Genomic DNA, 54,061 nt, shown 5'->3' with positions numbered 1-54,061 from the left:
TTTTCTTACCAATCTGTTCAATTAAAACAAAAAAAATGAGACCTATTCGGTTACCCTTTTTCTATACCTAATGTCGGGGAGTACAGTTGGCGGAGCGGTCATACTGTAATCTTCCCTTAAAACAGCTACGATTATTAATGTAGTTTTATAATTTAGGGACAATGAAAAAAAGTAAGTTCAGCGAATCACAGATCATCAAGATTTTATCGCAACAGGAGTCGGGACAATCGGTTTCGGACATTTGTCGTGAACATGGTATTAGCCAGGGAACCTTCTATTCATGGAAGAGCAAATATTCCGGCATGGAGGTTTCTCAGCTCAAGTGAACGGGTAACTGCTTACGTTTCATATCGCACGTCATTTGCCACTACTGTAACTTGAGCAACAGAGCGCCAATAGAGAGTGTATCGAAGATGCTCGGACACACAGTCATACGCACCATTCAAAATATCGCCCGATAGGAGAAAAGGATAAGATTTTGGAAATTTTACCCATAGAGAATTAAGACTAAAGCTTGGGGAAGAAAGTTGCTGTATGTATTTTTGAGTTAAATTTAGAAAGGTGCTACTTAAGCTAAAAAACGGATATGAACAGACAGTTATATAACAAGGCCATAAATATAGATGGCGTAAATATTTTTTATAGAGAAGCAGGTGACAGTAAAAAACCATCTCTCTTACTGTTACACGGATTCCCGACTTCGTCATTAATGTTCAAAAGCTTAATGATCGCACTTTCTGACAAGTTTCATCTTATTGCTCCTGACTACCCGGCTTTTGGGTTCAGTGATGTTCCTTCAGCAAAAGATTTTGAATATTCGTTTGAAAATATTGCGTTATATATGGACAAGTTTACCGAAGCTGTAGGACTACAATCATTTACGGTTTACGTTCACGATTATGGGAGTTACATTGGCGCGCGCATCTGTTTAAAGAATCCTGAAAAAATAGAGGCGATTATTGTGCAAAATGGTAACAATTATTTAGAAGGTCATGGGCCAAATTGGGAGGAAACCAAGGAATATTGGAAAAATCCGACGGACGAAGCAAAGGAAAAGGTATATGCATTTCTAAGTAAAGAAGGAACAAAAGAACAGTATTTTGCAGGCGTACCTGAGGAACTCCACCAAAATATAAGTCCCGAAAGCTGGATAATAGATTGGGAAAGGCTAAGTAGACCAGGAAACCTCGATATTCAGTATACGCTAAATCTCACCTATCCAACAAATTTTGAACTCTTCCCAGATTTTCAGAAATATCTCCGCAAACATCAACCACCTACATTAATTATTTGGGGAAAACATGATGTTTACTTTGATGTGGCTGAAGCATATTGTTATAAAAGGGATTTGTCTAATGTCCAAACACATATTTTGGACGGTGGACATATGGCCTTGGAGACGAACTTTGAAGAAGTTTTAAATCTAATTGAAAAATTTATGGACAGACCATAAAACGGGTTGCATAAAAACGGATATTTTGAGAAGAATCATTTGTCATCAGTCACACATTTGAAACGGATAAAAAAAACTTTATTCAATATGTGGATTGACCCTGAAATTTGTCTTCTTTATTTTTTTTCTTAAGAATCTGTCAAAACCTTTTCAAAAGCCTTTCTCGGTTTGCCCCGAAGTATCACTTCGCCACAATAGGTATATCCAGTCTTTTTAAATATGTGCAGCATGCCTGGATTGTCAAAGTTGGTGTCTGCCTTAACGCTGTGGATATTATTTTCTAACGCATACCCTTCTATATATTGAAGCATCTTTTTTGCTAAACCTTGCCCCAGATAGTTCTCCGATATGGCCACCCGGTGTATGACGACAAAATCACCATCGGTCAGCCATTGGCCTTCAATGTCTGCATATTGGGGCTCATCATTAATTAATACAGCACAGTACCCCACAACCTCATCCCGATCCAGAAGCACAAATCCAACGCCTTTGTCGATATCATCTTTTATAACTCCCGGATTGGGATAGCCATCTTGCCATTGATCGCTTCCTTCTTCCTTTCTCCTTCGAATAGCATCTTTTAATATCGCCCAGATCTGATCCTGTTCATCCACCTTTGCCTTTCTAAATGTATATTCCATGGTGCTGTTTTTGTAATTTCTGCTGTAATACGTACAAGGTAAGGTACTTTTTTTAGATTATTAGCACTCTGTTCGTGAATTCAACACATTTTATTTAACTTTGTCCTACACAAGTCGAACTGTATGTAAGAGTTGATTTCTTTACGCACTGATGTTTGGCACAATATCCCGCTGTGCTTAACCCTTGTTTTATTACTTACGCGAAAGAAATCATGATTATTTTACAAAAAGCAACATACATACACCCCAATAAGGAAGTTTTATTTCAAGATATTAATCTGGTCATTAATCCGAAGGATAAGATTGCGTTGATCGGTAACAACGGCACAGGCAAATCTACTTTATTAAAAATCATCGCCGGCGAGCTTGGGCTTTCTGCCGGCCAGCTGAGCCGAGACCCGAAGCCTTATTATATCCCGCAATTAATGGAACAATATGAGAATGCCACTGTCGCTCAGGTATTGCACGTTGATCGTCAATTAAAGGCGCTAGCGGACATCGTAGCGGGTCAGGTGTCCGAGCAGAATTTCGATATCCTGAATGACGACTGGACCATTGAGGATCGCTGTCATCAGGCTTTAGCCGATTGGGGATTGCACGATCTTTCCTTGTACCATACATTGGGGACGCTAAGTGGAGGCCAGAAGACAAAAGTATTTCTTGCCGGTATTTCCCTTCACGAGCCCGATATCCTATTGATGGACGAGCCGAGTAACCATCTGGATAGGGAAGGCCGAAAGCTCTTGTATGACTTTGTTGAAAATACCAACAAAACACTACTGCTGGTCAGTCACGATCGGGATTTACTGAATCGTATGCCTGTTGTTGCAGAGCTCCGAAGAAACGGTATTTCATTGTATGGCGGCAACTACGAATTCTATAGTGCGCAGAAAGATATAGAAAGAAGAGCGTTGGATTCAGATATTAAATCTCAGCAGAAGGAATTACAGAAGGCAAAGGAAAAGGAGCGGGAAGCTACAGAAAGACAGCAGCGATTGAATGCGCGGGGAAAGAAAAAACAAGAAAAGGCGGGGCTTCCAAAGATTGTGATGAATGGACTTCGGAATAAGGCAGAGGGCAGTACCTCAAAATTAAAATCGGTACATCAGGATAAACTGGCTGATATACAGCAGGGTCTTCAAAACTTACGGTCAAGCTTGCCGGATATCGACCAGATGCGGTTTGGCTTTAATAGCTCGGGGCTACATGTAGGAAAGACGTTGGTGGAGACCAAAAATTTGAATATTAAAATCAAAGGTGCTCCCTTATGGTCAACAGATTTGGAATTCCGGATACGACATGGCGATAGAATAGTATTGGAAGGTTCCAATGGATCTGGCAAGACGACATTAATAAAATTGATACTCGGAAAGCTTGAACCAGATAAAGGAGAGGTGTTCCGAACAGATTTTAAAAGTATCTATGTCGATCAGGACTATTCGATCATGCATGTCGATCTTTCTGTGTATGAAATGGCACAGTCTTTCAACAATACAGCATTACAGGAGCACGAGATTAAAATCAGGCTTAGCAGATTTCTCTTTGAAAAAGAAAGTTGGGGCAAGCCCTGTCGGGTGCTGAGCGGTGGAGAAAAAATGCGGCTGCTGTTGTGCTGCATGAATATCTCCAGCCAAGCTCCAGCCATGATCATCTTAGATGAACCCACAAATAATATTGATATACAGAATATAGCTATATTGACGTCGGTGATTAATGCGTATGAAGGGACTCTGGTTGTTGTCTCCCATGATCGGTGTTTTCTGGATGAAATCAATATTCGGGATCGCGTATTACTTTAATCTTTTTTCGAGTCACAATAGTGGTGAGTATTTTATGCTTCCTCGTCGGAGGGATTATACGATCTTTTCAAAGAAGAAGAACGGACAATGAGCTCGCCTGCAATAGTTACCGTTTTGATCTCAAATTTATCGCCCAAGATGACTTGATCAAAGAATAGTTTAGTCGCTGTTTCGCCTACCTTGAATGCATGAGGATCGTAGGTGGTAAGGGCAGGTTCGATAATCCTCCCTGTATAATCATTTCCAAATCCTGCCACACAGATATCTTCGGGTATTTTTAACTTAAGATGTTTAAGATACATCATCGTCAGAATGGCGCTGTTGTCTGAAATACAGAAGATAGCTTCGGGTTTAATTTCTTCCATAAGCCAGTTGTCGATAGCATCATGGATAGATGATTTTGTAAAATCGGTATAGGCAATCCATCGCTCATTCAGCTCGATATTTGCATTTTTGAATGCGCTTTCATAGCCCTCTATTCTTTTTTTAGTAATGTAGAGGTGTTTGGGGCCAGCTATAACAGCGATTCGCCGACAGCCCTCGTTTAGAAGATGTGTGACAATTTGTTTCGCCCCCGTAACGTTATCCAGAAGTACCTTTGATGTGGCTGTCTCTTCACAAATCCGATCAAAATGTACAATTGGAATGCCTTTCTTCATCTGTAACTTAAGATGTTCAAATGTTTGGGTTTCTTTCGAATGACATATCAATAAGCCATCTATCCAATTATTCATAATAGTTTGTATGTTAGCGGCTTCCGTTTTGTGGGATTCGTTGGACTGATAGATCATAACTTTATAACCTGATGCTGATGCCGTATGTTGAATCCCGCTCAGTACGGAAGCAAAGAAAGGATTTTCAATGTCCGGAACGACGACACCGATAACGTGTGTTTCTCTTCGGTTGAGACTTTGCGCTAATAGATTAGGCTGATAGTCGAGCTCTATGGCAGCCTGTTTAACCAATGCTTTGGTTCTGCTTCCGATATCTTCGTGGTTTTTTAAAGCTCTTGAGACGGTAGATGCCGACACACCTACCGCTTTCGCGATGTCAATAATGGTCGTCTGTCGTTTATTATCAAAGGACGAGCTCCGGTATCGGCCTTTTTTAATTAACGTGAAATGGTAGATGCATTCCTTACAATAGTATCGTTGTACTCCCCGGACAAACCCAGATTTAAGTATCGTTTCTACTTTTCCGCATTTTGGACATTTTACTCGTGGCATAAATGGTGGTATTAATTTCCTTTTACTAATTAACAAAAAAAGCTATAATAAAACAAATATCGCAAATAATATCGCAAACGTTTAAGATATAAAAAATGAAGTTTTATGTACTTAATATTGCTGGAATCAATTGTATAATAGATATATTAGCAAAAATATGATAGATGACCAATTGAATAAACTATCTATATTGATATCTATATTTTAAGAATTTGGCAGATATATATACTTTTTTAATTACGATGATAAACCCGCGATATTTATGACTTCTCTCGATTATTTTGTTCTTATTATCTATGCGATCGGCATGTTGCTTATCGGCAGTATCTTAAGTAGGTGGAACAAAAATACAGCAGACATGTTTGCCGTGAGCAGACAGTCGCCTTGGTGGCTTTCGGGTATATCGGCTTTTATGAGTGCATTCTCTGCCGGCACATTTGTCGTATGGGGAGGTATAGCTTTTAAACATGGCTTTGTTTCCATCAGTATCTTAATGTCGTTGGGGGTGAGCTCCTTTATCGTAGGTAAACTCTTGGCTGGGCGCTGGGCAAAATTGGGAGTCACGACCATCGGCGAATTTATCAATATCCGTTTTGGAAAAGAAGTTGTTCAGTTTTATACTTGGATAGGTATGTTGCTGAAGCTGGTTGCCATGAGTGTTGCCTTGTATTCATTTGCTACCCTGTTCTGCGCATTGATGCCACTTGATGAAGGTAATATCTTTCGCGATGCCGCGACGGGCAACTTATCCATTACCTACGCGTGTATCGTTTCGGGCCTTCTTATGCTGGTCTATGCCGTTAGTGGTGGACTATGGGCTGTGCTTATTATCGATTCGGTACAGTTTGTTGTTTTAATGGTTTCGGTACTCTTTGTGGTGCCTTTAAGTTTTGAGCAGGTCGGCGGTGTTAAGCAATTTTTAGAAGCGGTGCCGGAGGGCTTTATGGATGTATCCAATGGTCAGTTCACCTACTGGTTTCTCGTCGGTTGGGTCGTGGTACACACGTTTAAATTTGGCGGGGAATGGGTCTTTGTCCAGCGCTTTCTGGCAGTAAAAAATGCAAAAGAAGCAAAAAAAACAGCTTACCTGCTTGGGACACTCTATTTAGTCAGTCCTGTTATATGGATGCTTCCGGCAATGATCTATCGCGTGGAGGATCCTTTGGCCAATCCTGAACAAGCTTACTTTTTAGCCTGTGCAGCAGTTTTGCCAGCGGGAATGATGGGTTTGCTGCTGGCCGCGATGTTTTCGGCGGCAGCCAGTTATATCGATGGGGAGGTCAATGTATATGCCGGGGCTATCACCAACGATTGCTATAAAGCGATCTTCAAGCCTTTGGCAAGTGAACGGGAGCTGCTCCTCGTAGGCCGAATCAGCTCATTTCTCATCGGTGCCGTTATCATCGGAGGCGCTGTTGCTATTCCGTATGTGGGTGGTGCGGAAGAAGTTATTTTAACCATCACGTCCCTTTTGGTGGTCCCGATGGTGTTGCCTACGATATGGGGATTGGTTTTAGGGAAAATAACGCAAAAGGCAGTATGGTATGCTACAGGACTTAGTTTTCTAGCGGCATTCGTTGTGAAAGTCGGTATTCCGCAGACATCGGATGTGGCAATACTGTCCTGGCTTTCTGAAAACGCATTGGTAGCGGAAGTTGCTGTGGGTGTCATCGTCCCTTTTATTGTGCTTGCATTATTCGAAGGGGTTAGTCAGCGAACTGCGGATGGTTTTGTGCAACTCCATACACGATCCCTCCAAAAAACAGATGCTGAACAGGTGGGTTCCACGGTGGCGGCATACCCGGCAAAACTGATGGCCTACAGCATTGGTGCGTTGTCGGTATTGATGTATGCATTGGCCTTTACAGCCGGTAGTAAGGCCGGATTGGTCATTGGATTTGGCGTTGTATTGTCTGTTATCTGTGGTCTTATATTATGGTCATTAAAAAAAATAAAATAGCGAAATCAGTATTGTATAATGAAGAAAGAGAAGAAAAAGTTTGAGGTAGTTGTCGTAGGAGGAGGTTTGGCGGGTTTATGTGCCGCTATTGCCTCCGCAAGAAGTGGTGTGGCAACTTGTCTGTTGCACAATCGTCCTGTATTGGGCGGAAACAGTTCGTCGGAAATTAGGGTTACACCCCATGGTGCTGCGGCGTTTCATGCATATGCCCGGGAGACTGGGATTATTTCTGAGCTTCTGATTAAGGAACGGGCATTGAATCATGAAGAAATTTTTGAAAACGGTTGGACAAACTCAGTCTGGGATATGGTGCAGTATGATATGGCTCAACAGACGGAAAACCTTACGCTCTATCTAAATACGGATTTCAGAGATGTCGTTATGAAAGATCAACGGACGATTGAACGGATTATAGCCTATACGCAAAACTCAGAGGTCGAATTATCATTGGAAGGAAATGTGTTTGTCGATTGTACCGGCGATGGGGTCCTGGCTTATCAGGCCGGATGTGAATGGAGGATGGGCAGTGAAAGCCGCAGTGAATTTAATGAACCACATGCGCCGGAACACGGCAATGGCGATGTCATGGGAAGTTCTATTCATTTTAAGACAAAACGGATGGATTATCCCGTGCCTTTTGAGGCCCCCGAATGGGCTGTTAAATACGAAGACGCCAGCTTTTTTTATCAGAATGGACGTCCGCCGAAAGATGAGCGGGGTGGTTACTGGTGGCTTGAAATAGGCGTGCCTTACCATACTATTCATGAAAATGAAGATATCCGACATGAATTGACACGCCATGCTTTAGGCGTATGGGATTGGATGAAGAACCGGGATCCCAAAATGAAAGAAATTACGAAAAATTATGCCTTGGACTGGATAGGGCAGGTGCCTGGCAAACGGGAGAGCCGGCGGATTATGGGACAATATTTGATGACCGAACATGATCCACAAAATTGTACTGTTTTTGACGATGAAATCGCATTCGGCGGCTGGTTTATTGACTTGCATACCCCCGGGGGGTTATTGGCGGAAGATAGTGAGCCAGCCAGCGGCGAAAACTATAATACGTTTACGGATTATGCGGTAAAAAGTTATGCCGGACCTTATGGTATACCCCTACGTTGTCTCATTGCCAAAGATGTGGATAACCTCATGATGGCAGGGCGAAATGTCAGCGTGACACATGCTGCCCTTGGAACGGTGCGGGTGATGTCGACGACAGCATTGCTTGGGCAGGCTGTGGGAACCGCCTCGGCTCACGCTGTTTTAAATGGACTGTCCATCAGCCACCTCACACCCAATGATGTTGTCACTATACAACAACAGCTCTTGCGCGATGGTTGTTTCCTGCCCAATTACAAGAATAATGATCCGAAGGATCTGGCACTCCAGGCGCAGATCGAAGCCAGTAGCAGTGCCAAAGAATATGGTGCAGGTCCCGAAAGTAAAGGGGCCCATAAGGGACTGCATATCTGGAAAGATCAGCCGCAGTATACCGACACTGTTTTGCGTACGCGGCGTGGGCAGTTGATAGCTGTGGGGAATAGCCCTTTAAAGAGTGTGTCGATATGTGTAACCAATAGTAGTTCGCAGTCCCAGACACTCCAGGCTCAGTTGTTGGCGGTCGACCATATCTGGGATTATCGTGTACAGGGACTGGAGGAACTGGCATCCGGCACGATCGAAGTACCTCCCGGCACGAAGCAATGGGTGGACTTTCCTGTGGATAACCGTAAGGTCGTTGCCGGAAGTTTTGTTCGGTTGGATATTCTTCCGAATGAAAACGTGGAATGGCTACTCGCCGGGAAAATTGTTACCGGGCACATGGCGAGTTATCAGATCGGTCCGAATAAAATGCGCCGGTTTGGTAGTGGGCATACCTTGAGCTTTAAAGTCAACGCACCTCAGGAATGCTACGAACCGGAAAATGTAATCAATGGTGTGACCAGGCCGGCAGCGTTCACCAACTTGTGGAAGTCTGATCCGGTACAGCCTCTTCCACAATGGATAGGATTGACTTGGGATGAACCGCAGCGTATTGATAAAGTGCAATTGACATTTGCAGGTCATTTGCTGCGCGAACTGCATGCGTATGCCCCTTTTTATAGGGATCCACAATGTGTGCGGGATTATACCGTATCGGCATGGATTGCTGGAAAATGGAAAAAAATTATTGACGTAGTAGGAAATTATCAACGGCAGCAGGTGCATGTATTAGCACAATCCATCACGACCAATAAATTACGGGTGGATGTACATGCTACGAATGGCGATGATTCTGCGCAGATATATGAAGTAAGATGTTATGGGCCTAACCGCTAATTATTCAAAATAAACTATTGTATCACTATAAATCATCAAGTTATGTTACCAAAAAAGTATTATTTAATCGTTGTTTTAATATCCCTCGCGTTGAGTTCGTTTGTGGCTGATAAAAATATGTCTAAAAAAGAGGAACCGGTCTATATTCATTTTGGCCCCAAGACATCAGACACAAAGTGGAATGCTTTACCTGCACATACCGCTGGTTCGTCCATTGCAGATTTAAAGGACCAAAAAGGGAATGTGACAGGTGTTTCCCTTCGTATCGTCAAGGGCTTTAACGGAAGGAATAAAAACGGCGAGAAAGAAACCAAAACAACCTTAGATATGCCGGAGCTTGTGTCGTTGTGGGCATTTTATGGCAACCCGCTTAAGGCATTCCAGGGGAAGATTGTCAAGGAGAGCGTTCTTAAGTTCTCGGGATTAGATAAAAACAAAAAGTATGACTTCTGTTTTTATGGATCCCGATCGGATGTTAAGGATAAAAGAGAAAGTGCGTATGCTGTAAAAGGAGCGAATGAAGTTACGGCGCTGTTGGATGCGGCAAATAATACCTCAAATACCGCTTGTGCGAATGCTGTGCAACCGAATAATGAGGGGGAAATCACGATAACGATTACAGCGGGTCCGAATAACAACAACGCTTACGGTTTTTACTACATCAATGCCCTAAAAATTTCATCGCACTAAGGAGAAAATAAACATTATGAAAAGAATACTATTAATTTGCACATTAGCGGTATTAGCGAATGAAACTTTTGCCCAGACCGCTTTCAAGTCCGGGAGCTTAGTGGTATTACGCGTGGGGGATGGGTCCTCGGCATTAAATGATGCAGCGGCTCCTGTTTTTATGGATGAATATTCGACCAAAGGGAAGTTAATCAGAACCATTGCTGTGCCTGCTACGAATACGAAAAGCAATAAACCATTGACGCTTTCCGGAAACAAACCTTATGAAGGCCTCCTATCGCTTTCTCAAGATGGAAAGAAATTGAGTTTTGCCGGCTATAATGCAGCTGTAGGCACCCCTAAAGTAAGTACTATGGCAAGCGAATGGATAGTGGGTGTCATGGATGGATCCGGTCAGATAAATACCAATACGGTGTTATCGCCCCTTTTAAAAAGGCCGGTGACATCGGCTGTTACAGAAGCTGAAAATGTTTGGGTATCTGGCGTTGCTCCTCATCTGTACCACACAACGATTGGAGGTTCTAAGGTGACGTCTATATCAAGTAGATCGTTAAGAGGTTTGGCGATATTTAACAATCAATTGTACGCTTCCCAATCCTCATTAAAGGGGTTAAGCCCGGTGATCCAGGTGGGTGTTGGTTTGCCTGCGACTGCTAAACAACGCCTGACGACTTTGCCGGGTATGCCAATCAATAGCTCCTTAGCGTCAGCACGCCAATTTCTTTTTGCCGATTTGAATGTTAGTATACCGGGAGACGATGTGCTGTATGTTGCAAACGACACGCAGGTTGATGGTATTACGAAGTATTCACTGGTCGACGGAAGTTGGGTGTCAAACGGTACGCTACCCGGACGCTATATCGGTGTTACCGCTGTGATTTCCGGTACAGACGTCATGTTATATGCCGTTAAATACGGGGGCACTGCATCCAAAATATATGTGATTCATGACGACACAGGGTATAATGGACAGATCTCGAGGTTAAAGCCAAAAGCTTTAGTTAATGCTCCGACAAAAACAATGTTTCGAGGGATTGCTTTATCCCCAGGTGTCCAGGACGCCAATTAATTATATAAAACCAAAATAAGATGAACATTAAATTATCACTTATTGTATTACTCGGGTTATTGCTATATGGTCATAATCAGGTGGATGCACAAAACTCACTACAGAGCTCAGTAGTGAAAGGAACGATAACGGACACGAGGGGAGAGCCCTTGCCGGGCGTTCGTGTGCACGTAAAAGATAGCAAGATTGTATCCGTCTCCGATAGCAAAGGAGATTATCAGATTACGGTTGTGCAGTCCCCAAGTGTGTTGGTTTTTTCGATGTTGGGATTTGTAGAACAGGAAAAAACCGCAGAAGTCGGAACTGTCGCCGATATTGTTATGCGAGAATCCATCAACAACTTGGATGAGGTCGTTGTGATCGGTTATGGCGAACAAGTTCGTGCAGATCTTACCGGAGCACTTACGGGAATTAAAGCGGAAGATATCGAGCGATCTGCTAACCCGGACCTGTTAGGCGCTTTACAGGGTAAGATGCCGGGAGCCCGTATCAATTCCCAATCGGGAGAACCGGGCGCGGAAATGAATATACAGATACGGGGTGCAAATTCCTTATACGGTTCCTCCACACCTTTATTTGTTATTGACGGTGTGCCTTTTGACGTGAGTTCGGAGGAAGTAGCAACGGCTTCGGAATCCAATATCGGTAATTCCGCGAATCCCTTATCGTCGCTTAATCCCTCGGATATTGAGTCGATCGAAATTCTGAAAGATGCCTCTGCGACGGCAATTTATGGATCGCGAGGAGCCAATGGCGTCGTCATCGTAACGACAAAATCGGGACAGAAAGGAAGATCTGATATTTCTTACCATGGGTATGTCAGTTTTGCACAGGCATCGCGTAAGTTGGAACTTTTAAACGGTGACGAGTGGATAGATTTTCAGCGGGAGACGAGACCGAACTCCCCTTTGTTCTATGAGATTAAGGATGGGTTGGTTGATACCGATTCACCTGTAGATCCTTACCGTTTTGCGCAGCACGACTGGCAGGACGAGGCTTTTAGGTGGGCAGCAACGCAAAATCACTACCTCTCTTTCAGCGGGGGAAGTGATAAAACGATTGTCGCCGGCGGTGTTGGGTACTTGAAACAGGACGGTATTATACGCAGCAACGGAATGGATCGATACAATGTCAGGCTACGTATGGATCATACTCAGAACTCCAAATTAAAATTGGGATTGAATGTCCTTGGATCCTATCAGGAACTGTATGGCGCAACTAATACGGGATTGGTGAACTCGGCGAATGGTATTGTACAGCGTATTATAATGACCAAGCCAATTGCATTTTATGACCCATCAACCGACGACGATGTAACGCGGTATATTACACCGTTATCCATGTTGGATGATGCCTATAAAAATACAGGCTCGATGCGGACGCATGCCAGTACTTATCTCGAATACAAATTTTCCAAAGCGCTAAAATTACATACGACGGCCAGCGGTATACTCGCAAGCTCCAAAGGAAAGGAGTTCTATAGCAAATATACGACGATGGGCAATATGAATAATGGCGTTGCGGTACTGCAGGAAAGAAGAGTGCACTCCTGGAACAGCACGACCCGCCTGAATTATCTCAAAACCTTCAACCGTATCCATCGACTTGACTTGATGGGAGCTTTTGAAGCAAGCCGCTACAATTTTGAATCGCAAGGCATGCGTAGTATAGATTTTGTCGATGAATCAACAGGGATAAATGATATTAGTAAGGGCGCACAGATATCCCGGGTTTATTCGTCCCGTTGGGCCAACAACCGGGTGTCTTGGTTGACAAGAGCGAATTATTCGCTGGCTTGGAAGTATCTTTTTACAGCCAGTTTTCGTATTGATGGTTCGGACAAGTTCGGACCGGGAAACCGTTACGGCTATTTTCCGTCCGCAGCATTTGCTTGGCAGGCACACAAAGAGAAGTTCATAAAATCACTGAATACCTTTGACCAGTTAAAACTACGGTTGAGTTATGGTGAGACCGGAAACGAACGTATTCCCGCCTATCGCTATTTCTCGGAAATGGACAACGCATACTATGCTACTGCCGGAAGTAATATATTCGGCATGGCGCCGAGCTCGCCGGCCAATCCGGACTTGAAGTGGGAAACAACCGTACAGTATAATGCCGGTTTGGATGTAGGGGTATTAAAAAACATACTAACGTTCACAGCCGATTACTATATCAAGAAGACCAAAGATATGCTCTTGCCGGCGTATGTTCCTTCAGAGTTGGGCTACAGTCAGCAATGGAAAAATCTGGGCCGGATAGATAATCAGGGTGTCGAATTTCAGATAACTTCCATCAATATTGACAAAGCGTTCCGGTGGTCTACCAGTTTCAATATCAGTGCCAATAAGAATACCATAAAAAGTCTAGGTGACATCGACTTTATTCCGGTGATTATGAATAATGGGACTATTTCCAACCTAGGACGTGTGCAGGTGGGTAATTCGTTGGGAACAGCTTATGGATTTTTGACCGATGGCGTTTACCAAATCGATGATTTTACCTGGCAAAATAACAGTGACCCCAATATTAGTCACGGCTCACGGAATTATACATTGAAAAGTGATGTGGTGTCTGTCGCCGGGGCGACGGTCAGCCCGGGATCGCTTAAATATAAAGATTTGAGTGGTGATAATATCGTCGATGAGGAGAATGACCGAACATTTATTTCACGCAGTCTGCCTAGACATTACGGCGGATTTGAGAATACATTTTCTTATAAGAATCTAGAGTGTAATATTTTTATGGAATGGTCTTATGGCGGCGATGTAGTCAATTTAGGTACCCGTCTCATTCAGGGACCAAGTGGCGTATGGAATCTGTCAAAAGAATTTTGGGATAATCACTGGACACCGGAAAATCCAACAAACGTATATCCCGATGTAATTTCCAAAAATGCAACAGCAGCTATGATGTCGGATTACTACGTAGAAGATGCCTCGTATCTGCGGCTAAGAAATGTTTCGTTGTCGTATAAGCTTCCTCAAAAAACGGTGAGCCGGATGGGATTAAAAACGCTGAGCATTTATACCACAGCGACCAACCTGCATGTATGGACGAAATACTCCAGTTTTGATCCGGATGTAAGCTATAGTAATTCCTTGCTGCCGGGGCTCGAACGTTTGGCGTATCCGCGAGCGCGTTCGTTCTTGTTAGGACTTAAAGCATCGTTATAATTTTATTGACTGACAAAATGATAAAAAGATGAAAAGGTATAAAAATAAAATAGGTATAGGTATATTGGTTGCAGCCTTTGTCCTCACGAGCTTGGGTTGTGCTAAATTTCTGGATGCAGATCCCTATTCATTTACTTCCACAGAGAATTTTTACCAGACACCAGAGGAAGCTGAGATGGCCCTGGTAGGTTGTTATAATTCGCTAAATAGCAGAAACAGGCTTTTTGGTAGAGATTTGCCCTTCATATTGAATGGAGGTACGGACGAGTGTATTACCCGTGAGGGTATTTCAAACGATCATACACCCTTTGGGTTGGCCGCCATTTCCAGTTCGACGACAAAACTGAAATCGGTCTGGGAGGCTTTTTACGAAGGGATCAACCGGACAAATCACCTGATCGCAAAAATCGAGGGTGTCGAGATGAATGAAACCCGGAAAACCCAGATAACGGCAGAGGCGCGGTTCTTGCGGGGGTTCTATCACATGTATCTTACGATGATGTTTGGTGCTATTCCGGTAAAAACGACACCTGACCCTGAGGCTGGGCCACGGCAGCAGGTGGAAGAAGTGTACGCACAGATTATAGCAGATTTGCAGTTTGCTTACGAGAATCTTCCGCCAAGAGCAAAGATACAGGGAGCAGCAAACAAATGGTCTGCCGCAGGATATTTGGCTAAAGTATATGCTTACATGGGAAGTGCCAAGGAATCCGGTATGGGCAACGATCTGAACTTTGCATTAAATAGCTTTGATTGGGTGGATGCGGATGAGGCGTATGACCATGTCTTTACCATAACGACTGATATTGTGCAAAATGGTGGGTATAAGTTGACCGATCGCTATGACTTTCTATTTCGGGAAACGACCCGTGATGCCCAATATGAGGAGTGCCTGTTTACCGTAGAAGCTAGTAGTTCGCCAAGTAACGGGATCTATAACCGGTATAGTGACTGGGTGGCGTTCGGGTCACCGTCGCTCGGTGGAGGCAACTCTCGGTGGTTTGTCCCCTTGGCCGAAGCGTTTGACCGCTACAATATCAGTGGAAATGATGTCAGACGCGCCCACAATATGGTACGGAATATAACGGCAAACTCCTCTGTAGAGGAAATAGGAGGCTATCGGTACTATAACCCGACGGTAGCTACCTCGCCAGAAAATGGCTTCTTCTCGGCAGGGAAGTACAGGCAACGGGATGCGGCACAAAAGCCGATACCGGACTATGCCAGTGACGGACTGATTCCATTGTTGCGTTATGCCGATATATTACTGTTGCAGGCAGAAGCACTGTATCATGATGGGGATGAACCGGGAGCCAGAGATCTGTTGACCGAGGTCCGGGAGCGGGCAGTAAAGTCAGGTAGTACAGTGACAGAGCTTAATACCTCTTATCATCGGGTTGATTTTATTCAGGAACTGGTCGATGAGCGTTCGAGGGAATTATGTTTTGAAACACACCGACGGTTTGATCTGGCTCGGTTCAACAAATACACAGCAGCTATCGAGGGACTCAAGTCGACGCGAGGATTACATAATGTAGCGGTACCTGACTTACAGGCCAACTGGAAGCCTTATCGTATCTGGTTTCCTATACCATTGGCTGAACTCGATTTGAATCCACAATTGAAACCGCAGAATCCGGGGTACGGAGCGGAATAAATTAAATAATACCGTTATGAAACAATTCTTATTAACTGGGGTTTTTGCTCTTTTAGCTATCGTAGGATATGCCTGGCCTGTATATATACATTTAAATACGGGGGAAACACAGGACGTTCTTGTAGCAGGCAAAACCTATCAGATCAAACTACATAAGGTATCCTATACCAGGGAGCCTAATAATCGCAAACCAGCCAGTATTGGTGCACAAACATTTAAAGAAGCACAGGTCGTATTGTCGGTCAACGGTGCAACGGTGACGCTGTTACAGCGGCCATACGAGATGCCGGTCGTTTTTAAAGGTCTACGGTTATATGTAGAAAATACGCGGGAATGGGTGAAGAAGGCTGGTAAATTCCAAGCGATCGAATACTTTCCGAAAGAAGCGAAGATAGCGATTTGTCAGGAAGGTAAGCCCTGGGGACCAGAAGATATGCACTTCCCGCTTTTGAAATACCGGTGGCGGTCATCGATGTACAATAACACCTGGGGCTCTTTGGTGCCTGGAAGAAGTGTTTACTACCATCATGGGGAAGATTATGGCTTGATGTATGACAAGTTTGATATACAGGCACCGTTGGGTGGCGTGGTGACGACAAGTCCCTTCCCGAATGGAGACGGACAAAGTAATGGACTGATTGTCGCATGCGCTGATGACTTTAGTTATCGGATTTCGCATATGAACACGGGGTCGATAAAAGCCATTGCGGCAAAAGGCTTGACGGTTCGTGGGGGACAGGTACTGGCGCAATCCGGACGTACTTTTCAGGGGGCTGAAAAGATGGGAAACCCGCATTTGCACATGAATTTTATATACAAAGGTGAAGCTGTAAGTACGTATCCTTTTATTGTCGAAGCCTACTTGCGCGATTATCCCGACAACGTGCTTGCTGTTGCCGGTGGCTATGTCACGATGATGGCGGGGGAAGAGGTTGAACTGGACGCGATACGGACGGTGGTGCGCGATGGTTATAAAATAGCGGAATATGCCTGGGAATTACCGGACGGTAAGATCATAAAGAAAGCAAAGACGAAAGTCCGTTTTGATAAACCGGGGAACTATACAGTAGCACTACATGTCAAAACGGATAAAGGGGATGAGGATAGAGACTTTTTGAAAGTATATGTGTTCAATCCGCAGAAGGAAAATAATGACTATCTGGGTGTGTTCTATCATTTTCCCGTTCGGGATATTAAAGCAGGAGATGAGGTAAATATCTGGCGGACTTCGGGCTTCAAAATTCCCGTAACGATTGATTTTGGAGACGATTCAGCGCCAGTCCGCGCGAAAGTGAAAACGCCACATACCTATAAAAAGCCGGGTATTTACACGGTTACTTTTACGAGTGTTACCCCCTCGGAACGACCGACGACAGAAAAAATTAAAATTGTAGTCGAGAAATAAAATAATCCATTTAATACGATGAAATATGAAGGTATTAACAACATTAAATAAGCACATCTACTTCGGGTGTCTGTTCGCCCTTTTTATGGTGGGCTTTTCTTCTTGTGAGAAAGAAGAAAGAAGGGGCGAACGATTGGAGCAGTCTATGGCACTCTATACGAAATCGGCCTCACTTCTTATTGGAGAAGAAATTACCATAAAACCTAAATTTGCGCCGGGTGTCACACCCAAGCGTACATACGAATGGACGGTGGATAATCCGGATATCATCAGTATGGTAACCAACGAGGAGGATTATTCGGCTACTATAACGGCTCTCGCAGAAGGACAAACGAAGCTTACTATTGCTTCTACGGATGGTGTATTAAGCGTGACATGTCCGGTTCAGGTGATCGATGGAACGATTGATATATATGTTAATTTCGGAACTGGAACGAATGGAACATTTACAGATGGATGGAACTTGCTCTCGGATTATCTGGAGGGAGGTGCTATAACTGACCTGAAAACAAAAAAAGGATACAGTTCTAATATTTCGATGACGGTAACGAAACGGTTTAACATATCTGGAGTCAGCGGTGAAGAGGAAACGGATACAGAGCTTAACATGCCGTCGAGTGTGACAAAGAGTTTTTTTTACGGGAATTCTGGGACGAAAATTAATAATTTGTCCACCGGAGAGAGTGTTCTTACGCTGGTTGGATTTGATAAGAGTAAAGTGTACGATTTTTATTTTTATGGCTCGTCTACTTTTGCCGGAACGAGATCAGCGCTTTATACGGTCACGGGAATGAACGAGGGATCAGCCGAGCTTAACGCCTCCCTGAATACGTCTAATTTAGCGTATGTTCCCGGCATACAGCCGGATAATAATGGGGAAATAACCATCACAATGGCTTCGGCCGAGGGGAATTCTACTACGCAGAAACTTTATTATATCAATGCCATGCGCTTCCTAGCCGTAGAATAGAAAATAGAATTTGCAAACAATAAAACGAAAGAATGAAAAGCAGAAATAGTCTACTGATTTTGCTGACCTGCATAGGTTTTTCCCTTCAGGCGCAGCATAGCAAATATCCAATGGAGCGCCCGACGCGTGATACGCCGGCACCGATCGAGGGTAAATATGATATCTATCCCGATCAACTCAAGCAGGTAGTCAAGGGGATTGGTGTGGAAATATATTCGGATCAACTGAACAACAACAGTGATGGCATGAACATGAAACAAAAGGGCATGTTGCACGATATAACTCCGGCAGAGCGTACTCGCCTGTATAAAGAAATGTTGACCGGATTCCGTTATGCCCGTTTGGCAGGGGGACTGTATCTCCGGGGGATGGATGCGGAGAAGAAGCAATTACGGGGCAGGTGGCCCACGCAAATGGCTGAACTCCAGGAAATGGTAGCAGGGTCCGGTATCGAAGGGGTTTCTTTTGAATATTTTTCGCCCCTGCCGTATTGGAAGGCAAACCAAAAACTCACGGGAAGAGATGGTAGTGATAACGTGTTGCGGTGTTTCGGAAAGGATTTTAAAAATGACCCCATATATAAGGGAGATACGACAAGATTTCTAAATGACTTTGCGGACGCTGTTGTCAAAGATATTCAGTTTTTAAAAAGTAATGGCCTACCGGTTTCTTTTTTCGGTTTACAAAATGAACCAATGTCTGATACGCGATATTCTTCCTGTGTGTATAAGAATCTGCCCGTCGATAAATATGGAATGGCGTACGTGGCAGTAGCGAAGAAAATACGGGAAATAGATCCTCGTATTCGTATTATCGGTGATTCACAGGGCCTTCGTCTAATTAAGCCTGTGGTGGCAAATTCGGCGACGCGCGATTTGGTAGATTATATGGTGATGCATCATGGTGGTGTCGATTCCAAGCAAGTTCAGCCGATAAAATCCTATCATGGTAAAGCTTTATTTCAAAATGAATATTCATATTCCGGCGGTGGTATGGCTTCATCGGCCAGGTGTATCAATACTGTTCAGCACATCATGAACTGGTTTCAGCGACGGGAAGCTCCTTCTTGGTTTTGGCTGCATGCGCTAATGCCTTACGATATGAAGATGTCTAGTGGACGAGCGTTGGGCTTGTACCGACCAGCATATGATACCGACGATACCAAATATCCAGCGGGTTTAAAACCAGGACACTGGGAATGGAATCCACACAACTGGCATGCGCTTGGTAGCGTTATCAAACATATGCCTTGGGATTCACAAGTTGTGACAGTGAAAGAGCACAAAGTAGATGAGGACCTGCGCATACTGGCTTATAGAAAACCTAATGGAAAATTAGTCGTCATGCTGTCAAACCGTAGTTTTGATAAGCACCGATTCATATTAAATACGCGAACTGACGGTGTATTTAAAGGTTATCGCTACACGCCTGATGAGGCTGGTGCTGATTTCATGGGTGTTGAAATAGGAACGTTGAAAGGGAAAGCCATCAGTCCAGAGGTGCCGGATATGGCCTGGGAGTTTTGGGAAGAACAATAGTCATAAAAACAGATACTTACTTTATATTTTATAATTGACGTTACACATGAATGCCGTAAAATTATTTTATTTATCGCTGTTAATCAGTGTTGCGAACTACAGCTGTCGTTCGCAGGTTTCAGAAAAGCCAGTGTTTAGCGGGATTTACCCCCACCTTGCCTACTATAATAATGAAGGGGAATGTGGCACTGGGGCTGTGGTTCCTTGGGCGGATCGCCTATGGGTCATTACCTATGCTCCGCACAAGCCAACACAGTCATCCGACAAACTCTATGAGATCACACCGGACTTGCAACAGATTGTCCGGGAGGAGAGTGTGGGTGGTACGCCGGCCAATAGGCTTATCCATGCGGAGAGCAACCAGCTGTTTATCGGGCCTTATGCCATCGATGCACAGCGACATGTAAAAGTGATTTCATACGACGATGCGCCAGGCAGATATACCGGCGCCGCTAGGCATCTTACCGACCCGGCTAACAAAATCTATATCGCAACGATGGAAGAAGGATTTTATGAAGTAGATGTACACACGCTGAAAACAAACACGCTTTATGAAGATGGTAATTCGCTCCAAAGGGCGGGAAGATCTGCTGATTATAGCCGGCTTCTACCCGGCGCCCATGGGAAAGGGCTTTACTCCGGACAGGGTGTATTGATCTATTCCAATAATGGGGAGAAAAGCGACGCAGCAATGAAACAGTTTGATGTCGAAGCTGGCGTACTGGCGGAATGGAACGGAAAAGACTGGAAGGTGATACGTCGAAACCAATTTACCGAAATTACCGGTCCCGGAGGGATCCATGGAAATACAAACCCGGCGAAAGATCCAATATGGGCAACAGGCTGGGATAATAAATCGGTCCTTTTAGGCGTTCGGTCAGCTGAAGTAGGCTGGACGTTTTATCGTTTGCCTAAGGCCAGCCACACCTATGATGGTGCCCATGGTTGGAATACGGAATGGCCGCGTATCCGTGATGTAGGCACCGCAGCTAATCCAGATTATCTGATGACGATGCATGGTCTGTTCTGGAAGGTCCCGGCGCAGCTTGCTGTTGGGCAAACAGCGGGTATCCGTCCTCGTTCGGCTTATCTGAAAGTGATAGGCGATTATACCCGATGGAATAACCAATTGGTATTTGGATGTGATGATTCGGCACAGAAAGAATTTTTGAATACCCGAGGCATCAAAGGAGGCATAGAAGGACCGGGGCAATCCAACTCGAATTTGTGGTTTACCTCGCTTGATCAGCCAGATCACTTAGGACCCAATACGGCCGAAGGGGCAGTCTGGCTGTCGGAGCAGATCATGGCGAATGAAGTTTCAGAACCTTTTTTGTTTGCAGGTTGGAAGAACAGAGCTGTCTGGATTAAAAATGAAGGTACGGAAAAAACATCGTTTCTTTTGGAAACCGACCTGCAGGGAGATGGTAAATGGACAGCGTTAAAAACGATCGATCTACAGGCCGGTGAAACCGCAAATTGGATGTTTGACGAAAAGGATAAAGGTGAGTGGATACGCGTGAAAAGTAGTGCGCAAACTAAAGCGACAGTGCATTTTACATATACAGACCATTCCCGTTACCCGAATGGGAATACAAGTTTATTTGCAGGAGTTGCGACTATAAATGACCGGGAGGAGGGTTTTACGGGAGGTTTATTGTATGGTTTGGGGGATAACAGAAGAGCATTGGGTATATTGGCCGGAACTATTAGAAATAATCAGTTTTCAGAAAAAGGATATTATGAGTTGGATGGTGATATGAAACTGGTTAAGAAAAACGACCCCCAAACGGCGACCTTTATTCGGGAAAAATTTGCTATCCCGAAAGATGTTGTTACGATCGACAATTCGTCAGTACTGATCGTTGACGATAGCGGACGCCGGTGGCGTTTACCTTTAGGACCTGATGCTTTTATCGATTATACGCGGGACAATGTATTGCGGATATGTCGGGAGGTGGCAACGGAACGTGATCTATTGAGCCTGCAAGGCACATTTTATGAACTGCCTGCTGAAAATGCCGACGGGTTTGCTAAAATGCGACCTATTTCCTCTCATAAGCTCACCATACACGATTATGCCTCGTATCGCGGATTATTGGTGATGACAGGAATCCATTCGGCCTCCGGTAATGAACATATTATTACTTCGGATGATGGACAGGCTCAGGTTTGGGTAGGGGCAATAGACGACCTGTGGAAACTCGGAAAGCCGATAGGGCACGGAGGTCCTTGGAAGGACGCTAATGTAAAAAGGAATATTCCATCGGATCCTTACCTTATTGGCTTCTATGACAAAAAGACGTTGGAATTATCACATCAGGGAAATAAACCGGTTACATTTGATATCCAGGTAGAACCTATAGGACATGGTCCTTGGATGACCTATAAAAAAGTAGTCGTCAATCCGGGAGAGACTTTCAAGCATACGTTCCCATCGTCATTTCAAGCGCGGTGGATACGGTTTAAAGCGGAGTCAGATTGTGTAGCAACAGCGTGGCTTAACTACCGATAAGAAAATAGGCAGGCTTTACACGTGGATTTTTACAACAATGAAAAATAGTAAATCATTATGCGTGACCTTCGCCTTATTTGCTGCAGTTACTGCGTTGGCAGGTTGCAAAAAAAATAAGATTTCTGCGGATAACTATCCTTCTGTTGCTGTAGATTCCGATGTAGAAGTTACAGGCCTAAGTTTAGATGGGAAAGCATTTTTACTTGATGGCGAGCCTTTCTATCCACGAGGTTATATTTTTGAGTCATTGCTTTATACACGAGATAATTTAATAAAGTACAGCAAGGATCCAGCACATGAAGAATTTTGTACGAGACAATTGGAGGCTCAGGATTTTTATTTTGGTGAGGGGAAATTCGGTAATAACTCAGGTCTCGACTTGGCACGTAACTGGGGCGCTAATACCATCCGGCTTAACGTCAACCAGGCCGCTCTTGATCCTCAAAATCAATATTATTCCGAGGACTATGTACACATGATTCAGCGGGCTGTTCAAGCTGCCCGGGAAAAGGGTTTTGTGGTTATTTTAACAATTTTTGTTGCGGCCAACCGCAATATACCCCAACCTATGCGGGATGAAAATCCAAACTCTCCGCTGAATAATCAGGTGTCGTTCAGGGCTTGTGTAAAACTGGGGGAACTTTTTGGACATGATTCGTATATCATGCTCGAGACTTTAAATGAGCCTTGGTCCCCCACGAGAACGGATATCGGCTGGCAAATCTATAGAGATGGTGGGATGCCGACATCGGGTACTTTTAGAGGCGTAAAGTTTGTTGGCGTAAATACCATCATTAAAACCCTACGGAAGGGGGGCGCTAAAAATTTCATCATCGTACAAGGTTTGCTGATGACTTTCAAAGGGTTTCCCGGTGGTTTTGAAGACCCATTGGACAAAATAGTTTATTCCGTGCATCCTTTCTTCGGTGATGGGTCGGATTTAAAAGCGATCGACTGGGATGGAAACTTTGGATTTATGGCGGACCATTACCCTTTCTTAATTACTGCATGGCAAGCGAAGGTGAGTGGGGGATGGTGTGAAGCATTCGGTATACATACACCTATAGTATTCCTTGACTACATACGATCTAAAAATATCGGCATGATGGCTTATGCACTTGACATCCCATTTACCACGGTTAGAGATTTTAGAACCGATCCGATAGTGCCTACTGTTTTGGGGGATAAATGTTCAACTTGGGCAGGTCGGGGTACTGGGGAAATTGTGAGAGATTATTTTTTGTCTTACTGAAGACGTGCGTTTTAGCACCTCGAAAAGATACTGTATGCTGAAAATATAAACGATTATACATATATTGATTGAAATATGCAAAAGAACTCTATACTTTATAATAGGCGTGATTTCCTCAAAACAGGAGCGTCGGCTGCCGCAGGTCTGCTGATTGTACCACGGCACATATTGGGTGGTGCGGGTTTTGTCGCGCCAAGCGACCGGATTAACCTGGGATATATTGGTGTTGGTAAACAGGCGCATACTCTATTGAAAAATATGGGTAAAGTGGAAGAAACTATTGTTCTTGCAGCATGCGACGTGGATAAAAAGAAATTGGCTCATTTTGTAGGCTTAGCTACCCAAGTCAATACTGCCAAAGTCGGCCATCAGGTAGAGGGGTATAACGATTATCGTGAACTATTGGCACGGCCGGATATAGACGCGGTTGTAGTAGCTACGCCCGACCACTGGCATGCCTTAAATGTTATTGATGCGGCAAAAAATGGAAAGGATATCTATTGTGAAAAGCCATTGGCGCTAACGATCGACGAAGGCAGAGCCATGGTGAATGCCGTGAAGAAATACAAGCGGGTCCTGCAGACCGGTAGCATGCAGCGGTCACAATATAATTTTAGACGAGCGGCCGAGTTGGTAAGGAACGGTTATATTGGCGAAATAAAAGAAATAAATGTCGCTGTGGGTGAGCCGGTTAAGCAATGTGATCTGCCTACGATGCCGACACCTGACTATCTGGATTGGGATCGGTGGATAGGACCGTCGCTGTATCGCGGTTATCATCCCACTCTTTCGCCGCCGCTTGAAGATAATAAATGGGCATGGTGGCGAGGCTATCATGGTTTTGGGGGTGGTTATATTACCGATTGGGGTGCACACATGTTTGATATTGTACAATGGGCTTTAGGTATGGATGATTCGGGTCCGGTAGCTTTCGTGCCACCTGAACAACCGGATGCCATAAACGGTTTGTATTTTACGTATGCCAATGGCATACAGGTGAATCATAAGCCTTGGGGGAAACATAATGCTATTCAATTTGTCGGTAGGGAGGGAAAGATAGAGGTTTCCAGACAGTTTCTGCACGTCGAGCCGGAGGGTCTGATGAATGGGGAATTGAAAACTTCAGATCGACAGCTTTACCGATCGGAAAATCATTATCAGGATTGGATTGATGCTATTAAAAAGCGAAGTAAGCCTATTGCACATGTAGAAATAGGGCATCGGACGGCTACGGTTTGTAATGCGGTTAATATAGCGTACGAACTTCAGCAGCCCTTGAAATGGAATCCACGAAAGGAAGAATTTGATAACCCCTATGCCAATAGACTAAAAAGCAGACCCTATAGAAAAGGTTGGAATTATATGGATTTTTAATCTGGCATACATTTAGATTATATACACGCAAATGAAACATCAAAAATATTCACGTCGCCAGTTTCTGACGTCTACTTCTATTGCTCTAGCTGGCGCAGCAATCGCTTCGAAACCAGTATGGGGTATGCCGTCTTATATTCCAAATTTGGGTAAGCCTAATTCCCTTTTTAAAGGCGTACAGATCGGTGTAATTACCTATTCTTTTCGGAGCCTACCCAGTAGTGCAGAGCAATTGCTGCAATATTGTCTGGATTGTAACATCAGCGCGATAGAACTGATGGGTACACCGGCAGAACAATTCGCGGGCGCACCAGCGGCTCCGCCACGTGTAAAAGATGCCGTGGAACGTAAAGCAGTTATGGCCGAATATCACCGTAAATTAGCCGAATGGCGTAGCCAGGTGCCGATGACAAAATTTGAGCAGCTTAAGCAAATGTATAATAAGGCAGGTGTTTCGATTTATGGGTATAAACCCAATGCATTAGGAGTAAACAATACCGATGCCGAGATCGATTATGCCCTGCGGGCTGCAAAGGCATTGGGTGCTAATCAGGTTAATGTAGAATATCCAAAAAAACCAGGGCAGACCAAGCGGCTAGGAAGCATTGCTGCTCGTCATAAAATCCATGTAGGTTACCATGGTCATTTGCAACAAACGTTCGATATGTGGGATGGCGCATTGGAGCAATCGCCTTATAATGCCATTAATTTTGATATGGGCCATTACGTGGCAGCAGGTTTTGACCCCATTGCATTCCTCCATGCCAAACAGGAGCATATCGTGAGTATGCATACGAAAGATCGCAAGACGAAGGAAAATGGAGGTGCTAACCTGCCTTGGGGTGAAGGTGATACACCTATTGACGAAGTACTGCAGCTCATGTCGAAGCGAAGCTATAAATTTCCAGCTACGATCGAACTCGAATATGCTATTCCGGCAGGTTCTGATGCTGTGAAGGAGGTTGCTAAATGTGTGGAATATGCGCGAAAGGCATTGAACGCTTAAGGAAGAGGGAGAACGCCATGTTGTTATTATTTATTTGTAGTTTTTTTATAGTTATTTCGGCAGCTGCCCAGGAGAAGAGCACATACGTCTATAAGACGATTGAGGAGAGGCCGTTGAAATTGGATGTGTATACGCCGGAAGTATCTGATCAAAAAGAACGACCAGTGGTTATTTTCTTTCATGGGGGAGGATTTATTATTGGTACACGGGAATTGCACAAATACCAGTGTGCGTATTTTGCAAAAAAAGGAATGGTTGCGGTGTCAGCTGACTATCGTCTGTTGGCCAGAGGTGCAGATCCGCAGACCGAGGTGCCCAAATGTATCATGGACGCAAAAAGTGCCGTTCGATGGGTGAAACAACATGCAGGGGAATTTCATATAGATACCAATCGGATTTTCCTTGCAGGAGCTTCTGCAGGAGGTTTTTTGGCGACAGCAGCAGCGCTCAATACGGATATAAATGAGGAATCCGATGATTTGAGTGTTACTGTAAATGTAGCGGCGCTCATGCTGTTCAATCCGGCCTATACGCCCGAAAAGAGATATACCCCATCTTTGTTGCCTTATGTTTCCCCTGCAAATCCGCCAACTGTCCTGTTCTATGGTGATGCGGATAAGTTTAAACCCGGCGGCGACAAATTCTTCAATTTGCTCAGCAAAGAAAAAGTAGTCACAGCGTTCTGGGTTGCCCGTGGGGAAACACATTCTTTTTATAAGAAACCCGGCTGGAATGAAGCGACATGTCGGAAAGCCTACAATTTTTTAGTGAAAAATAAGCTGATAAAAGGAAAGCAGGAAAAGGAAGTTCCGGGATTTGAGATGCAATCCCAATCACATATCATGTAGCGCCATGATCACATTGATAGCTATACATAAACAATGAATCAACAAGCAAGAAAAATGAAACTATATATAGCAGCGTTCTTTTTTTTATGGCATATTAGCATCGGTTGTGCCCAAGACAGACCAAATATTTTGTGGATTACAATCGAGGATACTTCTCCACATTTTATAGGTTGCTACGGCAACGAGGAGGCGAAGACCCCCAATATAGATCGTTTAGCTGCAGAGGGTGTCCGTTTTACCGGTGCATTCTCGACAAACACCGTGTGTTCGCCGAGCCGTACCGCCTTGATTACAGGAGTGCCTACTTTTGAAGCCGGGACGGGACATCACCGAAGTAAATATCCCGTGCCCGATTTTATGCATGGATTTCCCTATTATATGCAGCAATCCGGTTATTATACCAGCAACAACTTTAAGACCGATTACAATGTAGCGGATGCAAAATCCTACGTTGCGGATGCTTGGGACGAAAGCAGTAAGACAGCTGGCTGGTGGAACCGCAGACCCGGACAGCCCTTCTTTGCCGTTTTCAATTACATGGACAGCCACCAATCGCGGACCATGACAAGCCCCTATGAAAAATACACAAACGACGTATTGGGTGAGCTGTCTTTAGATGAACGTATCGGGGATGCTGATTTTCAGATGCCGCCTTTTCTGCACGACAGCCCGGAAATGCGTAAGCAATTTGCCCGGGTGTATAATGCGTTAAAACTGACAGACAACAAGATTGGTGAACTGCTACAACGTCTGGAAAAGGATCATCTGACCGACAGTACCATTATCTTTTTCTTCAGCGATCATGGAGAAGGGATTCCCAAAGGCAAAACCAATGGGATCAATTTGGGTTACCGCGTGCCGTTCGTAGTGTGGTTCCCGCCTATGTACCGGCATCTCTCTCCTTGGGGCACCGGTGTAGTTACGGATGAATTGGTTAGTTTTGAAGATCTTGCGCCGACGCTTATCGCGCTGACCGAAGGCAAGGTGCCGGCTCATATGAAAGGACGTATCCTTATAGGAAAACAGCGATCGGAGCCTGTATCCTTCCTTGAATTGTCGTCAGACCGTTCCGATAACGGTATCGATCTGGTGCGGAGTATCACGGATGGTAGGTATATGTATTCCAGGAACTATATGCCGTTTATGCCCCAGGTGAGGTACATCAATTATATGGAAATCAGCGAAATAAAGCAACAGATGCGACAGGATTTGGCTGACGGAAAGCTAAATTCCCCACAAAAAGAGTTGTTTGAACACCGCCCGGCGGAGTTTCTGTTCGATACCGAAAAAGATCCGTGGGAAATCCATAATCTGGCAGACGATCCACATTATTATTCGCAATTAGCACAGATGCGTACACAGCTGGAGCAGTCTATATTGCAATCCAGAGACGTGATGTTTCTACCGGAATACGAACTGGCCGAAATTGCACGAACGGGCACAGCGTATGAATACCGCATGGATGATGCACGTTATCCGATAAAGGACATATATGCTGCCGCGAAACTATCGGGTACGCGGGGTAAGGAAACTGCTGTTCGGCAGATGGAATTACTTACCCATAAAAATAAGATCGTTCGTTACTGGGCTGCGTTAGGACTGCGGTCACAAGATAAAAATTTATTGCAGGCCTATAGATCCCAGTTGATAAGTAAAATTCACGATGCCTATCTGCCTGTCAGCATCACTATGGCGGCCATCGTTTACGATACATTTGCCGATAAAGAGGCCGAAGAGATCATCAAGCAGACGGCGGCATCGGCCAATCCCCATGCCGCGCTAATGGCGCTGAATTATCTGCTATATCTAGCAAACCCGGAACCTTTTGTTGTAGGAGTGCGCACAATAAGTGAAAGATCCCATCTTAATGAAAATGTCGACTGGGCTTGTAAGGATTTTTTAACACGCGTAAAAAACAGACACTGATATGAAGAAAATAATACTGATATTTTGCTTGATTGCCGGCAGTACCTGTCAGGTATGGTCACAGGAAGGGCGGATAAAGCGACCAAATATCATCTTTATCCTGATGGATGATATGGGATACGGCGATCTGGGAATGTTTTTCCAGAAGCTCAGGCAAGAGAAAGCTGCGCGAGACGAACCGTGGCTACTGACCCCCAATCTGGATCAGATGGGAGCAGAAGGTGCAATATTGCCGCATCACTACTCGGCTGCTCCTGTCTGTGCGCCCTCCCGGGCATCCATACTGTTGGGTGTCAGTCAGGGCCATGCCAATGTGCGGGACAATCAGTTCGATAAAGCTCTGGAAGATAACTATACACTGGGCAATGTACTTCAGAAAGCCGGTTATCGTACTGCGGCAATCGGTAAATGGGGATTACAGGGCGAGGGGGTAGGCCCGGATTGGCCGGCACATCCCCTGAAACGGGGCTTTGATTATTATTTTGGTTATATGGCCCATGTAGATGGACATGAACATTATCCGAAGGAGGGTGTATATAAGGGCAGTAAAAAAGTGTGGGAGAACTATAATGAGATCAGCGGCGATCTGGATAAGTGTTATACGGGCGACCTCTTCACCGCAGTTGCGAAACGGTATATTGTGGCACATCAGAAGGAGAAGACGGATCAGCCTTTTTTTATGTATCTGGCCTACGATACACCGCATGCCGTACTGGAGCTTCCTACCCAGGCCTATCCGGAGGGGAGTGGGCTAAATGGAGGTGTACAGTGGTTAGGCAGACCGGGGCATATGATCAATACGGCATCGGGAACAGTTGATTCGTATATGTATCCCCAATATGCAGGAGCGACATATGATGACGATAACAATACAGCTACGCCCGAAGTCCCCTGGCCGGATACGTATAAACGCTATGCTTCTGTAAACTGCCGTATCGATGAGCAGGTTGCCGATGTTTTGCAGCTGTTGAAGGATCTGAAGATAGATGACAATACCTTGGTGGTCTTTACTTCCGACAACGGTACATCGGCAGAGTCGTATCTGCCCGAACCCTACAGGCCTGATTTTTTTCGGGGTTTTGGACCATTTGACGGTATCAAGCGGGATCTTTATGAAGGAGGTGTCCGGGTGCCGGCCATCGTGTGGTGGCCCGGTGTGATTACACCGCATACGGTAGTTAATACACCCAATATCTCTTACGACTGGTTGCCTACATTTGCCGAAGCAGCCGGTTCCGCAGCACCGGTCCGTAGTGACGGTGTCTCCCTGCTGGCATCCCTGACAAAGAAAGGCAAGCAGGAAGAAAGCCGGATATATGCAGAATATTTTCATCCCGGAACCATGCCAAGGTATACCGCATTTAGGCCTGAGCACCGCGGCAAGCGCCGTGGGCAGATGCAGATGGTACATATTGATGGGCTGATGGGTGTAAGGTACAATATACGGTCTGCAGAAGACGATTTTGAGATCTATGATGTAGTAAACGATCCGCAGCAGGCCCAAGATCTGGCGAAAGAAAATCCTGCCCTGCAGCAACGGATGAAGGACCGTGTGCTGCAGATGCGTTTTCCCGATACTTCTGCCGCAAGACCGTATGACGGTGCTCCCGTACCTTCTCTTGGTACCGGTGAAATCGATGCGGGTAAACTCAAGGCGAAGTCCTATCGGGTACATACACCCTGGGTACCACAGATACGGGGTCTGGAACCAACTTCTGTGATGCTTGTAAACAACTTTACAGAAGTACCAAAGGAGACTGATATGATTGTCTTTGAAGGTCACATCCATGCACCCGCAGATGGCGAGTATACATTCTATTTATCCACAGATCATAAAGCCTTTGTTCGTATGCATGATATTGGTTTGATAGATGCGGATTATGGATATTCTCCGGGCAGGGAAAAACAGTCCAAACTGAATCTGAAAGCCGGCTACCACCCGGTAAAGATCTATTATCGGACAATTCCGGGCAATACCCGGAAGTTGCAATTCGAATGGAGCTATGAAGGTGGGCCGAGAACAGGTTGGAAATAATTGAAATCGACACAAAATTATTCTCATGAAAAAAATTATAGGTATTGTAAGTATTTGCTTATTCGCTATTGTAAAATTATATGCCCAGGGTGAACCGCTCGAATTGGTTTATAAGCAAGTAGATACAACGCAGTTGAAGATGAAAGTGTATTATCCGGCAGATTATCAAAAAGGAGATCAGCGCCCGGCAATTATTTTATTCTTTGGAGGTGGATGGAATGGAGGAAGTATGAATCAATTCCGGATGCATGCACGGCATTTTGCTTCCAAAGGTATGGTTGCCATTACAGCAGATTACCGTGTGAAAAAGCGTCAAAATACCACGCCTTTTGAGTGCGTTAAAGATGCACGGTCAGCAATACGTTACCTTCGTGAACATGCGGAGGAATTGGGTATAGATACAGCCCGTATCGCTGCCGGTGGAGGATCCGCCGGAGGACATATTGCTGCGGCAGCAGACCTGACAGGGATAGATGAAGCTACGGATAATCTGTCTGTTGATCCACGGCCTGATGCCCTGGTACTTTTTAATCCGGTATTTAATAACGGTCCGGGGAATTATGGATACGAGCGCCTGACAGAACGCTATCTGGAAATTTCACCCTTTCATAATATCCGGAAAGGAGCAGCCCCGACCATTGTCTTTTTGGGTACCCAGGATAAGCTGATACCGGTGGAAACGGCAAAAGCGTACCAACGGAAAATGCAGGAAGTCGGTAGTCGTTGTGATCTGTTCCTGTATGAAGGACAGGGTCATGGTTTTTTTAATTATAGTCCGAAAAGAGATAAAAAGTATTATAACGAGACTGTGGGCGAAGCCGTGAAGTTTCTGGTGTCTTTAGGTTATATTAAAAAATAAAATAAGGAACTTGGAATAATTGATCCGGCTATAAAGCAGAAAGCAGTACCATAATGGCACCGCCTTCCGCAATAAATAGATGTTAAGGGAGTAAGCTATTTATAATTCTTCGTCATGCTGGCTCATATCCAGTCCCACAAGTTCTTCTTGTTCGGTAACACGTAAGGGTGTAATCAGATCTGTGATCTTGAGCAGTAGAAGAGAACCAAAGAATGCGAATGCAGATGCGCCTACAAGAGCAATGAGATGTGCCGTGAACAAACCTGTCTCCCCGAAGAAAAGACCGTTGGTTGTTACAGCGGAATTGACACTGCTGTGTGCAAACACAGCGGTTAGGAGCATACCCACCATTCCGCCGACTCCGTGACAAGGAAATACGTCTAAGGTGTCATCGATACCCTTTTTTGTTCGCCATATCACGACTAAATTACTAATCACTGCAGCAACCACACCAATAACGAGTGAATGAGGAATGGTGACAAAACCCGCTGCCGGAGTAATAGCGACTAAGCCAACAACGGCACCGATACAGGCACCCATTGCTGACGGCTTCTGTCCTTTCAGGATATCGAAAAAAATCCACCCTATGGCAGCGGCAGCTGAAGCAGTGGTTGTTGTAGCAAATGCGGAAGCTGCAAGTTCATTTGCTCCGCCCGCAGAACCGGCGTTAAAGCCAAACCAGCCAAACCATAATAAGCCTGTACCCAAGATAACATAGCTGATCCGTGCTGGCGTGTGTGTTTGCTCTTTTCTTTTACCCAGGTAAAGAGCAGATGCTAAGGCTGCCCAGCCTGCTGACATGTGTACGACAGTGCCTCCTGCAAAGTCTAAGACACCCATTGTTGCTAAGATACCATCTGGATGCCAAGTAGCATGTGCTAACGGTGCATAAATTACAAGCACAAACAGGGTGATAAATATCAGGTAAGCATTGAATTTTATACGCTCTGCAAAAGCCCCTGTAATGAGAGCTGGAGTGATAACGGCAAATTTAAGCTGAAACATGGCAAATAGGGCAATCGGGACAGTGGGTAATGCAGCCCATGCATTATTTCCGAGCATACCTTTCATCATAAAGAAAGTAGATGGATTGCCGATTATACCACCTATATCGTCTCCAAATGCCAGGCTGAAACCGAAGACTACCCAGATGATGGTAATCAGTCCCATACAGACAAAACTTTGTAACATCGTCGAAATAACATTTTTCTTTCTAACCATGCCTCCATAAAAGAAGGCAAGCCCAGGCGTCATGAGAAGGACGAGTGCTGCAGACATAAGTAGCCAGGCCGTATCGCCTGTATCGAGTGTAACATCTGTCACATGGGTGGTGACAGTTGCGGGAACGATTAGACCTATTAAAACTATAAGTAATAAAAGGCCAAAAGGTAAGGTTTTTTTCATTTTTTTTCTGATTTAGTTAAAAAATTCAGTTGTTTTTAGCTTTTGTTTTGTTGTTGTGTACAAATATTGGTATTTATTTTTTCATTTTATCAATTTTTTACGATAAAAAACTAAAAAATATAAATATTATCTGATAATTTTTATGTTTTTATCATTTAAAATTAGATTTTTTATTGTTTTTAATAAAATAATTACTACAATTGTGTTGTATTTATTATCTATATAATGATTTTTGTGTCATTTATTGTTATTGTTGTTATTTGTTTGTTGTTATTTTAGCTTTTATGATCGATTATTTTGTTTTTTAGATTTTTAAATGCGCTAATTTTAATTGTTTAGTGTTAATTTTAAATGTAAATCGTTATGAAATCTTCTTTTTTAATCTTTTCTTATCTCTTTTTATCTTATTTTTTTGCTTATAGTCAGGAGTCTTCCTCTCCTTTGGAGATATCTGGTTATGCAGATGCATACTGGAAGTATGATTTTGCGGAGCAGCCCAATATCAATACCTATTTTGCTAACGACCAGAATTCGCTTTCTTTAGGTATGTTGGCACTGGGCTTAAAGAAGGTAACCGGTAAAGCAACATTTGTGGGGGAACTGTCTTTTGGTCCTCGTGGGCAGTATCTCACCCTGCCGACGGGGGATGCTAACGATAATTCGAATTCCTTTCACATTCAGAATTTGTATGCCTCGTATGATTTTACGGATAAGTTCAATATGACCGCGGGATATATGGGGACTTTTGTTGGATATGAGGTCATTTCCCCCGCAGCTAATTTCCACTATTCCACTTCGTACTTATTTGGAGCAGGGCCGTTTCAAAATGCGGGTGTAAAAGCGACTTATTCATTTTCGGACAAGGTGTCGTTAATGGCTGGGTTATTCAATGATTGGAATGTATATCAAGATTTGAACGGCTTATCTCATGTGGGAGCGCAGTTATTTGTTTCACCTGTGGAGGGCCTTAGCACCTATGTGAATTTTCTGACTGGAACAGCTGCGGGGGGTGAAACGGACTATACTTCGGGAACTTTGGTCGATCTAGTGGCAAGCTATGATGTATCGGATAAGTTTTCTCTTGGACTGAATGCTGCTGATTATACACAGGCGGCTGAGGGGGGATATAGCGGTGTTGCTCTTTATCCGAAATATAATGTTTCTGAAAATATCGGATTAGGTATAAGAGGGGAATACTTTAAAATTAAGGATGTGGAAGGTGTGGCAGGAGAAGCTTATACGACTGTTACTTTATCGGCTAATCTTAAACATGGGGGGCTGACATTGATCCCGGAATTTCGCTTGGATAGCAATGACCAACCGCTGTTTTTAAAAAAGGACGGTACAACAACTAAGAGCGCTTCTCAGGTTTCCCTGGCACTGGTGTACGCGTTTTAGCCTACGCTAAATCCTTGCGCTTCAAGTCACAGATGAAGAGATGTTTCCTATGTTTGTTAAAGGCAAATGCAGGAGACATCTCTTTTTTTCCTTTGTAGGCTACTCCTTCTCTTTTAATGCCTCTAATTCTTTCCGTAGCGATTCTATTTGTTGCTGTTGCTCCTTGATCGCCGCAACTAATAAAGGAATTAAACTTTCAGAGTCTACACTATCGTATCTAGCCGTTTTCGTGGTGTTCTTTCCTAAGGAGTAGACTTGTGACGATTGCATGGCGATGTCAGGCAAGATGCTTTTGACATTACTTGCCAAAAAACCATATTGATTTCCCTGAGGCAAATTGAGTTTGTTGAATTTTTTCGTATCGTAGTCAAAGGTGATAGGCGTCAGCTTCTTAAGTTGTTCCGTAGAATTGCGGATATCCTGTATGTTGATTTTTAATTCATGTTCATTCAGGAGTTGGGCATTTACCGTTGATAGACCAATGATTACAGAAAACGCGATGATTGCAGTGTGTTTTGAAAATTTCATTTTGTTATTTTTAAATATGGGCGTAAAGGCTTCGTTCGTAAGCTCCTTCGTGTTGGCTAATATATTTAATTCATCAAAGAAATAAAATAGTGTTTTCTAATTAATAGAAGATTTTCAAAAATAAATGGAGATAAAAGGCTGATTGTCAATTGAAATAAATAGCGTGGTAATTTATTGACTTTTATATGATATTTTAACTTTTGACTTTTTGTTTTAAAAGGTTAGTTTTGGGCATTATTTAACAAAAAAATAAAAAAGAGTATGAAAAAATTATTACTTACAATGACTGCAGTAGCAGGATTAGCATTAGCGTCAAACGCACAAGAATTTGGTTTTGACAAAGGAAACTTCATCGTAGAAGGCAACTTGGGTTTCAACACTCAAGATAACAAAAATGCTGAAATTAAGACGACTAATTTTAACTTTAATCCACAAGTTGGTTATTTTGTAACGGACAAAATTGCTGTGGGTATTTTTGCTAAAGTTGGAACTAGTAATGAAGACAATTATGGGGAAGGCGTAGATATTCAAGAAAAAGCAAGTACATTTGATATCGGTGCTTTCGGTCGTTATTATTTCTTAGAACTTGGGTCGCGCTTCAAGACTTATGCTGAAGTTGCTGCTGGTTATGAGTCTGAAAATGGAGAAACTGTTACTGCTGGTTCATCAGTAAAAGATCCAAAAATTAGCGGTTTTGGAGCTAATGCGGGTATCGGTGCACAGTTCTTCTTAACAGACAAAATTGCTGTTAATTATAAATTTGCTAACGTTATCGGTTTCAATAGTTCAAAAGTTGATGTCGATGGTGCAAAAGCTACTACTGGCTTTAATGTAAATCTGAACAGCTTTGAGAATTTCTTTAATTCAGGTCAATTTGGCTTGACTTTCAAATTCTAAGGTTAAAGTTGTTAGGGTATAAGGGTGGCTCAAAAGGCTGCCCTTTCCTTTTGATGTCCAAATTTATTGCTCCAATGTGGAAACTTCCAATTGCAGCGGTTTGCTCTTTTTCAAGGGCAACGTGATCGTAAATGTCGAACCGGTATTGGGTTGACTGGTAATATTGAAATTTCCGCCATTTTCGGTCAACAGCTCCTTACAGAGTAAAAGACCAAGGCCACTCCCGCGCTCACCGTCTGTTCCAATAGTTGGAATTTGTAAGTTTTTGAACAACTGAGCTAACTTATCTTTTGTCATACCTATACCATTGTCTTCGATCGTAATCACAGCTTGTCCTTGAATATTTTTGGCAGAAATGATGACAGTCTCCCCAAAAAAACTATATTTTATGGCGTTGCTGATAATATTTCGCAAAATCATAGTGATTTGATCCTTATCCACATGGACAATCAGGTTTCGATCGATTTCCTCTTGTAGTGTAATTTTCTTCTGACTAGCTTGCGGTGCTAAAAGTTGTAACACTTCCTTGATAGTGGATGCGACGGAGACGTTGGTACGGTGAGCTTTAAGACCATGGATATTGCGTGCACTCCATTTGAGCAGGTTGTCTAATGCTTCTGTAAGATGCGATATCCGATTTTTGATAACATGAGCATGCGTCTTCATTGTCTGCTCGTTAATAATATCTTCTTGGAATAGAGAAAGCATATCTTGCACGGATATCAGCGGACTCCGGATATCGTGGGCGATGATGGAAAAGATATTTTCCATGGCATTGTTCATCTCCTTGAGTTTAGCATGCTGCTCTTGAATTTTGTCTTGGTAGCTAAGCTGAATATTTTTAAAAAAAACGACGACGACAATGATAAAGGAGACCGATCCGATGAAATTAAAGAAAATTCGAGCAGCAGGTACCTGTTGCTCAAAAAATAATGGATTCGGAAAAAAAGCGACTATGAACATCGCGGAGAGGATGAGAATGCCTGAACTTATTTGTATCCACTTTTTATCATAAACCAGCAAGACCACAATAAGTGTACTTAGGAGGAAGTATTCTCCTCCGTTGTCATAAAAGAACCCTCCCAGAAAGAAAAATAAAAAATTACCAAAAGTCAAAACTAACTTTGAACTAGCATAGTGGCGATAGTGATGAAGGATGAGCACAAGAACAGAAGCAATAAAGTTCGATGCATTGATAGCTGATAAAAAATGCCTGCCCTCATACCAGTTTACACAGGAAAAGAAAAAAGTAAATGGTATACAGATCCATGCAATCAAGTTTAGCATCCTGACCTTCTTGCCATCAAGATAAGATATACCCGAATGTATACCTATGGATTCTAAGACTTTACAGTACCGCCATAATTTTTTCATCTCGGGTTCAATTTTTGGGTCTGGCTTTACAAGGTAAACAGCTGTTAAAATTACGAATAAAAAACCATCTGTTTTTAGGATATAGCAGTTTTGTATAAAGTAGAAAAAAAACGGGGTCTCTTCAGTTGAAAAGACCCCGTTTTTTTAAAAAGAAATGCTATCACACTTTGATTTCAACTTCAACGCCTGATGGTAATTCTAATTTCATCAGTGCATCAACAGTTTTTGAATTGGAGGAATAGATATCCAACAATCTCTTGTAGGAGCAGAGTTGAAATTGTTCACGTGCTTTTTTGTTGACGTGTGGTGAACGTAATACCGTATAGATTTTTTTCTGTGTAGGCAATGGAATAGGACCACTAACTACTGCACCTGTAGGTTTTACGGTTTTTACGATTTTTTCAGCTGATTTGTCAACTAAATTGTAATCGTAAGATTTCAATTTGATTCGAATTCTTTGGCTCATTGTGTTTTATTTAAAGTAAAGACCGTTGATTAGAGCTATTTATAACCAACGGTCAATTAAGTATTAATTATTCTTCTATTGATTTGACCCTGCCTTTAGATTTAGCAACGACCTCATCTTGTATATTACGTGGAGCTTCCGCATAATGGTCAAACTCCATGGTAGAGGTTGCTCGTCCGGACGTAATGGTACGTAACTGAGTCACATAGCCGAACATCTCCGAAAGGGGAACAGTAGCTTTGATTACTTGTGCACCACCACGTGTGTCTAGACCTTGCATTTGACCACGACGGCGGTTTAAGTCACCCATAACATCCCCCATGTTTTCTTCTGGTGTCAAGACTTCTATCTTCATGATAGGCTCCATCAATACAGGCGAACATTTAGGTAATGCATTACGATATGCCATCTTAGCTGCTAGCTCAAAAGATAGCGAATCTGAATCCACCGCGTGGAAAGATCCATCGATCAAACGAACTTTCATGCCTGATAGCGGATAACCTGCCAATACACCGTTGCTCATCGACACTTCGAATCCTTTTTGTACAGAAGGGATATATTCCTTAGGGATAGCACCCCCAACGATTTCGTTGACAAACTGAAGTGGTGATTTCGTTGCTTCGAAATCTTCATCTACCGGAGATACAACAACTTTGATGTCGGCGAATTTACCACGGCCACCAGATTGTTTTTTGTATACTTCACGGTGTTCAGTGCTACCGTTGATAGATTCTTTGTAAGCTACCTGAGGAGCTCCTTGGTTCACTTCAACTTTGAATTCGCGCTTTAAACGGTCAATCAAAATGTCTAAGTGAAGTTCACCCATACCTGAGATAACGGTTTGACCAGTATCTTCATCCGTTTTCACAACAAATGTAGGGTCCTCTTCTGCCAGCTTGCCAAGACCTATGCCCAGTTTGTCCACATCTGCCTGGGTTTTTGGCTCGATAGCCAAACCGATAACAGGTTCAGGGAATACCATAGACTCAAGAACAATAGGGTTTTTCTCGTCACAAAGCGTATCACCTGTTTTGATATCTTTGAAACCTACCACAGCGCCAATATCACCCGCACCGATACGCTCGATCGGATTTTGTTTATTGGCGTGCATCTGGAAGATACGGGATATACGCTCTTTGTTGCCCGAACGCGTGTTTAAGACATAAGAACCGGCTTCTAATACACCTGAATATGCACGTACGAAACATAGACGGCCTACGAAGGGGTCTGTAGCGATTTTGAAACCTAATGCTGCGAAAGGCTCTGATTCAGAAGGTTTACGTTCGATTTCAGCATCATTGCGGGGATCAGTTCCTTTAACCGCTTCAATATCCAACGGTGAAGGTAGTAATTCCATGACAAGGTCAAGCATGGTCTGCACACCTTTGTTTTTGAAGGATGAACCACAAACCATAGGAACGATAGCGTTATCTAATACTGCTTTACGCAAAGCATCTAATATCTCACGCTCGGTCAAGGAGTTTGGATCATCGAAGAATTTCTCCATCAATGATTCATCATAAGAAGCCACCGCTTCTAATAATTTCTCACGGTATTCGGCAACCTCATCCACCATATCGTCAGGGATAGGAACCTCGGTAAAGGTCATGCCTTTATCTGCTTCGTTCCATACCATACCACGGTTGTTGATCAAGTCAACGACGCCTTTAAAATCATCTTCAGCACCGATAGGCAACTGTAATGCTACAGCTTCAGAGCCAAGCATGTCCTTTACTTGTTTTACAACCTTAAGGAAGTCAGCACCCGAACGGTCCATTTTGTTGACGAAACCAATGCGGGGTACTTTATAACCATCGGCTAAGCGCCAGTTTGTCTCCGATTGAGGCTCTACACCGTCAACCGCTGAAAACAAGAATACCAAACCATCCAATACACGCAACGAACGGTTTACCTCTACGGTAAAGTCAACGTGTCCCGGAGTATCGATTACGTTTACCTGATATTTTTTATTACGGTAGTTCCAGAATACGGTTACAGCTGCAGACGTAATCGTGATACCACGCTCTTGCTCTTGCGCCATCCAGTCTGTTGTCGCAGAACCTTCGTGCGTTTCTCCTAACTTATGGTTTACACCAGAGTAGAATAAGATACGTTCTGTAGTTGTAGTTTTACCGGCATCGATGTGGGCAGCGATACCAATATTTCTTACTAAATTTAAATCTTTTGCCATTTTATTGTTGCAATTTGCTTTTTGAGCTTTTTGTTATGCCATCTTTGAAAGAACTACACCGACCTGGATAATGAAAATTTTCAATTATCTGAAGTCGGTGTAGTTCTATTCATATGTGGATTCTTTGTTCAAGATTAGAATCTGAAGTGTGAGAACGCTTTGTTGGCTTCTGCCATTTTATGCGTATCTTCTTTCTTCTTCACGGCAGCACCTTCGCCTTTGGAGGCTGAAATGATTTCGCCTGCTAATTTTTCGTGCATGGTCTTTTCACCACGTTTACGAGCGTATGAAATCATCCATTTCATACCTAAAGCAATTTTACGCTCCGGGCGGACTTCCATAGGCACCTGAAAGTTAGCTCCACCAACACGGCGAGACTTAACCTCTACAGCAGGCATCACATTATTCAATGCTTTTTTCCATGCCTCTAAACCGTTCTCTTGTGTTTTTTGCTCGACCAATTCTACGGCATCGTAAAAAATAGAATAAGCGATAGATTTCTTTCCATCTACCATCATATTGTTTACAAAGCGAGTTACCTGAACATCATTAAACTTTGGATCAGGTAAAATGATTCTCTTTTTTGGTTTTGATTTTCTCATTTTATTTTCCTCCGTTTAATTATTTCTTACCTTTTGCCGGAGCTGCTTGTCCTGGTTTAGGACGCTTAGTTCCGTATTTTGAACGACGTTGGTTACGACCTGCAACACCTGAGGTATCCAATGCACCACGAATGATGTGGTAACGAACACCTGGCAAATCTTTCACACGACCACCACGGATTAATACGATAGAGTGCTCCTGTAGGTTGTGACCTTCACCAGGGATGTAAGCATTCACCTCTTTACCGTTTGTCAAACGGACACGAGCTACTTTACGCATTGCTGAGTTTGGTTTTTTAGGGGTAGTAGTATATACACGTGTACATACACCTCTTCGCTGTGGACATGAGTCCAACGCTGGAGACTTACTCTTGTCTACCAGAGCTACTCTACCTTTTCTAACTAATTGTTGAATAGTAGGCATTTACCTGTTTCTCTTTTTTAATTGTTTAAAATTAATTTTTTAAAGTCCGCAAAGATATAAAGAATATTTTGAACTCTAAACAGTTAGTACTAAATACTTTTTAGTAGTTTTGCCTTTCTCTTTTAGTATCGGTTTTTTCGGTAGCTACATGGAGGATTCTCAGGTTGAGAAAAATAAATTAAAACTTTATACATATGAAAATTAAATCTCTTATTTTTTTGCTGTCTATAGTGACATTGGTTATTTCAGGATGTTCGAAGGATGAAGACGGTGGGGATAAAGTTTCTGGTGTTAAGGTCACCGTAACTGTAGAAGGTATTGAACAAGAAGATTCATTCTATATTAGTTTCTTTGGGAGAGATCGCAGTGAAAAGAAATTGTCATGGAAAGTAAACGATCAGATGATGGAAGCACATTCGGATATCGAGCTTGATAACGATGACTTTCTATCAGGCACCACGACTTATATCGGTGAAGCTGTAGATGTAGAGTCTGCAACTATTGCAGTAGCAGCGTCGGCTGTGGAAGATAATTCATACACAGTTTCCATTAAAATAGAAGAAGACGGTGAAGTTGTCCATCATGTAAATAAGACAATTACAAAAGATGAGGGGATTGCTATGCACAATTATGTCGTTGGAAATATGATCAGATTGGATTAACAAGGGATGGATTGGGAAAGTCATCTTTTTTAATTCCCGTTTATTCTTTTTATTTTTGCACTACATTTTAAAGGAGGGTAAGGGAAATAGTTATGCCAGTCAAGATACCAGATAATCTGCCAGCCATAGAGCTTTTAAAGAAGGAAAATATATTCGTGATGAATGACCTACGGGCCAACTCACAGGATATTCGTCCACAGCGTTTGCTTATCCTGAATCTGATGCCGATAAAAATATCCACAGAAACGGACTTCATAAGACTGCTTTCGAACAACCCCTTACAGGTAGAAGTGGAGTTTTTAAGGTTAGAAACGCATACCCCTAAAAATACGCCGGAAGAGCATTTGGAGTTGTTTTATAAAGGCTTCTCCGAAATAAAGGAGAATTTTTACGACGGTATGATCATTACAGGTGCGCCGGTAGAAATGATCCGATTTGAAGAAGTTACCTACTGGGACGAAATTACGACTATCTTCGATTGGGCCAGGACGCACGTTACTTCTACACTATATATTTGTTGGGCTTCCCAAGCTGCCCTTTATCATTTTTATGGCGTAGAGAAAGTACCATTGGATAAGAAATTATTTGGTGTATTCAAACATACGGCCACTGATAAGAGGAATCTCTTGTTTAGAGGTTTTGACGATGAATTTTTTATTCCGCATAGCAGACATACGACAATTCGGAAAGCCGATTTAAAAGCTAAAGGAGAGATTGAAATTCTATCCGAATCTGATGATGCCGGAGTCGCTATTGTTGCCTCTCGGGGAGGACGTGAGTTTTACCTGACAGGTCACTCGGAATATGCACCGCTTACGCTTCACGAAGAATATCAACGTGATGTAGAGAAAGGGCTCCTTTTGAATAAGCCTCAGAATTATTATAAAGGAGATAATCCGAGTAATCCGCCGCTTGTGCGTTGGGCGAGCCATGCCAATCTATTGTTTAACAATTGGCTCAATTACTTCGTCTATCAGGAAACACCTTTTGATCTGCAAGAAGTAGCTAAGTTGGGTGAAATAAAGCACCACAGTTAAAAATAAAGAGGCTCCTGTCATACAGTGAGCCTCTCTTTTCATCCGTTAATTAATTTATTTTTATTTTATTCTTTTTTTCCGTCACGTACATCAGAAGAAACGGAATCGTCTGTGTTATCTGCGTTTTGCCCCTTGATGACGATTTCTTTCTTTTCCTCATCAAAATCAACTGTGATAGTAGCGTTAGGTTGCAGCTCTCCTCTTAAAATCTCCTCTGCAATAGGATCTTCAAGGTGTTTTTGAATAGCACGTTTCAAAGGACGGGCACCAAAGTTGCTATCGTATCCTTTCTCTGCGATATATTCTTTCGCTTTTTCCGTGAGTTGAACACTATGACCGAGTGTTTCAATACGCGCAAACAGTGATCTTAATTCAATGTCAATGATTTTGAAGATATGTTCTTTGGTTAACGAATTGAAAACAATGACATCATCCACACGATTCAAAAACTCAGGTGCAAAAGCCCGCTTTAATGCCGTTTCGATCACGCCTCTGGAATGTGCATCCGCTTGCGTCTCTTTCGCTGTCGTCGTAAAGCCGACACCTTGACCGAACTCTTTCAATTGGCGTGCGCCAATATTAGAGGTCATGATGATAATGGTGTTTCGGAAATCCACCTTACGCCCGAGACTGTCTGTAAGCTGACCTTCGTCCAGCACTTGAAGCAATAAGTTGAATACATCCGGGTGTGCTTTTTCTATTTCATCCAATAGTACAACTGAATAAGGCTTACGGCGAACTTTTTCCGTCAACTGACCACCTTCTTCATAGCCGACATATCCCGGAGGCGCACCGACCAAACGTGAAACAGCGAATTTCTCCATGTACTCGCTCATGTCCACCTGAATCAGTGAATCTTCCGAATCAAACATAAATCGGGCGACCTCTCTTGCCAACTCAGTCTTACCTACACCTGTAGGTCCTAAAAAGATAAAGGAGCCTATAGGTTTCTTCGGGTCTTTTAAGCCGGCACGTGTGCGTTGGATTGCTTTTACCAATTTTTGAACGGCATCATCCTGACCGATAATACGGCCTTTCATCAGTTCGCCCATATTCAACAGCTTTTGGCTATCTGTCTGGTTTACGCGTTGCACCGGAATACCTGTCATCATAGACACAACTTCCGCTACATTGTCTTCGCTGACGGTATAACGTTTTGTTTTCGTCTCCGCTTCCCATGCTGTTTTTTCACGCTCCAATTCTTCGAGCAATTTTTTCTCGGTATCTCTTAGCTTAGCAGCTTCTTCATATTTTTGCGAACGAACCACCTTATTTTTCTCGACTTTGACATCTTCAATCTTTTCTTCGATGTCGAGAATAGATTGCGGAACGTGAATATTGGTCAGATGTACCCGAGATCCTGCTTCATCTAATGCATCTATAGCCTTATCCGGTAAAAAGCGGTCGGTAATATACCGTGTCGTGAGTGTTACACACGCTTCAATCGCTTCAGGTGTATATATAACATTATGATGCTCTTCATATTTATCCTTGATGCGGTTCAGGATTTCAATCGTCTCATCGTGTGACGCCGGTTCTATCATGACCTTTTGAAAACGACGATCCAGTGCGCCATCCTTCTCGATAAACTGACGATATTCATCCAACGTGGTCGCACCAATACATTGGATTTCCCCCCGTGCTAATGCCGGCTTGAACATATTGGAGGCATCTAAGGAACCTGAAGCTCCTCCGGCTCCAACGATCGTGTGAATCTCATCAATAAAGAGAATAACATCAGGCGATTTTTCCAGCTCGTTCATGACGGCTTTCATCCGCTCTTCAAACTGTCCACGATATTTTGTGCCCGCAACAAGGGATGCTAAGTCTAATGTCACGACCCGCTTGTTGAACAATACACGCGATACCTTACGCTGAACAATCCGTAACGCTAATCCCTCGGCAATTGCAGATTTACCTACGCCCGGTTCACCGATAAGTATAGGGTTGTTCTTTTTACGGCGTGATAAGATTTGGGACACACGCTCAATTTCCTTTTCACGACCAACAATAGGGTCCAATTTCCCATCTTCCGCAGCTCGCGTCAGGTCCCGTCCAAAATTATCCAATACCGGGGTTTTGGATTTGATGTCAGATACCTTCTTGGGCGCAGAAAAGCTTTCTTCTTCAGCATAATCATCGTCAGGTGTCGACGAGCCAGGAGCTTCGTCCGTAATTGACGTTTTGTTTTGCTCTACCTCATTCTTGAACAGATCGTAAGTGATGTTGTACTGATGGAGGATTTGCGAGGCGATGTTGTCTTCATCACGTAAAATAGCTAATAAAAGATGCTCCGTGCCAATAATGTCGCTCTTGAATATCTTTGCTTCTAAATAAGTGATTTTGAGTACTTTCTCGGCTTGCTTTGTCAAAGGCATATTGCCAATAGGGGCTCTTGAGACCGAAGCTGCTTTTACGGCATCTTCGATAGACTGACGAATCGCTCCGACCTCTATATTTAGATTTTTAAGAATCTTAATCGCTACGCCATCACCTTCTCGGATCAATCCCAGCAAAAGATGCTCCGTGCCAATGTAATCATGGCGAAGTCTTAAGGCTTCCTCCCGGCTATAGGATATCACATCTTTTACTCTTGGTGAGAATTTTGCTTCCATGTAAATTACCTTTCTTTCTTAAAATGAGTCTAAGGATGTTATAAATGTATGAAATTATTAGAAATCCCGACTTATTATTTCAATATAATTTATCAACAATTACGCCACAAGTTTTTATGGCCAAAATGGCAGTGGTAAGATAACGTAGAAGTGCTACATTCGGCTACAATGTGTTTTATTTCGCGTAGAATTTAATATCTTTTAATATCTTTGAGCTAAAGGGAAATTTATTAGAAAGAACAGGTTGTAGGATATATGTCAGACGAGAAAATTATCTTTTCAATGGCAGGCGTAAACAAAGTTTACCCGCCACAAAAGCAGGTTTTAAAAAATATTTATTTGTCGTTTTTCTATGGGGCCAAGATAGGCGTCATTGGTTTGAACGGATCGGGGAAGTCGTCCCTATTAAAAATTATAGCTGGGCTGGATAAATCTTATCAAGGCGAAGTGGTATTCTCCCCCGGATATTCCGTAGGCTATCTTGCGCAGGAGCCCGAATTGGACAACGAAAAGACAGTTCGGGAGATTGTTGAAGAAGGGGTAGCGGAGATTACGGCATTGCTCCAGGAGTACGAGGAGATTAATGAAAAATTCGGATTACCGGAAGTGTACGAGAATGCCGATGAGATGGATAAACTGTTGACACGCCAAGGGGAGTTGCAGGATAAAATCGATGCTACGCAAGCTTGGGAATTGGATTCTAAGCTCGAACGGGCTATGGATGCGTTGCGTTGCCCGGAGCCTGATGTGCAAATTGCCAATTTGTCAGGAGGGGAACGTCGCCGCGTGGCATTATGTCGTCTCTTATTGCAGGAGCCGGACGTGTTGCTATTGGATGAACCGACAAACCACCTGGATGCAGAATCGATAGATTGGTTGGAGCAACACTTACAGCATTATAAAGGCACTGTCATTGCGGTGACCCACGACCGTTACTTTCTGGATAACGTAGCGGGATGGATATTGGAGCTCGATCGTGGTGAAGGTATTCCATGGAAAGGCAATTACTCCTCTTGGCTGGACCAAAAGGCTAAACGTCTGGCGATGGAGGAAAAGCAGGAGACCAAACGGCAAAAGACACTGGAGCGGGAGCTGGAGTGGGTGAGAATGGCTCCGAAGGCCCGGCATGCAAAATCTAAAGCGCGTTTGCACAATTATGAAAAATTAGCTTCCGAAGAGACCAAGGAACGCGAAGAAAAGTTGGAGCTCTTCATTCCCCCCGGTCCGCGTTTAGGAAATAAGGTGATAGAAGCGGAGAACATTTCAAAATCATACGGCGACCGTATCTTATTTGAAAACTTGAGTTTTTCGTTGCCACCCGCAGGAATCGTAGGTATTATAGGGCCGAACGGTGCTGGTAAAACTACCCTGTTCCGTTTGATAACGGGGCAGGAGCAGCCGGATACCGGAACTTTCCACGTAGGAGAGACTGTAGTATTGGGTTACGTGGATCAGTTGCATGACGATCTCGATCCCGAGAAATCGGTATGGGAGAATATTACCGACGGGCAGGACAATATCATGCTGGGTAATCGGATGACCAACTCCAGAGCCTATGTCTCCAAGTTTAATTTCAATGGCGCAGATCAGCAGAAGAAAGTCGGTGTTTTATCGGGAGGAGAACGCAACCGTGTACATTTAGCAATCACGTTGAAAAAATCGTCAAATGTATTGCTGTTGGATGAGCCAACGAATGATATCGATGTGAATACCTTACGGGCACTGGAAGAAGGGCTGGAAAACTTTGGCGGCTGTGCTGTGATTATTTCCCACGACAGATGGTTCTTGGATCGCATTTGTACGCATATCCTCGCTTTTGAAGGCGATTCGCAGGTCTACTTCTTTGAAGGTAACTATTCGGAATACGAAGAAAATAAGAAGAAGAGACTGGGCGATACGGGGCCGAAGCGGATAAAATACAAAAAATTAGTTCGATAATGGATTCAGCCAGACTATTAGAAGCTATTATAGATACCGCTATTGATGGTATCATTACCATTGATAATATGGGTATCGTTGAGAGTATTAATCCGGCAGCCCTCGCCTTGTTTGGATATGAGCCTGGTGAAGTCATCGGTAATAACATATCGATGCTGATGCCTGAGCCATACAAAAGTCAGCACGATGGTTATATACACAATTATAAGACAACAGGTAAAAAGAAAATTATCGGTATAGGCAGAGAGGTGAAAGGGCTACGTAAAGATGGTACGACTTTTCCTTTTCGTCTGGCAGTAAGTGAGGTGTTTTATCAGGATAAGAATATTTTTACCGGTTTCGTGCATGACCTGACAAAAGAAAAAGAAGCCGAATCACAGCTGTTGACCCATACTATGGAGTTGGAGGAAATTGTGCGAGAACGCACGAAAGATTTGATTTCACTGGTATCCGAACTCGAAAAGGCAAAAGCAGAAGTAAGCAATTCCCTGGAAAAAGAAAAAGAACTCAATCAACTGAAATCCCGATTTGTATCCATGGCTTCCCATGAGTTTCGTACACCCTTGAGCTCGGTACAGCTTTCAGCTTCTTTGATTGACAAATATATAGAACGCCCCGATTTTGAATCGGTGATGAGGCACACGGCGCGAATCCGTGGAGCTGTCCAATTATTGAATAGTATTCTGAATGATTTTCTGTCGTTGGAAAAGTTGGAAGCTGGCGTGGTAGCCGTCAAAAAAGATCGGATCAATCTGGTCCACTTAGGCGAAGAGATAGCAGAAGAAATGCAATTGATCTGCAAAAAAAATCAACATATTGTCTATCAGCATACCGGACAAAATGCGGAATTTGTACTCGATGCACACTTGTTGAAAAGCAGCATTATAAATTTAATTTCCAATGCCATAAAATATTCCGGAGAGGATACGTTTATCGAATTTTCAACGGAGATCAACGGCGATAAATGTACCGTCATGGTCAAGGATAATGGTATTGGTATACCCGAAGAAGATCAGGTAAACTTATTCGAGCCATTCTTCCGGGCAAATAATACCGGCAATATTCCGGGAACAGGACTTGGGCTGAATATTGTCAAGAGATATGTTTCGCTCATGGGGGGAGAACTTCAATATTGGTCGGCCGTTAACGAAGGGACAATGTTAAAAATGAGTTTCACACAATAGTATATTCATGAAAAAACGGACAATTCTCATTATTGAGGATAACTTTGAAATCAGGGAAAGTACACAAGAAATCTTAGATCTGACAGGTAGCTACGAGGTTATCGCAGCAGAAAATGGAAAAGTAGGTGTTGAGATGGCCATCAAACATCAGCCTGATCTGATCTTATGTGATATTATGATGCCGGAGCTTGATGGCTACGGGGTGTTGTACATGCTCAATAAGTTTGAAAATACATCGCATATTCCCTTCGTTTTTCTTACTGCAAAGTCCGAACGCTCGGATATACGAAAAGCCATGGAAATGGGAGCCGATGATTACCTGATCAAGCCTTTTGATGATATCGAACTGTTGAATGCTATTGAAAGCAGGTTGCGCCGATGGGATAAGCTACAAGTGGCTCCCGAAAATATGGGATTTTTGAATTTTAACGGAGAGGAACAGGATTACCTGCTTACCGACCTGGTTGAACAAACCCGGATAAAGACGTTTAAGAAGAAGCAGCTGATTTATGAAGTTGGCGATAATCCGGTTTTTGTTTATTACATCAAGACAGGCAAAGTCCGTACATTTTTATATTATCAGGATGGACGAGAGTTATCGACCGGCATTCATATTGACCAGCAATATCTGGGTTACGAATCGGTCTTGTTGAATAAGAAATATACCGATAACGCCATTGCGTTGGAAGATTCGGAGGTGGCTCTGATACCGAAAGAAAACTTTTTTGAATTGATGTACAAAAAGCCGGGGATAGCGAACAAATTTATCAAAATGCTTTCGGGAAACGTCAAAGAGAAAGAGGAGCAGATGTTGGGGTTTGCCTACGATACCGTAAGAAAGCGAGTGGCCAATTCCTTAGTTAACGTGGCCTTAAAGACGATCGAAAAAGCAGAACAAGATGAAGTGGTCATTCGCGTTTCCCGGGATGATCTTGCGGCCTTAGCAGGAACGGCGAATGAGACAATCAGTAGAATGCTTGCCGATTTTAAAGATGAGAAACTGATTATAAAAGAAGGGAATGCCATCCGGATTTTTTCGATCGACAAATTAAAAAATATCAAACAATAGTATTTAGTAATCCCTTACTCACAGTATTTGTGATACATATCATATATTAAGCTGACCACCTACATAATTAAATAACACATAGCGCCTTAGATTTGAACAAGATTTTGCGAAATCTGAGGCATACATGAGAGTCGTAGCATACAATATCCGGGAGTTTGAGAAAGAACAGCTTGCTTTGGCCAATGCTAAAGTTCATGACCTGACATTAATTTCCAACGGGCTGAAGGAGGAAACGCTTCATTATGCCGTTGGAAAGGAGGTTGTCATGGTATCAGAACGTGATGTCTTGGATAGAAAACTGTTGGATAAACTCTGGAATATAGGTGTAAAAAAAATCATTACACGATCAATTTCTCTAAATCACATCGATATTTTATATGCAGGCGAATTGGGAATTCATATCGCCAATACGCCATTTGAGGATCAGAGCGCATTGGGTAGGGCCCATCAGGCTATTCGGAATCTAAATCAATGGGGCGATGATAAGTGTCTAGGATTAGCTTGTCAATGTACTATAAACTGCCTCAATCAAAATAAAAGAGTAAAAAACGGATAAGCTATGGAAATAAATGCGCTGATCTCAAAGTATAACGTTGCAGCTCCACGCTATACCAGTTACCCTACAGTCCCTTTTTGGGAAAATGAACGTTTCAGTCCGGACGAATGGAAAAGCAGATTGCTACAAAACTATCAATATTCGCCCGAAAAGGGGATAAGTATCTATATTCATCTACCATTCTGTGAAAGCTTGTGCACCTACTGTGGTTGCAATACACGGATCACAAAAAATCATAAAGTAGAAGAACCCTATATCGATTCACTGCTGGTGGAGTGGGAAATGTATAAAGATATTCTTCCCGAAAAACAACTGAACATTGCCGAAGTCCATTTAGGAGGAGGTACACCGACTTTTTTCCATCCGGATAATCTCCATCGCTTGCTGTCGGCCCTTCTGGAAGGACATGTGATAGCGGAAGAGGCATCGTTTTCCTTCGAGGCACACCCGGCGAATACTACGGCGGAACATCTACAGACGCTATATGAGGTGGGTTTTAGACGGCTGAGCTTAGGTATACAAGATTTTGATAAACGCGTGCAGTTCATTATCAATCGACACCAGACTGTTGAGGATGTACAGCGCGTGATGTGCAGTGCGAGAGAAATTGGGTATGAATCGATCAATTTTGATTTAATCTATGGACTGCCATTACAAACCGCAGATTCAGTGCGTACGACAATGGAGCACTCACTACAGTTGTCTCCCGATCGTATATCCTTTTATAGCTATGCACATGTGCCCTGGATCAAACCCGGACAACGGCGGTTTACAGAAGATGATTTGCCAAAAGGAGAGGAGAAGTTGAACCTGTACAAGCTTGGTAAGGCGATGATTCAGGAAGCAGGGTATCAGGACGTCGGTATGGATCATTTTGCGAAAGAGAATGATGCTTTATTTAGAGCAGCGCAACAAGGTAAACTGCATCGGAATTTTATGGGTTATGCCGATAAATATACACCTTTGCTTATCGGACTCGGGGTATCGTCGATTAGCGATATATGGACCGCCTTCGCACAGAACGTCAAGACCGTAGAAGAATATCACGCCTTGCTTGCTGCCGGAAAGTTGCCGGTGGTCAAAGGACATTTACTAAATGAAACCGATACGGTTATTCGCCAATATATACTGGATATGATGTGCCGGGGAAAAGTGACCATGAAGAACGGATTTGCGTTAAATGCGGCTATTTTGAAACGCTTGTTGCCTCTTAAGACTGATGGCTTAATCGTGATAGATCATGAGGAAGTGATCGCAACAGAGTTGGGGAAATCTTTCCTACGCAATATTTGTATGGCATTTGACGAACGTTTGCACGCCAGTAAGGAAGACGATAACTTATTTAGTCAGGCAATTTAGCACGGGTGAGGATTAGATAATCAATAGTGATATGCCAGAATCAGAATATATCATTGCGGAGAAGATATGTTACCATTGTGGAGATGCGGTGGAAGAGACTTCTTATATCTTCGATGACCATAAATTTTGTTGTTTAGGATGCCAGACTGTATATCAGATATTACAGGAGAACAACCTGCATAGCTATTATAAATATAATACACATCCGGGGAAGTCACAAAAAATGCAAAAAGAAGATTTATCTTATCTGGATGAACCTAATATTGTTGCAAAGCTGGTGGATTATCAGGATGACACCATGGCCATGATGACGTTCTACATCCCGGCGATACATTGCAGTTCCTGTATCTGGCTTTTGGAACATCTTTATAAATTAAATCCCGCGGTCCAATCTTCACAGGTAGATTTTATGAAAAAGCAGGCCAGCATTACGTTTCGTCGAGATGAAATCACCTTGCGCGGATTGGTAAGCCTGCTACATCATATTGGTTATGATCCAAAAATCACGTTGCAGGACGTGGTCAAAGAAAGCAAAAAAATCAATCAGAAAGGACTTGTGGCGAAGATTACCGTGGCAGGCTTTTGTTTTGGTAATTCCATGATGATTAGCTTTCCGGAATATTTTGGGATGGCGGCGTTCGAACAACAGTATGCGGCATTCTTTGGGTACATGAATTTGGCCTTTGGTATTCCGGTATTGGTATACAGTGCTTCCGAGTATTTCAAGTCCGCTTGGCATAGCTTGAAGCAAAAGCAGCTGAATCTCGACGTGCCTTTGGCGCTGGGCATATTTGTATTGTTTTTTCGATCGGCATTTGAAATATTGACCCAGACCGGGGCTGGATTTATCGATACACTTTGTAGTCTGGTGTTTTTTATCCTGATCGGAAAATGGGTGCAACAGCGCACTTATCATTATATTTCTTTCGAACGGGATTATCGGTCCTACTTTCCAGTGGCGGTAACGGTATTGGGTGAAAGTGGAGATCGCCCTACGCAAATTGCAGATTTAAAAGTCGGAGATCGTATCCTGATACGGAACAATGAAATTGTGCCTGCGGATGCAATTTTGCTGAAAGGCGTGGCTTCCATAGACTTTAGCTTCGTGACAGGAGAGAGCAGGCCTGTCGACAAAGTAATGGGTGAAATTATTTATGCCGGAGGAAGACAAATTGGGGAAGCGATTGAAATGGAAGTCGTAAAACCTGTTTCGCAAAGTCATCTGACAAAGCTCTGGAATAATGAACATTTTAAGACCTATGCAAAGAAATTCAACACGTTCGTTGGGTTCATCAGTAAATATTTTACGATAGGATTGCTTACTATAGCACTATTGGCTGCTATTTTTTGGGCAACAGGGGGGCAGGTAGATAAAGCTTGGGCGGCCTTTACAGCGGTTTTGATAATTGCTTGTCCCTGTGCATTGGCATTGACCTCTCCCTTCACACTCTCTGCTGCATTGAGTATATTCGATAAGAATAAGCTGTATATCAAGAATACGTCGGCGATTGAACAGATGGCAGCTATTGATACCGTTGTTTTCGACAAAACAGGGACCATATCTTCTCCTAATGCAGCGACCATGTATTTTGACGGACAGTTTTCCGCCCTCGACAAAAAGTTGATTTTCTCCGTATGCAGGAATTCGAATCATCCCCTAAGCCGAGAAATTATAAAATGGGTGGGAGAAGATGAAACATTGGGTATCGAAGATTATGAAGAAGTGGTAGGTAAAGGACAGTCTGCCCGATATGGAGACTATGATATACAAATTGGAAGTGCTTCGTTTGTAGGCGTGCAGCAGACTAATATCGAAGGGTCCGTGGTATATGTTAAAATAAATAACGAAATTAGAGGAAGCTTTACGTTGGAACAATCCTGGCGTAAAGGGCTGAATGAAGTTGTGGTGAGTTTGACGAAAAAGGATTATGAGCTGCATTTGATATCGGGTGACAATGAACGTAGAGCTGAAACCCTCCGCATGATATTCCCAACGGATTCGAACTTACTATTTAACCAAAATCCGAAGGATAAACTCCTGAAAATCGATGACTGGCAACAAAAGGGAAAGAAAGTGTGTATGTTCGGTGATGGACTAAATGATGCGGGGGCGTTGAAGAAGGCGGATATCGGTATTGCTGTTTCGGACGATATTAACAACTTTTCGCCAGGGTGTGACGCGATTTTGGATGGCGTTTCATTCCATAAGCTGCCGCAATTTTTTGCATTTAGTAAAGATGCGGTTAAAGTTATTAAGATGAGCTTTGTCATATCGTTGCTTTATAATATTATCGGTCTAAGTTTTGCTGTGCAGGGTACTATGTCTCCCTTATTTGCGGCGATACTCATGCCTAGCAGTACTTTCACCATTATTTCTTTTACCAGTTTGATGGTACGATGGTACGCGAAACGAAGAAAACTTATGAATAACGATTGAGGGCAATAGGGTATAAGTCGCAATATTTTTGAAGAATGAACATTATATTTTTATTGATCGGTTGTAGCGTTTTTATTGCTTTGATTTTTTTGGTTGCATTTTTCTGGGCCAATAAGACAGGGCAACATGAAGATACCTATACCCCTTCTATACGTATTTTATTTGACGACGAAGCCGAGAAGGACAAAACAAGAGT

40 protein-coding genes and 1 pseudogene are annotated in these 54,061 nt (G+C 43.2%); 31 read left to right on the top strand and 10 right to left on the bottom strand.

From position 1 onward, the window contains the following. Positions 1-161: 161 nt before the first annotated feature. Positions 162-323, top strand: a pseudogene (gene tnpA / locus G5B30_RS16425) (IS66 family insertion sequence element accessory protein TnpA); the annotation flags it as partial. Between the two features lie 263 nt (positions 324-586). Further along, positions 587-1,453, top strand: a complete 867-nt coding sequence (locus tag G5B30_RS16420) for an alpha/beta fold hydrolase (protein ID WP_165321099.1) — start codon at positions 587-589, stop codon at positions 1,451-1,453. Between the two features lie 128 nt (positions 1,454-1,581). On the opposite strand, the gene G5B30_RS16415 is transcribed toward G5B30_RS16420, so the two are convergent. After that, positions 1,582-2,094 carry a GNAT family N-acetyltransferase gene (locus G5B30_RS16415; RefSeq protein ID WP_165321098.1) on the bottom strand — a complete coding sequence of 171 codons (513 nt, stop codon included), beginning with the start codon at positions 2,092-2,094 and terminating at the stop codon, positions 1,582-1,584. Positions 2,095-2,306: 212 nt separating this feature from the next. Between G5B30_RS16415 and abc-f the strand changes: the two genes are divergently transcribed. After that, the gene (gene abc-f / locus G5B30_RS16410) at positions 2,307-3,893 is read left to right on the top strand and encodes a ribosomal protection-like ABC-F family protein (RefSeq protein WP_165321097.1); all 1,587 of its coding nucleotides are present in this window, start codon (positions 2,307-2,309) and stop codon (positions 3,891-3,893) included. A 32-nt stretch (positions 3,894-3,925) separates the two neighbouring features. On the opposite strand, the gene G5B30_RS16405 is transcribed toward abc-f, so the two are convergent. Next, positions 3,926-5,119, bottom strand: a complete 1,194-nt coding sequence (locus G5B30_RS16405) for a LacI family DNA-binding transcriptional regulator (protein ID WP_165321096.1) — start codon at positions 5,117-5,119, stop codon at positions 3,926-3,928. A 262-nt stretch (positions 5,120-5,381) separates the two neighbouring features. Here G5B30_RS16405 and G5B30_RS16400 point away from each other — a divergent pair, with 262 nt between their 5' ends. From G5B30_RS16400 to G5B30_RS16320, 17 genes are all read left to right on the top strand, one after another. Beyond that, positions 5,382-7,079: a sodium:solute symporter family transporter gene (locus G5B30_RS16400; RefSeq protein WP_165321095.1), complete on the top strand. Its 1,698-nt coding sequence runs from the start codon at positions 5,382-5,384 to the stop codon at positions 7,077-7,079. Between the two features lie 18 nt (positions 7,080-7,097). Then, positions 7,098-9,404: an FAD-dependent oxidoreductase gene (locus tag G5B30_RS16395; protein ID WP_165321094.1), complete on the top strand. Its 2,307-nt coding sequence runs from the start codon at positions 7,098-7,100 to the stop codon at positions 9,402-9,404. 42 nt (positions 9,405-9,446) lie between these two features. After that, entirely contained in the window at positions 9,447-10,094 is a 648-nt protein-coding gene (locus tag G5B30_RS16390; protein ID WP_165321093.1) for a hypothetical protein, read from the top strand. Between the two features lie 16 nt (positions 10,095-10,110). Further along, positions 10,111-11,163 (top strand): hypothetical protein, encoded by a 1,053-nt coding sequence (locus G5B30_RS16385; protein WP_165321092.1) that lies wholly within the window; start codon positions 10,111-10,113, stop codon positions 11,161-11,163. 20 nt (positions 11,164-11,183) lie between these two features. Beyond that, positions 11,184-14,339, top strand: a complete 3,156-nt coding sequence (locus tag G5B30_RS16380) for a SusC/RagA family TonB-linked outer membrane protein (RefSeq protein WP_165321091.1) — start codon at positions 11,184-11,186, stop codon at positions 14,337-14,339. Between the two features lie 28 nt (positions 14,340-14,367). Then, positions 14,368-15,996: a RagB/SusD family nutrient uptake outer membrane protein gene (locus tag G5B30_RS16375; protein ID WP_165321090.1), complete on the top strand. Its 1,629-nt coding sequence runs from the start codon at positions 14,368-14,370 to the stop codon at positions 15,994-15,996. Positions 15,997-16,012: 16 nt separating this feature from the next. Next, positions 16,013-17,401 carry a PKD domain-containing protein gene (locus tag G5B30_RS16370; RefSeq protein WP_165321089.1) on the top strand — a complete coding sequence of 463 codons (1,389 nt, stop codon included), beginning with the start codon at positions 16,013-16,015 and terminating at the stop codon, positions 17,399-17,401. Positions 17,402-17,426: 25 nt separating this feature from the next. Then, entirely contained in the window at positions 17,427-18,371 is a 945-nt protein-coding gene (locus G5B30_RS16365; protein ID WP_165321088.1) for a hypothetical protein, read from the top strand. Between the two features lie 32 nt (positions 18,372-18,403). Continuing rightward, positions 18,404-19,909: a hypothetical protein gene (locus G5B30_RS16360; protein WP_165321087.1), complete on the top strand. Its 1,506-nt coding sequence runs from the start codon at positions 18,404-18,406 to the stop codon at positions 19,907-19,909. A gap of 46 nt (positions 19,910-19,955) precedes the next feature. Further along, positions 19,956-22,424, top strand: coding sequence for a hypothetical protein (locus G5B30_RS16355; RefSeq protein ID WP_165321086.1), 2,469 nt, complete (start codon positions 19,956-19,958; stop codon positions 22,422-22,424). Positions 22,425-22,461: 37 nt separating this feature from the next. Beyond that, on the top strand, positions 22,462-23,676 hold the full coding sequence (locus tag G5B30_RS16350; protein WP_165321085.1) for a cellulase family glycosylhydrolase: 1,215 nt from the start codon (positions 22,462-22,464) through the stop codon (positions 23,674-23,676). Positions 23,677-23,751: 75 nt separating this feature from the next. Continuing rightward, entirely contained in the window at positions 23,752-25,050 is a 1,299-nt protein-coding gene (locus G5B30_RS16345) for a Gfo/Idh/MocA family oxidoreductase (protein ID WP_165321084.1), read from the top strand. 31 nt (positions 25,051-25,081) lie between these two features. After that, on the top strand, positions 25,082-26,056 hold the full coding sequence (locus G5B30_RS16340; protein WP_165321083.1) for a sugar phosphate isomerase/epimerase family protein: 975 nt from the start codon (positions 25,082-25,084) through the stop codon (positions 26,054-26,056). A 17-nt stretch (positions 26,057-26,073) separates the two neighbouring features. Continuing rightward, the gene (locus tag G5B30_RS16335) at positions 26,074-26,904 is read left to right on the top strand and encodes an alpha/beta hydrolase (RefSeq protein ID WP_165321082.1); all 831 of its coding nucleotides are present in this window, start codon (positions 26,074-26,076) and stop codon (positions 26,902-26,904) included. A gap of 54 nt (positions 26,905-26,958) precedes the next feature. Then, positions 26,959-28,830 carry a sulfatase gene (locus G5B30_RS16330; protein WP_240903246.1) on the top strand — a complete coding sequence of 624 codons (1,872 nt, stop codon included), beginning with the start codon at positions 26,959-26,961 and terminating at the stop codon, positions 28,828-28,830. 1 nt (position 28,831) lies between these two features. After that, positions 28,832-30,865 (top strand): sulfatase-like hydrolase/transferase, encoded by a 2,034-nt coding sequence (locus tag G5B30_RS16325; RefSeq protein ID WP_165321080.1) that lies wholly within the window; start codon positions 28,832-28,834, stop codon positions 30,863-30,865. Between the two features lie 25 nt (positions 30,866-30,890). Continuing rightward, positions 30,891-31,724 (top strand): alpha/beta hydrolase, encoded by an 834-nt coding sequence (locus tag G5B30_RS16320; RefSeq protein ID WP_165321079.1) that lies wholly within the window; start codon positions 30,891-30,893, stop codon positions 31,722-31,724. 99 nt (positions 31,725-31,823) lie between these two features. Here G5B30_RS16320 and G5B30_RS16315 read toward each other — a convergent pair whose 3' ends face one another. Continuing rightward, positions 31,824-33,128, bottom strand: coding sequence for an ammonium transporter (locus G5B30_RS16315; RefSeq protein WP_165321078.1), 1,305 nt, complete (start codon positions 33,126-33,128; stop codon positions 31,824-31,826). Positions 33,129-33,491: 363 nt separating this feature from the next. Here G5B30_RS16315 and G5B30_RS16310 point away from each other — a divergent pair, with 363 nt between their 5' ends. Next, positions 33,492-34,526: a porin gene (locus G5B30_RS16310; protein WP_165321077.1), complete on the top strand. Its 1,035-nt coding sequence runs from the start codon at positions 33,492-33,494 to the stop codon at positions 34,524-34,526. Positions 34,527-34,625: 99 nt separating this feature from the next. Here the strand turns inward: G5B30_RS16310 and G5B30_RS16305 are convergent, their stop codons facing one another. Beyond that, on the bottom strand, positions 34,626-35,054 hold the full coding sequence (locus G5B30_RS16305; RefSeq protein WP_165321076.1) for a tail fiber domain-containing protein: 429 nt from the start codon (positions 35,052-35,054) through the stop codon (positions 34,626-34,628). 261 nt (positions 35,055-35,315) lie between these two features. Between G5B30_RS16305 and G5B30_RS16300 the strand changes: the two genes are divergently transcribed. After that, complete coding sequence (locus G5B30_RS16300) at positions 35,316-35,951, top strand: outer membrane beta-barrel protein (RefSeq protein ID WP_165321075.1); 636 nt, start codon at positions 35,316-35,318, stop codon at positions 35,949-35,951. A 63-nt stretch (positions 35,952-36,014) separates the two neighbouring features. Here the strand turns inward: G5B30_RS16300 and G5B30_RS16295 are convergent, their stop codons facing one another. The 5 genes from G5B30_RS16295 to rpsL all read right to left on the bottom strand — a co-directional run bounded on the left by G5B30_RS16295 (position 36,015) and on the right by rpsL (position 41,008). Beyond that, the gene (locus tag G5B30_RS16295) at positions 36,015-37,325 is read right to left on the bottom strand and encodes a sensor histidine kinase (RefSeq protein WP_165321074.1); all 1,311 of its coding nucleotides are present in this window, start codon (positions 37,323-37,325) and stop codon (positions 36,015-36,017) included. Between the two features lie 160 nt (positions 37,326-37,485). Beyond that, positions 37,486-37,791: a 30S ribosomal protein S10 gene (rpsJ, locus tag G5B30_RS16290; RefSeq protein WP_165321073.1), complete on the bottom strand. Its 306-nt coding sequence runs from the start codon at positions 37,789-37,791 to the stop codon at positions 37,486-37,488. 67 nt (positions 37,792-37,858) lie between these two features. Further along, a complete protein-coding gene (gene fusA, locus G5B30_RS16285) occupies positions 37,859-39,982 on the bottom strand; it encodes an elongation factor G (protein WP_165321072.1) in 2,124 nt (707 codons plus the stop codon). 134 nt (positions 39,983-40,116) lie between these two features. Further along, complete coding sequence (gene rpsG / locus G5B30_RS16280) at positions 40,117-40,584, bottom strand: 30S ribosomal protein S7 (RefSeq protein ID WP_165321071.1); 468 nt, start codon at positions 40,582-40,584, stop codon at positions 40,117-40,119. A 19-nt stretch (positions 40,585-40,603) separates the two neighbouring features. Beyond that, on the bottom strand, positions 40,604-41,008 hold the full coding sequence (gene rpsL, locus G5B30_RS16275; RefSeq protein WP_039053486.1) for a 30S ribosomal protein S12: 405 nt from the start codon (positions 41,006-41,008) through the stop codon (positions 40,604-40,606). Between the two features lie 194 nt (positions 41,009-41,202). Between rpsL and G5B30_RS16270 the strand changes: the two genes are divergently transcribed. After that, positions 41,203-41,670, top strand: coding sequence for a hypothetical protein (locus G5B30_RS16270; protein ID WP_165321070.1), 468 nt, complete (start codon positions 41,203-41,205; stop codon positions 41,668-41,670). Between the two features lie 92 nt (positions 41,671-41,762). After that, the gene (gene metA, locus G5B30_RS16265; RefSeq protein WP_165321069.1) at positions 41,763-42,707 is read left to right on the top strand and encodes a homoserine O-succinyltransferase; all 945 of its coding nucleotides are present in this window, start codon (positions 41,763-41,765) and stop codon (positions 42,705-42,707) included. A gap of 65 nt (positions 42,708-42,772) precedes the next feature. Here the strand turns inward: metA and G5B30_RS16260 are convergent, their stop codons facing one another. Continuing rightward, a complete protein-coding gene (locus G5B30_RS16260; protein ID WP_165321068.1) occupies positions 42,773-45,322 on the bottom strand; it encodes an ATP-dependent Clp protease ATP-binding subunit in 2,550 nt (849 codons plus the stop codon). Positions 45,323-45,577: 255 nt separating this feature from the next. Between G5B30_RS16260 and ettA the strand changes: the two genes are divergently transcribed. The 7 genes from ettA to ccoS all read left to right on the top strand — a co-directional run. Continuing rightward, entirely contained in the window at positions 45,578-47,260 is a 1,683-nt protein-coding gene (ettA, locus tag G5B30_RS16255; RefSeq protein WP_165321067.1) for an energy-dependent translational throttle protein EttA, read from the top strand. Beyond that, positions 47,260-48,444, top strand: coding sequence for a PAS domain-containing sensor histidine kinase (locus tag G5B30_RS16250; protein ID WP_165321066.1), 1,185 nt, complete (start codon positions 47,260-47,262; stop codon positions 48,442-48,444). The genes ettA and G5B30_RS16250 overlap by 1 nt, the downstream gene beginning before the upstream one ends. Positions 48,445-48,451: 7 nt before the next feature. Further along, on the top strand, positions 48,452-49,513 hold the full coding sequence (locus G5B30_RS16245; protein WP_165321065.1) for a response regulator: 1,062 nt from the start codon (positions 48,452-48,454) through the stop codon (positions 49,511-49,513). A 124-nt stretch (positions 49,514-49,637) separates the two neighbouring features. Beyond that, positions 49,638-50,069 carry a lactate dehydrogenase gene (locus tag G5B30_RS16240; protein WP_165321064.1) on the top strand — a complete coding sequence of 144 codons (432 nt, stop codon included), beginning with the start codon at positions 49,638-49,640 and terminating at the stop codon, positions 50,067-50,069. 3 nt (positions 50,070-50,072) lie between these two features. Beyond that, positions 50,073-51,428, top strand: coding sequence for an oxygen-independent coproporphyrinogen III oxidase (hemN, locus tag G5B30_RS16235; protein WP_165321063.1), 1,356 nt, complete (start codon positions 50,073-50,075; stop codon positions 51,426-51,428). Positions 51,429-51,459: 31 nt separating this feature from the next. Further along, complete coding sequence (locus G5B30_RS16230; RefSeq protein WP_165321062.1) at positions 51,460-53,865, top strand: heavy metal translocating P-type ATPase; 2,406 nt, start codon at positions 51,460-51,462, stop codon at positions 53,863-53,865. Positions 53,866-53,900: 35 nt separating this feature from the next. Next, positions 53,901-54,061, top strand: a 161-nt coding sequence (gene ccoS, locus G5B30_RS16225; RefSeq protein WP_165321061.1) for a cbb3-type cytochrome oxidase assembly protein CcoS, incomplete at its 3' end; no start/stop codon positions are given.

Source organism: Sphingobacterium sp. SGG-5, assembly GCF_011043525.1.
In the GTDB taxonomy this organism is placed as follows: domain Bacteria; phylum Bacteroidota; class Bacteroidia; order Sphingobacteriales; family Sphingobacteriaceae; genus Sphingobacterium.
The sequence above is the reverse complement of the archived record's forward strand: the minus strand, read 5'-3'. Positions and strand labels throughout refer to the sequence as shown.

Bases quoted from the DNA above. Each gene is read 5' to 3' on its own strand.
- G5B30_RS16420 (WP_165321099.1), top strand. From the start codon at position 587: ATGAACAGACAGTTATATAACAAGGCCATAAATATAGATGGCGTAAAT.
- G5B30_RS16415 (WP_165321098.1), bottom strand. From the start codon at position 2,094: ATGGAATATACATTTAGAAAGGCAAAGGTGGATGAACAGGATCAGATC.
- abc-f (WP_165321097.1), top strand. From the start codon at position 2,307: ATGATTATTTTACAAAAAGCAACATACATACACCCCAATAAGGAAGTT.
- G5B30_RS16405 (WP_165321096.1), bottom strand. From the start codon at position 5,119: ATGCCACGAGTAAAATGTCCAAAATGCGGAAAAGTAGAAACGATACTT.
- G5B30_RS16400 (WP_165321095.1), top strand. From the start codon at position 5,382: ATGACTTCTCTCGATTATTTTGTTCTTATTATCTATGCGATCGGCATG.
- G5B30_RS16395 (WP_165321094.1), top strand. From the start codon at position 7,098: ATGAAGAAAGAGAAGAAAAAGTTTGAGGTAGTTGTCGTAGGAGGAGGT.
- G5B30_RS16390 (WP_165321093.1), top strand. From the start codon at position 9,447: ATGTTACCAAAAAAGTATTATTTAATCGTTGTTTTAATATCCCTCGCG.
- G5B30_RS16385 (WP_165321092.1), top strand. From the start codon at position 10,111: ATGAAAAGAATACTATTAATTTGCACATTAGCGGTATTAGCGAATGAA.
- G5B30_RS16380 (WP_165321091.1), top strand. From the start codon at position 11,184: ATGAACATTAAATTATCACTTATTGTATTACTCGGGTTATTGCTATAT.
- G5B30_RS16375 (WP_165321090.1), top strand. From the start codon at position 14,368: ATGAAAAGGTATAAAAATAAAATAGGTATAGGTATATTGGTTGCAGCC.
- G5B30_RS16370 (WP_165321089.1), top strand. From the start codon at position 16,013: ATGAAACAATTCTTATTAACTGGGGTTTTTGCTCTTTTAGCTATCGTA.
- G5B30_RS16365 (WP_165321088.1), top strand. From the start codon at position 17,427: ATGAAGGTATTAACAACATTAAATAAGCACATCTACTTCGGGTGTCTG.
- G5B30_RS16360 (WP_165321087.1), top strand. From the start codon at position 18,404: ATGAAAAGCAGAAATAGTCTACTGATTTTGCTGACCTGCATAGGTTTT.
- G5B30_RS16355 (WP_165321086.1), top strand. From the start codon at position 19,956: ATGAATGCCGTAAAATTATTTTATTTATCGCTGTTAATCAGTGTTGCG.
- G5B30_RS16350 (WP_165321085.1), top strand. From the start codon at position 22,462: ATGAAAAATAGTAAATCATTATGCGTGACCTTCGCCTTATTTGCTGCA.
- G5B30_RS16345 (WP_165321084.1), top strand. From the start codon at position 23,752: ATGCAAAAGAACTCTATACTTTATAATAGGCGTGATTTCCTCAAAACA.
- G5B30_RS16340 (WP_165321083.1), top strand. From the start codon at position 25,082: ATGAAACATCAAAAATATTCACGTCGCCAGTTTCTGACGTCTACTTCT.
- G5B30_RS16335 (WP_165321082.1), top strand. From the start codon at position 26,074: ATGTTGTTATTATTTATTTGTAGTTTTTTTATAGTTATTTCGGCAGCT.
- G5B30_RS16330 (WP_240903246.1), top strand. From the start codon at position 26,959: ATGAAACTATATATAGCAGCGTTCTTTTTTTTATGGCATATTAGCATC.
- G5B30_RS16325 (WP_165321080.1), top strand. From the start codon at position 28,832: ATGAAGAAAATAATACTGATATTTTGCTTGATTGCCGGCAGTACCTGT.
- G5B30_RS16320 (WP_165321079.1), top strand. From the start codon at position 30,891: ATGAAAAAAATTATAGGTATTGTAAGTATTTGCTTATTCGCTATTGTA.
- G5B30_RS16315 (WP_165321078.1), bottom strand. From the start codon at position 33,128: ATGAAAAAAACCTTACCTTTTGGCCTTTTATTACTTATAGTTTTAATA.
- G5B30_RS16310 (WP_165321077.1), top strand. From the start codon at position 33,492: ATGAAATCTTCTTTTTTAATCTTTTCTTATCTCTTTTTATCTTATTTT.
- G5B30_RS16305 (WP_165321076.1), bottom strand. From the start codon at position 35,054: ATGAAATTTTCAAAACACACTGCAATCATCGCGTTTTCTGTAATCATT.
- G5B30_RS16300 (WP_165321075.1), top strand. From the start codon at position 35,316: ATGAAAAAATTATTACTTACAATGACTGCAGTAGCAGGATTAGCATTA.
- G5B30_RS16295 (WP_165321074.1), bottom strand. From the start codon at position 37,325: ATGAAAAAATTATGGCGGTACTGTAAAGTCTTAGAATCCATAGGTATA.
- rpsJ (WP_165321073.1), bottom strand. From the start codon at position 37,791: ATGAGCCAAAGAATTCGAATCAAATTGAAATCTTACGATTACAATTTA.
- fusA (WP_165321072.1), bottom strand. From the start codon at position 39,982: ATGGCAAAAGATTTAAATTTAGTAAGAAATATTGGTATCGCTGCCCAC.
- rpsG (WP_165321071.1), bottom strand. From the start codon at position 40,584: ATGAGAAAATCAAAACCAAAAAAGAGAATCATTTTACCTGATCCAAAG.
- rpsL (WP_039053486.1), bottom strand. From the start codon at position 41,008: ATGCCTACTATTCAACAATTAGTTAGAAAAGGTAGAGTAGCTCTGGTA.
- G5B30_RS16270 (WP_165321070.1), top strand. From the start codon at position 41,203: ATGAAAATTAAATCTCTTATTTTTTTGCTGTCTATAGTGACATTGGTT.
- metA (WP_165321069.1), top strand. From the start codon at position 41,763: ATGCCAGTCAAGATACCAGATAATCTGCCAGCCATAGAGCTTTTAAAG.
- G5B30_RS16260 (WP_165321068.1), bottom strand. From the start codon at position 45,322: ATGGAAGCAAAATTCTCACCAAGAGTAAAAGATGTGATATCCTATAGC.
- ettA (WP_165321067.1), top strand. From the start codon at position 45,578: ATGTCAGACGAGAAAATTATCTTTTCAATGGCAGGCGTAAACAAAGTT.
- G5B30_RS16250 (WP_165321066.1), top strand. From the start codon at position 47,260: ATGGATTCAGCCAGACTATTAGAAGCTATTATAGATACCGCTATTGAT.
- G5B30_RS16245 (WP_165321065.1), top strand. From the start codon at position 48,452: ATGAAAAAACGGACAATTCTCATTATTGAGGATAACTTTGAAATCAGG.
- G5B30_RS16240 (WP_165321064.1), top strand. From the start codon at position 49,638: ATGAGAGTCGTAGCATACAATATCCGGGAGTTTGAGAAAGAACAGCTT.
- hemN (WP_165321063.1), top strand. From the start codon at position 50,073: ATGGAAATAAATGCGCTGATCTCAAAGTATAACGTTGCAGCTCCACGC.
- G5B30_RS16230 (WP_165321062.1), top strand. From the start codon at position 51,460: ATGCCAGAATCAGAATATATCATTGCGGAGAAGATATGTTACCATTGT.